The organism is Actibacterium sp. XHP0104, from assembly GCF_025751515.1.
GTDB lineage: Bacteria > Pseudomonadota > Alphaproteobacteria > Rhodobacterales > Rhodobacteraceae > Actibacterium_D.
The window spans coordinates 1-55,129 of sequence record NZ_JAOWLE010000006.1; the positions used below are offsets into that span (position 1 = coordinate 1).

Genomic DNA, 55,129 nt, shown 5'->3' on the forward strand with positions numbered 1-55,129 from the left:
TGCCCCATCAAAACTTCAACCTGCCGCAACTTCGAGACAATCTCTTCGGGCTTCGGTCGCTTGTTCGCCATTCTCAGTCCTCCGTTTCCTAAACATAACGGTGGACCAGTTCAGATGGGGAGGCTCAACCCGCCATAGCCTGATGCTTTCGGTCCATCACCGCCATGACGTTGGATTCAAGAGTGATTAGGCTTGAGTTCGATTTCTGTTCCACTTCGCGAATGCCACCGGCATCGAAGTGTTCAGCCCGCTTTCCAAGAAAATCGTCTCATTTCAGACACCTAGAGGCTAAGCACCAAATCGGCGCAGTCATCAGGTCCGGAGAATATCGGCCCTGAGAGACCGCTTTTGGGCCACCTGGCGGCAGCGGCAGTGCTCAGCCCCTCCCGCATAACCCTCGAAAACAACGGAAAAATCCGGCGTCAGCCGGATCGGGAGAACGCTTTCGCTTTGGCAAGTGGCGGAGGGGATGGGTCTGGCGTCGAACCTTCTCCACATTGAGACGCCACATCCGCCAGGCATCACAGTGGCATCTGACCGCCAAGACCCCTTGATGTGAGCCCGAACGAGATCGAAGGCGGGGGCCCGCAGGCTCATGTCTTAGCCTTTTTCTTCTGGCTCGGTGCGACTTCCAGACTGCTCGTCTCGGTCGTTACGAAGGCGGTCTTCTCGGCTCTGTCCGAGGCCTTCGCTCTTTTGAGCCTGAAGAGGACGTAACTCGTGTAGCTCACCATCAGAAAAGTGAGCAGCCAACTCGCGGCTTCGTCTCCGAATGCAGCCGAAACCAGGCTCGCCAGAAGGGGCCCGGCGACGGCGCCCATTGTCCACACGAACAGCAAGGTGACTGTGGTCGACGCGACGTAAACTGGAACCGTGCGATCCATCGCATGAGCAACAAGCAAAGAATATGCAGTAAGAAGGGCGCCTCCGAGGACAAAGAGCAAGCCAAGAAGCACCAATTGCAGGTTGGTCCCCAAGACGGCCCTGTAATCCGAGCCGTCTCCGGAACCGGCGATTGACAGGTACAGCAACACGGCAGATGCCACGCAGCCGTTCGCAACGATTATCCTGCGTCGATCGTAGAAGTCTGACGCCCATCCCAAGGGATACATGAAAACGATACGACCCAGATAAAGAGCCCCGATGGCAAGCGCGATTTCCGCGGCGTCGATACCTTGGGTGGCCGCTCGATAGGGACCAACATTGAGAAGAGTGGTTGCGACCATGCCGACCGTGAACGAACCGAGCCAGGCGGTCGGGGAATCCCGGAACACCGCCTTGAGACGAACCGAGGCATCAGCGTGCGCCGATGGCGGATCAGTCCGGGCGGCTGTCAGAATGACGATCGCAAGGCAGTAAAGTAACGAAACCACCACAAACGCGACATTGATATCGTCGGGAAGGACAGGGATCATGATCTGGCTGCCGACGGAAAGGGCGCCGATCAGCATTGCATAGATGGCCAGCAAGCGCCCTCGGCTGTTTCCATCCGCCGATTGGCTGACCCAGGCGTCTCCGATGGCGAAAAGCGCAGCCGTCGCAAGGCCAGTGGTGAATCGCACACCAAGCAGAACCGGAACGAATTCGGTCAAGGCGAAGATCAATGTCGACGCTATGCAGATCGCCGCGCCGGCAGCGAACGATCGGATGTGGCCGATCTGTGTTATCCAGCGGGACGTACGAAAACAGCCGACGAGGAAGCCGAGCGAGTAGAATGCCGGCGCAAGCGCCGCAGCTTCCTGAGAGGCACCGGACGCGGCAAAGTCGAGGGCCACAAGCGTTCCGGACGCAGCCGTGACCAACTGGATCGAGGCCATTGCGGCGAAAAGCGCGCGAAGTGTGAGCAGTTGTTTATTGATTACTCTCATCGAGATCAGGCGCCGCTGCGTCGTCCGTAGATTCGGACCGTTGCGCTGCCACCCGTCGGAATGCGCTTGTAGATGATCTTCACGGTCCGAATGCCGCGCACCAGGCCGGGCAGGAGCATCTTGCGGGTCCGGCTTCCGGCCGCAATGATCGACCGGACACGAAGCTCGGATGTTTCCCCGTTGGTGAACGTCACCTCTATGCTTTCGATGAAGATCGGCTTGTCTACGGCTTCGACAACAAGGCCCGTATAGAGTCCTTTTGCCAACGTGACCGGAACAATGCTGAAATTCTTGATAAGGTTGACCCTGCTCTCTCCAAGCAGGATCCAACCCTCCCCCAACGACGAATCTGCGCGAACCGCCAATGGAAAAGCCACGACAAGTGCAATAAATCCGCGGCGATGGATTTTCGCCAGAGAACCGAGGCTGTTGATGGGGGTCTGTGTCATGCCTCTATCCCTTCCAGCTTGCTCATCTCTTGAGGTTCTGACCCACCGTCTTGGATTCAGCATGAATCGCACTGTGCCACACGCCGGATGCAATGGTCCTGGTCCCTGCTATCAGAAACGCTGGCTCAGTATGACGTAAAGGAAATCCTCTTGGTCGTCGTTTCGTGCTTGGTCGGTCGTACAGTCGAGGCTGAATTTCCGGGACACCCGAATGCGGAATCCGACAGTGGCGGCACGCGCCGCCGCTGTCAAAGTCTTGGGGTTCGGTGGAGAGGTCGATCTGCGCCTCGCAGGATCGCCTCTCCACCTGATTAGTGGCTCTTGTCGCCCCGGTTATTCGAAGACAGTCCCGGAGAGGTCGAAATCATCGACCGCCCCTTCGCCCCGAATGAAGATCCGGTGGTTGAATCGCACGTAGTTCAGTTCGCCAGACGGATCTTTGAGCAATTCGCCAAGGGCTCCCTCGTTCGGGCCTTCGGTGATGATGAAATAGCCATCAGCCGTATTGGCCACATTTGCAGGCGCGGGATCCGATCCGCTGGTCAATGCGGAGAACTGCACAAACATATATTTATCGCCCTCTTTGCGGATCTCGATGTTTTGGGAATTCCCCTTGAAGACGCCGACGAAGGGATCGAGCACAGCCGGATCAACACCCGCTGCGACCGGAGAGTTGGCCTCGATTCCCGTGAAGGCTTTGACCATTGCATTCGCAACTTTCTTGTAGGCCTCGGATCCGCGATCGCTGTGAACCAAAACCACCACGGCAAAGTCGCGATCCGGGATCAGCTGCAGGAAGGAACGCGTGCCGGGCCAATTCCCGCCGTGGCTGGGGCTGGTGACCCCATCGTAATCGTGGATGAACCATGTCAACCCGGTAAAGTCGCCGGCCTCAGCCTCGACTGCCGGAGCGTGGGCATAGTCCAGCGCTTCTTTGGACAGCAGCTGGTTCCCGGCAGCGTCCTTGCCGTCCAGCTGAAAGCGGGCGTATTTCAGCATGTCGTTAACCGTCGACCGGAGTGCGCCGGAGGCTGCGGACTCTCTGATCAGCGGAATGTAGTACGGCGTGAGATCGTTGACGTCGCCTTCGCCGTAGATCGGCGGGTGACCCCATGCGTAGCCTTCAGCCGGCGGGGTGGCGTCGTAGTTGAAGGATGACGACTCCATGCCGAGCGGGGTGAGCAGGTTCTCTTCGATCAGGTCCTCGATCGGCTTTCCGCCGGCATGCGAGACCACATGGGTCGCGAAGGTGATGCTGGTGTTGTTGTACATCCAGGTTTGATCGAACGGATAGAGCTGCTCGACGTAAGCCGCCTGGAGCATGACCTTCTCGCTGATCGACCCGCCCGGAGGAACACGAAGGAACCCATGGTCGCCATACCAACCAGCGCGATGGTGGAACAGGTCAACGACCCGCGCTTTCGACGTCGCTTCCGCATCCGCGACCCTCCACCACGGCAGGAGGTCGACGACACGCGCGTTCAAATCCAGCTCGCCCCGTTCGGACAGCTGCATGGCCACTGTCGAAAGGAAGGTTTTGGTCACAGAGCCAATTTGAAACTGCGTATCAGGGGTAACAGCCTCGTCGGTGCCTACCTTGGTGATGCCGAGGCCGGCGCTGTAGGTGTTGGGCCCATGGATGACCCCTACACCAAGCCCCGGGATGTTCATTTCCTTGATCAGTTCAGCAGTTTCGGCGAGGACCGCATCAAAGGTCGCCTGGCCCTCTTCCTGTGTCATGGCCTGCTGTGCGAGTGCCGGTGTGACGCACAGTAGCGACGAAACAAGCAGGGCAGGTAGTGGTTTCATTCGGTTCTTCACTGAGTTTTTCCTTAGCATTGGAGTCTTCACTGGAGTTATTCCTCGCGGGATAACGATGGCTTTTGGCGGAGAGTTCTGTCTTCGCCGGGCAGGAGCGCACTGGCAGGGTCTGCAAGGCGAAGTTTCACTGTTTACTGCTTCACCATCGGCCCAACGTGGAAGTAGTCGAACAGCGACCGGGCGACCTCGGCAATTGCCCGATCCCTGTCCGCCTCGGATGTCTCGCTGCTCTTGGTGAACACGGCGATTGCAAACCGACGACCGTCGGGGAGCGTGATATAGCCGACGTCGTTGGCCACTCCCCCGATGGTTCCGGTCTTGTTCGCCACGGGCGTTCCCCGGGGTAGCAGTCCCTTGAGCCGACCAGCGCCGGTGCGCGTGCGCGACATGACATCAATCAGGAAGTCGCGGCTCTCGGCACTTGTCGCCGTGCCACTGTCGATGGCCAGCAGGAGTTGCAGCATCGCAAGCGGCGTTGACTGGTCGCGGGGATCCGCCTCGAAGTCCAGATTGCGGTCAGCCTGGATCTTCAAGAGTTCCGGCCGGGCCTTGAAGACCTCTGTGGCGAGTTTATGCGTGGCCGGTCCCGGCAAACCATAGAACTCCCCGATGATCTCGCCGGTGGGCCGATCGACTCTGATATCGCTGATCCCGATCCTGCGCAGATATTGGGTCACCGCCGCGGGTCCTCCAGCCAGTCCCATCGAGATGTCGGTCGCCGTGTTATCGCTCTCCGTGATCATCACCTCGATCACGTTCGCGATCGACAACTGGAGCCCAGGGTGAACGAATGTGCCGTTCAGCGCAGCGTCCCCGATCATCATCATGTCGAGTGTGACATCGACCATCTGGTCGAGGCTGAGTTCGCCTTTGTCGACGCGATCCAATACCGCAGCGGCGATCGCAACCTTGTAGGTGCTGGCCATGACAAAGGTTTCATCGCCATTGAACGCGATGACCTCGTCGCCGCCGATTTCTTGCGCTGCGAAACCGATCCGCCCAGCAAGCCCTGTCGCGACCCGTTCGATCGCGGCTCCAACGGCCTGTCCTTCCGGTGTCTGGCCGTATGCAGGGCCGAAGGTCGCCGCCGAAACAGTCATCAGCCCGGTAATAAGTATTGCTGTCAAAAAGGATTTTTTGGCTTTTACGGTGTTTTCCTTCGACATTTCCTGGCTCCAACACTTTCCGAGATCGCTAGAGCCGCGGGGCCATAGCCCGAGTCTCATGGTTTGCGGCTAGTAGATTAACATGCCAGCGGCGCATCCTGTTTGCCGCTCATGCCACCTGAGTCCTAAACATGTCCTAGAAGGTTAACCTGATGGCGTTGAGGGAGCAGCCCGCATGCCACCTGTGTCATAAACATGTCCTAGAAGGTTAACCTGATGGCGTTGAGAGAGCAGCACGAATGAGCAGGAAATCTGGCCCGAGCTTCACGCGCGGAATGTTGATTCTGTCACCGTTCGCAAAGGCCTTCACCTCGCGGGGCGGCGATATCGAAGCGATCCTGGCCCGAAACGGCATTCCCGCCGGTGCGCTGACCGACCCTGCGATGCTGGTTGACGCGTCCGCCTGTTATTCCGCCATGGAGGATATGGCGGAAACTCTTAGCGATCCGTATTTTGGCGCAAAGGTGGCAATCGAAACAGCGACGAAAGGAACGCCTGCGTTCCGGGATTCGGCGACCCATGCTCTCAACTTTGGAGATTTTCTGTCCCGGCTGGTGGTGGAAGTCTCAAAGCAGGTTGATAATGTGCGGTACTCCGTTTCCATCAAACCCGGCATTGTAACCTTCGACATTCACCGCACCGCCAAGGTCATTAAGCGGTCGACACAGTTGGATGCAGTCGGCGTCGCACTTTATGTGACTTTGATAAAGAAAGGGATCGGAGAAACATTCAACCCAAAAGACATCCTGATCACTGTACCAACCACCCAGGGGCTTCCGCCGGGTTTTCTTCCGAAACATGCGCTCGTCACATCGCAGATCGACGGAATGCGGATTTCATTTCCGACGCACTGGCTTTGGGCACCATTCTCGTTGGACTGGGAATTGGTGAAAGTCTCACGAGGGGAGTTTGCCGCAGATGGCGCCAGCGAAGCGACCCTTTCCTATCTTCGCGGCATGCTGATGGACAACATCGCTTATCAGGATCTGACACTGAACGACTTTTCCAAAATCTGCCGCATGCATCCACGCCGCATCCAGCGCATCCTGTGGGCACACGGCACCTCCTACAGTCAGATGAAGGACGACGTGCGCCAGAGTATCACGGAAGACCTCTTGTCGAACACGACCCTGCCTGTTGCGCAAATCGCCCTGCAGGTAGGCCTCTCCGGCCCAGCCGCCCTTGACCGTGCATTCAGGCGATGGACCGGTAGGACGCCGACACAATTCAGGGCAGAATCGAGGCCCGAACAGGTCTACCCTGCCCCCGGCGAAATCCCTCACCGTGATTTAGGGTAAGTGCCGACCCTGAAGGAGTAGACGAATGCGTAAGAGCCGTTTCTGGCGTTACGACTACAACACGGTCAGACCGCAATCATCGCTGGGCAACCAGACACCGCTGCAAGTGTGCTTGCGCAAGACGGGCAACCCGAATACCCAGTCCAACCTGCAGACTCTCATTATGACTGAGGGACCAGCGGAGGGCAGGTCACGTCGCGTGTTTACGCTCAACTTATGAAATGGCGAGATCTCTTCCGATGTTATTTGGCGTAGATAAGGTGAGGTTCAAGGCTTGTATTCTATTGCTTGTCACAAGTCTTGCAATTGTGGGCTGCGGTCCGGCGGAACGCGGGATGATCGGCCTGGTAGCCGAACCTCAGAATGGTGATGCGACCGAAAATCTCAGAAAACACGAGATCTTCATCCTGACCTCGCGTGCTCCGGACAGTGATCCAACCATTTTGTTCTCGGGAAAGCGATCGTCCGAAATTGGGTTGGCAAAACTGACGGTCAGTGTGCCCCCGAACCACACCCCCGGCAAGATAGAGAGCCCCCAGTCCGGCATCCCCCGTCCAGCGGAGCATTTCACAGCAACCGATCCAGAAATCTTTTCGTCCGAAAGCGATTTCGTCTCCGCCTTGCAGGCAGAATTGAACCGGCGCTCTGTCCAAAACCGGAACGTTTTGATTTTTGTGCATGGCTACAACACAACCTTTTCAGAAGCAGTTCTTCGGATGGGTCAGTTCGTTGAGGATTCCGGCTATGAGGGCGTTCCGGTTTTATTCAGCTGGGCCTCCGGCGGCCATTTGTTGGACTACGTTTATGACATGAACAGCGTCCTGGTCGCGCGGGACGACCTGTTGCTCGGTGCTAATCTTATCTCGAAAACCAATGCAAAGGCCGTTGATGTCCTATCGCATTCCATGGGCAATCTGCTGACGGTCGAAGCAATGCGACAGGCAAAACTCAACGGCACCTTGAACCGGACAGGTCGGCTTCGCCATGTCATTTTGGCGGCACCCGACATTGACGCCGACCTGTTCCGGCAGCAACTGGCACCTTTTGCCGACAATGAACGGCAGTTTTACATTCTTATCTCTCGCGACGACCGGGCTTTGAGTTTTTCCCGGCTTCTTGCGCGGGGAGTGCCGCGGGTCGGCAATGAGGACGTTGAAGATCTGGCAGGACTTGGCGTGACAGTCTTAGATCTGTCTGAGATCGACGTGAATGGTTCAAACCACTCAAAATTCGCAGACTCGCCCGAGATAGTGCAGTTGATTGGCAAGCGACTAAGCGTCGATGGAGTGGGGACGAGGAACGGTTCGGATCCACTCCTCTCGTCGGTGCTGATGCTGCCAATTACAGTCACTGCAGCGACCTTGGCCCGCTGACCGCTGCAACGTCTGAGCATTAACGAGCGAACTCTGGGTCATGTCTTAAACGTAAACGAAATGGTTGCGTTGAAGGACACCGCAGCGAAGGCGTTTGACCTCTTGCCGGTCAAACCATCGGACACCATCACGGATCATGCAACCAAGACAACAGAGCGGCTTCAATCGCCAGCCTTCACCATCATAGCGTCGCTGATTTCGAACAAGCGCGTGTTGCCACAGATCACGATGACAGAGCGCAGGCGGGGGGCTGGTGCAACTGCTGTCATTGAAACTGTCTGGGTATCCAGCACCTGTGCAACCATTCCGTCCGGCGGTGTCGTGGAAATCACCGCGAAGACCGATGGCACTGCAGAACGATCTGCCTTTCCGATTTTCAGGCTGACAGTATATCCTGGTGTTGGCAGCGTGAGATCGCCGCTCACGAAAAGGAGGGGGGATGCCCCATCATGCGGAGCCGGGGTGAGTTTTCCGACCCAGTTGCTGCTTTCGATCACAGGGCAATCATCGGAGGGCGTCGAGGAAGACATTTCGCGCTCGCTCTGGACTTGATCCGACTGGTTTTGCGCGTTGCAGGCAGTTGTAGCAAGCATCGGTAAAACCGCCAGACAGAGGACCAAGGCTTTCGATGGTGTCATGACTGGATCCTCCTGAAGTTAAACCCGTTTCAACGCCGCTGTTTCGTCGCCCGACATCAAGAGTTGCTGAATCGCAGCAGCTTATGACGTACTTGTAATACGGTTGTGTTCACACCACGCCGCCCGAACGCCTTTGGCACGGCAAAGAATGTATGGATCAAGCCACGACTGACATCGGCCAAAAACAACAGTAGGCAGAATGTTGACGCGCTGCAATCGGGAAACAAGATCCAATTCCTACGCTGGAGAAATCCGCCAGGTGCGTTTGGCATCGTGGTAGGGCACCGTTCGGCTCGCCTGTCGAGTTCTCGGTCGGCGTCGGTCAACCCAGCGGAAGGTGCGGCAAGGCCGCGCCGATCACGACGCGCTAACCGCAGACATCATCGCACCTGCCTCTGAATGCAGGCGGTACGGATATCCGCGACGAACTCCTGAACGGAGAGATCTTCTTCAGCCTCGCCGAGGATAAGATCGCCATCGAGAGCAGGCGCCGGCACTACAACACCAAACGCCAGCACTCATCGCTGGGCTATCGGCCAATGGCCCTGGAGGTCCTGAAGTGGCCGGCTTCGCCATCCGGCCCCACTTCGCTGGCCACCCCGAGCGTAGCGCCAAGACCCGTCCTGCACTAAGATTGAAACCGGACCACCCGGTAGGGGCAGGCCAGCCAACCCAAGCCGCGTTATTGTGGAGTGTCTTCTATGCTGTCTTTCGCCATCACCTTCGTAAGACTTCTCAAAGCGATCGTGCACTCTTGGAGTGCTCCGATGTTTCGGGCCAATTTCGCGCTGGCCGTGCTTATCTTGCTTTCTGCAACTCTGTTCTACCACTCTGTGGAAGGATGGTCGTGGATCGACGCATTGTATTTCAGCGTAACGACAATTTCGACTGTGGGTCTTGGTGATTTGTCGCCGCGTACCGATTTAGGCAAGCTCTTCACGATCATCTATATCTTCGTTGGCGTTGGCGTGTTCGTCGCGCTGTTCGCTCAATTCGCGCGCGCTTTGTTGAAGGTGGAGGGCGATAACAAAGAGCCGCCCTCCCAAAAGCAACTGACTAAGTCTGATGATGCCTGAAAATCTAAAGCCAATACCGAAACGAAGAGCATCCCCGGCGCTTGCTTCCTGCAGGATTCTGATGCGACCGGTCGACATACACGAGGGCGGTCACGTTCAAATTCACCCACAAAATTCTTTATGGTCAAGCCTAAACGATGGCGAAATATTGGACGCCAGAAAATTCATCGCTTGTTGAGAGTCTCTGACGGGTACTCTCCGAAAAAGTAGCGATATCGTTTGGCAAAGCGACCGCTTTGGGTGAAGCCAAGCGACAGGGCAACATCTTTGACCGAAGGTGGGACCCTCTCCGCCGCAAGGAATGTACAGCGCGCTTGGGTAATTCTTTTCGCTTGCAAGTACGCAATTGGCGAAACGCCGTAAACTTCATTGAAACACAAGTGCAATGTTGTTGCTCCGACGTTAGCCGCCTTGCAAAGGTCAGCGATGCTTGGTGGATTGGTCGTGCGGTCTTCAAACAGTCCTTCTGCGCGCCTGACAACTCGCACAGGGTCAAGATCGAGACGTGAAAATGCATTCTCGTCGATTACCTTTGCCATGATGAGGCCTGCAATCTCGGAGAAAAGGTCATTCTCGACCGCAGCATCGAGTGCGAACTTACCGGGACCAAGAGGCTTTTCCAGGGACGCCGCTATCGTTTCTAGAATCCGCCTGTGAAATCTTGTGCCCAAGGCTGAACCAAGGGCGATCCGTTGATCGTAGAGGGCCATATCGTCGATATCGCGACCACTCAAATTGGCGCATACATCCCTCAGTTTAGATTTTCGCACACCCAATGCTAAATTGTGTCTCTTTTCTCCGCGGGTGGAATATCCGTTAGGTCCGCCAGAAAGAAAAACATCGAACGGTCTTGCCAATTCACCGTTGAAAACGTGGTCGCCGAGCCAATCGACTGGCACCATCAAAACCATCCAGTCAGGGTGAGGGACGATGGTACTGGCCATTTTTGGCGCGACCTTGCTACGGAAGATAAGCAGATCCCGTCCAGTGACTTGCAGTATTTTGTACTCAAGGCGTCCTGGCGCAAGTTGCACCGCTTCGGCTTGAAGGGTGGGCAAGCCGCGCCAAAACTCTTGATGCGTCAGGTCGGTCTTCGCGGGAAAGTGCGTCAACTGCTTCGGTGGCCCCACAGTCATGAAATCTCTCACTGCTGGCGGATGTTCAGAAAAAACTTAACACCATCAACTCCTAGATGAACCTGTAGCCGTCGGCGGCGTAGGATTTGACCCTCGATTCTGGGCTCATCCTACCACCAGCGTAGGATCTGATCCTCATTTTCTGGCTCGGACCGTCGCCGGAGAGGTACACGTCGACAATGTAGAAACCGAACCCGAAGCACTTGACCGCGGCACGTGCCGTCGCCCTGCCCGAGATGGAGTAAAGCTTATGAAGCGTAGAACATTCAATACACTAGCTGTCACTGCAGGGGTTACGGCGATATCGTCACCTTTACTTGGGTCCCCAGGAAAAGTTGGAAAATTGAGGGTCTGCTGTGTCGGTTTTTTCCATGAAACAAATACTTACCTCACCGAAGGGATGGGCGAAACCACTCTGGACAACATGCGCATTTTTCGGGGTGATGAAATCAAGTCGCTCAGAGGAACAGCCTTGGGCGGGGCAGTAGATGTGTGCGAGGAAAACGGCTGGGAGTTGCTCCCAGGTCTCATATACGGACCAGACTCGAGCTTTGGTTTGGTGAATGCTCAATTCTGGAACGATGCGAAGAAAGAAATGCTTGAAACGCTTAGAGCGCAGATGCCGTTGGACATCGTTTACCTCGCTCTTCACGGTGCAGGCGTTGTGGATGGAACACCCGATCTTGAAGGAGACTTGGCGGAGTCCGTCAGAGGACTGGTGGGACAGGACACGATGATCGTCTGGTCCGGCGATCTGCATGGCAAGATCACGGACAAGATGAGGGACAACATGAACTTCTTCAGTGCGTGCAAGAAGTATCCTCATCTGGATATGAATGAAGCTGCACGTGATGCGATGTATCGTGCCGCTGCGATCCTGGCAGGGGAGTCGGATCCCACTCCGGCCTATCGCAAAGTGCCGCTGATGATTCCGCTCAGTAACACCGAAGAGGAAGGCATTTTTGGAAATCAGCTCAAGGAAAAGTGTATTGAGATCGAAAACCGTCCCGGTGTTCTCAATTGCTCTGTAATGCATGGTTTCCCGTACCAGGACACCGATTTTATCGGCGTGTACCCGATGGTCACCACCGAAAACAACGCCGAGTTGGCACAAGATCTGGTGGACGAATTGTCCCAGTGGATATGGGATCACAAGGATGAGGCCTTTTATCCACTGAATGACTTGGACTCAACGATGAGCACTGTACTGGCCATGCTCGACAGAGACGGCCGCTATGAGCGTCAGCAGCCGAAGAAGGGTGATATCATCGACCATACACCGATTGTGATTGGGGACGCTGCGGATAATCCAGGTGGTGGGGCGGGCGGCTCGGGGACGCACCTGCTGCGAGCCCTTTTGGAAACAGAAGGCTTGGGTAAAGTCGCCTTCATTTCCATACACGATCCGGAAACCGCAAAGGCCGCAGTCGCTGCTGGTGTCGGAGCGACAATTGATGTGAGCCTCGGTGGCAAGTTTGAGCCGATTGCGGGAGAACCGATAAAAACCAAAGCCTATGTCAAGTCGATTTCGGATGGCTACGAGTTCGTTCGTGGGGGGACCGCTTACGGTATCCCTTACACGTTTGGTCCCTCAGTCAGGCTGGTTATCTCGGATACGGTGGATGTCATCGTTATATCCGGCCTGGTTCAGGCCTATGACGATTCACAAGCGAGGCCACATGGCATCGCCATCCAGGAATATGACGTCATCGGTGTCAAAAGCGGGAATCACTTCCGAGCGTTCTATGAGAATTTCACTGACAAGGTGCTGATCGTTGATGTTCCCGGAGCCACCAGTCGCGATATCACTCTTTTCGAGCACACGCAGTTGACTGCGCCCATCTACCCTCTCGACAAGACCACAACTTTTTCTGTTGCGAAATAGGGAAGATCTGCAAGAGCTCGCTTACAAAGGCGTGCACTACACTTGCGAGGGTTTCTCATCGATGTCTTCGGAGAGAAACCCTCCAGGCGCCTTCACACTTCAATCCACTGAGTGGAAGGAGCCAATTGGTCATCTTGGCGAAGAACTCGCGGGACGCCTCGGGTCGCGAGGGTTCATGACACCGCCCGTCACTCATGTTCAACACCGAACGGGACAACATACACGGTTGAGTCGCTCTGGCCTCGGACGAATGCAGGACCCGTTGTTGAGCCAGGGTCTCGACTTCCTCGGTTGCCTTCTGGCCTTTTTCTGGCCGCATGGCAGGATCAGACAGGAGCCAAAGCGGCTCTTACGCTGTCTCAGATCTCGTGCTCGATCTTGCCGCCAGTCCCCGGTGCCAGAATGGGTTGGGTTCTGGACCACAGCGTATTCCCGGCGATCTTCGGGGCCGCTTTCGCGGGCGGGATCGACTTGCTGCTGTCGATTGTCAAATACGTCATACACTGACCTGCTGCGCGGCTATTCATTCGTCGCAGGTCTAAGGCGCCAAAGGTTTTCACCCTGCGCGACGAGTTCTTGCCGCGCGTCGGCACGTTCGCCCGCATGCAATAGGCGGCGCAGGTCCTCGCCGACGGCTCGGCTGTAGATGTGATAGAGATGACCTGTTGGACCCTCGCTGGGAAGGTCGCTGAGGTCGATCACCTCGACGCCTGCAAGTCGGGAAACATCGTTTCCCGTTTCCCCAAGCCGCGGGTAGCCATGCAATTGCGCGGAGAGCGCCAGCGGTCTGTCCCCGCTCGTCGCGTAGACTGTCATGCTCTCCGCGATGGGACGCACCCGGGGTAAAATTCGCTCGAAGATCCCGAAATCCATATCCGGCGCCAGCAGCACAACATGTCCAAGCCGGATGTCGGGATGCCGATTGGCAACTTCGGCCAGCGCCAGAACGACACCCCGAGCACCAAGGCTGTGCCCGATGACATCCACGTTCCCGGCGCCGAAGCGCCGCTCCAACTCTATGATCGTGTCCGCAATGTCCGGCAGACTCCAGTAAAGGTCGGCTTCGTCATGGGTGTAGTAGGCCGCGCCACCATCCGAGGGCCAGCTGAACCACAGGAACCGCCCCACAAGGTCGGCGTTCTGCTGCAGCAACGCCGCGCGACGGCAGCCTTTCTCGAAGCTGATATAGTATCCGTGGAGATAGAGCGCCGGTCCACGTGCGCCGGCCGTTCCTTCCAGCCGATCCAGGATGTCGCCCTGCTCCGCTTCCTCCACCGTCTGAACGCGGAGAAGTTCCTCTCGCAAGAAATTCGGAGCCATGTCGGCGAGGGGCGCCAGAACGCCAAGGTCGAGCTCTTCGACGCGGCATGCACCCGCTTTCAGATCGCTGCGTTCTCCTCCGTAAAAGTTAGTTGGATCATCCGATCCTGTCCTGTTGCGAAGCGTGAGATAGGGGAATTCCAAGGCCTGGATCTCCGTCTGGGCCGTCGACGGCACGGGGAAGGCGCATGACAAGGCGCCGAGGCTGAGCATGACACCCATCAGGCGGGCCAAGGATGGTGCGCACATTTTCATCCCCGAAATGTACCTCAGCCGCGCTTGCCGAAAAAGGGGCCTTGGCGTTTACACCATGCAGTTTCACCATGAAGGCACAAGGTCTCACACAGGCGGTGCACAATACTGGCATTTTCGAATATAGCAGTGGGAAAACAAATTTACGCGTCGCGTCGCGCGTCTTTTGCGCGTCGGGCGGCCTCGTGACAAGGTCGTAACCGAGACGTCGAACCCAGATTCAAAGAGGCACCATGAACAACGGGCGAATAGTCAGGATGATCGGCAAGATCTCGGTGCCGTGCTTGCTTCTCGGGCTGCTCTTCTTTGCGGCCTCGCTGACCCCGTCGCTCATCCCGCGCGGACCGGCTGTGCAAGGACTCCTCGGCGGACTTGTCATGGCGATCGGCTATCTGATCGGCCAGATCGTTGCGCTGCTCTGGCGGGCGGCCGATCTTCCGCAATTCTCCGGGCGACCCGCAAACGTCCTGACAACGGTGATCGCGCTGCCGCTCGTGGGGTTCTTTCTCTGGGTCCTCGGGTCCAGCCTGCGGTGGCAGAACGACATCCGCGGGAAGATGGGCATGGAAGAAGCGGATGCGCTTCAACTCGCCACGATCCTGCTGATCGCCTTTGCGACCTTTGTCACCGCTTTTGTCCTTGGACGGATCGTCGCCGCGCTGTTCCGTCTGATCCGGTCAAGGTTCTATCGCGTCATGCCGGCGCGGCGCGCCAATGTGCTGGGGTTTGTCACGGTCGTGCTCATCCTGTTCATGGTCACGCGCGATGGCATCGTCGATGGGGTCGTAACGGGCCTCGACGAAAGCTACGAAGCCGCCCAGGAGCTCTTCGAGAACGCCCCGTCGCCTCCCGGCGACCCACGCATGACCGGCAGCGCAGAGTCCCTGATCGATTGGGCATCCATGGGCAAGCCCGGGCGGGACTTCATCACCTCCGGCCCAACATCCGAGGATATCTCGGCCTTCACTGGTCGGCCTGCGCTTGAACCGATCCGCGTCTATGTCGGGCGCGCCAATGCCGAGACGCCCGAGGCACGGGCCGAACTGGCGCTTGCCGAACTGATCCGGCAGGGCGCGTTCGAGCGCGACGTCCTGGTCGTGGCAAGCCCCACCGGCACCGGCTGGATGGACCCGGGGTCCCACGATCCGGTCGAATACATGCATGGCGGGAACATCGCCACGGTCGCCGCCCAGTATTCCTACCTGCAATCACCGCTGGCCCTGATCCTGGAGACACGCACGGGGCTGGAACAGGCGACCGCGCTTCAGGACGTGGTGCATGGGTACTGGAAGACGTTGCCCGTCGATGCGCGGCCTCGCCTGTACGTTCACGGGCTGAGCCTGGGCGCCTGGTCGTCGATGCATGCCACGAACATGTTCCGACTGCTCGACGATCCGATCGACGGCGCGTTCTGGGTCGGGCCGCCCTTTCCCTCTGCCTTCTGGAACCATGTGCAGAACCAGCGCAATCCGGGCACACCCTGGGTCCTGCCGCAGATCGGGGACGGGTCGCTGGTCCGCTATGCATCCCACACGGCGGATGCGTCCGAGGCCGCGGCGGACTGGGGGAACATGCGCATCGTCTTCCTGCAATATTCCAGCGACCCGGTCGTGTTCTATGACCCCCGGTCGCTCTGGCGGGCGCCGCCGTGGATGCGGGATCCGCCGGCAGAGGACATGACCGGGCACTTCATCTTCATGCCGGTGGTGACGCAGTTCCAGCTGGCGCTCGACATGGCCCTGTCCTTCGGTGCGCCGCCCGGCCACGGCCATGCCTATTTCGCGCAGGACTATATCGGGCCCTGGGTTCAGGTCACGGCACCCTCGGATTGGACCCCCGAAGAGACGCAGCGGCTCAAGGCGCATTGCAACGTCGGCTACCAGCTCGGTTGCGCCAACGGTCGGCGGTGATCGGCAGGTTCATGGCGCAGATGGCCGCCTCCCGCGACGCTTCGAGACGGCCCCCCTGTCACTCGGGGGTCTCGATGAAATGCAAGACGGCGCGTCCGTCGAAATCTTCCATCACAAGGCCCGCACCATAGCGCACGTAATCCGAAACCTGCGCGAGCGCGGCGAGGAAACGCCGCTCCTGCGCCTCTGTCTCATCGGGGCAGGCCATCATGGTGCCGGCCATGTTGTCGGGAAAGGCAAGTCCGCGGTCGGACGGCTGCAGCTGCCCCCGGAACCGATTGCAGCCGCCAAAAACCGAGACGTTCATCTCGTCGTCGATCACGAGCGTGGCCGGATCATCGTTCGGCCATGCCTCGCCAAAGACCTCCTTCGCGGTCCAGGCGACACCCGAAATCCGGCGCGGCACCGCGGCGTTCACATCACCTTCGGGCAGCATCATGAGCAAGACATTGATGGCCGCTTGGCCCGAACCAACCACGCCATCGAGTGTCTTGGTCGCGCGGAATATCTGCTGCCCGTCCGGTGACCGGATGGCTGCGAAGACAGCATATCTGGTTTCTTTTCTAACGACCTTCGGGTCATAGGTCAGAGAAACGGTCATGGGAACGGTGGTCATCGCGAAACGCTGGGAAACTATGGCCACGGGGTGCCTGTCCGGGTTCACGACCTCAAGTACCTGCACGTCGAGTTGCACTCCGGGGGGCAACGCAATGCGTTCGCGAAATGAAACCGTCACGGAGAGCGTCTTCATATGCGCCTCCGCAGGTTTTGGTGCTGCAAAGAGCAACACGAACATTGACAGAACAACAAGAAGGCCCTGCATATTCGACAACCTTTCGCAAGCAATCCAGATTTTGCGGAAGCCGTTTCATTGTCCGCATATTCAAGCCTACGTGACCCAATGCGAGATGAGTAGCTTTCTCACGCCCGTTATGGGTTGGGGCACCACCGCCTGCACGAGCAAGAGGCCAAACGCAGGGGCTACTCGCACATCCGCGCCTGCTCCCGCATCACGGCATAGTCGCTCAACATCTCCGCGATCGCCGAACCCTCTGACAGCAAGGCCAGTTCCTCGGCCGCTCGCGCCTGGAATTCCCGGCTGTACGCGACGACCGGCGGACATGCCCGCAATGCTCCGCCGTCAGAACCGACCGTCGCGCAGCCGGTCAGCAAGCTCGTCGCGATCGCGAGGACGACGCGCCGCTGCCTCGAGCATCCGTCGTTGTACGTCATGGGCTTTCTCCATGGTCTCAAGCCGCTCGGCCAGGCGACCTGCGCGCTCGCCGGAGCGGCGCAGGGCCAGCAGAAACAGAAGGATCGCGAGCGCGGTGACACCGTATCGGATCGCCGCGCGAGCCCATGCCGAGCCGCCGAGTGCGGCTACCGCCCAGCCGATCACCGCCGCCCCCGCTTCCAGTCGTCGAGGCGGGCGTAGATCGTGACCGCGATTCCGCCGAGCGCCACGGCGATGAACACCCAACGCAGCGTGTCGAGATACGGAACGAGCGGCAGGATGGCGGTCTGGGTCTCGGCCAGCACCTGCTGCGCCACCTCCACCCCAGCGGCGCCCAGTGTCGCCACTCCGGCTGCACCACCGGCCCTCATCGTCCTGCTCTCGGCCAGCACCTCGCGTGCAGGCGGGGTCTCCGCCGCAAAGGGCATGGACCGCGTGGGGAAGCGCTCTCCCCATTGGCGCGCAGGGCCGAGATCGACATGCATGAAGCCCGAGCGCGGATAGAAGCCGAAGCCAAGGAACCCGACCTCACGCGCTGCTGCTTCAAACGCCGTCGGGTCGTGGTTCGTCATCGCAATGTCGAACGCGGCGCCCTCCATGTGCTTCGAATGTTTGGCACCGCCGACGGCGCGGTTGTGCTCAGGGCTGCGATAGGCGGAGCGGACGATCAGCGGTTTGCCCAGCCGGTCACGAAGCGCCTGCAGTTTGTCGAGCGCGGGCTCGTTGATCAGCAGGTTGCCGGTGCCCCGGCAGGCGATCTCGGCCGGACTGAAGTTCGGCCAGCGCCAGGCGCTCTCAGGCACGTCGCGCCAGTGATCGTAGAAGGTCGTGGTCATGGGGATCCTCCGGAAACGAAAAACCCGCCTCGCGGGCGGGTCTGGTGGTGACGAAATTGCTGCACGGTCGGGTCAGGGGCTGCCGCCGAAGATCTTCAGCTTCAGCGCGATGCCCGCGAGGAGCGCGAGCATGATGCCGGTGGTGATGAGATGGACGGCGGTCTGGACGGCGGTGCGGCGGACGAAGCGGATGCTTTCGAGGAGCGAGCGGAGATCGCGGATGTCGAGCGCGGCGTCCTTGCCATCGATCCCGGCATCGGCCAGCGCACGCTTCGCGCCTTCTTCGGCGGCCTGGGAGAGGAAGGCTCGGAACTCTGCTTCCGACATCCTCAGGTCGCCCTTGTCGGCTCGGGGTAAGATCATGACGAAACGATCCCCGCTTCCGCCGGCAGCGTGGCTGCGGTCCAGGGGGTGCTGTCCGCCGGGTTCAGATCCCAGCTCGAATAGACCGGCGACGGCAGGTCCGCCGAGGGCGTGCCAGGCGTCGCGTCATAATCCACGCCCCCCATGCGCAGGAAACCCGCGACGCCGGTCGGGCCGGCAGTGCCGAGCTGGGCCAGCTGCTTGACGTGCACGCCTGCGATGGTCGTGGCCCCGGCGGGACCGGTCGGCCCCGCGAGCGAGAAGGAGAGCCGCTGGCCCGCGATGTCGCTGGCGGCCCTCGTGGCGATGTCGCCGTCCTTGATTGCATCGATGCCGCCCGAGAAGGCATCGTAGGTGCCGACCAGATCCGGCGTGCGCCGCGCGAACCGCCGGCCGATGGTCGAAACACCCTCGAGCACGGCGATATGGGCGTAGTACCAGGTCGCGGTGGCATAGTAGTCGAACAACTGAAGATTACGCCATACGCAGCGGACGGGCCGGCCCTTCCCGCCGGTGTTGGCGGCCGTGGAGCTGCTGTGAAGCACTCCGTCGACATGGAACTCGATGGTGATGTCGGTGCCGACGGCAATCCTGACGTCGATCCAGTAGGTCTGGTTCGTGGCAGCGACGAAGGACGAAGCCCCGTCGACGCTGGTATCGCCAATCGCCATCGCCCGGTACTTCTCGTCGTCCCGTTCGGTCCTCACGAGGCCGATCTGCCGGTTTGCAGAGTCGTAGAACTCGAGGAAGATGCCGTCCTGCGCGATGGCATGGGCGTTGATCGACGGCGCCCGGTAACGGAAGCCGATCCAGACATCTCCGGTGGGTTCCGCCCATGTCGCGGTGAAGGGCACCGACGAGCCGTTACCCGCGGTGATCTTGATCGCGTTGACGTCATAGGCCGGATCGAACCCCGCCGGGTCCGTGCTGATCAGCCCGGTCACCCCGGAGAGGTCCGTGACCTGGTGGCCGAGATGGAGGATGTGGGTCATGGGATCACCTCGATGTAGAGTGCGCTGTCGGCGGCGGTGAGGCGCGCCTCCCCGCCCCGTTCGTGGAAGAGATCGGCCCGCGCCACGCTCAGCCGGGCATCGGCCCCGAAGCCGATCCAGAGCGCGGCGTCGGCCGCGGTGAGCTGGACCGCACCGCCGAGGCCGAGGAAGACGACGGTCTCGGGTGCCGTCAGCCGGGTCTCTGCCCCGAACTCGGTCCAGAGGCTGGCCTCGGCCACCTTGATGCCGTCGGGCATGAAAAGCCGGACCCCTCGCGCCTGCCAGGCCTCATAGGTCGCACTGCCGGCCACGCGCCGCGCCTGCACCCGCACCTCGAAATGCTTCGTCCCCGTCGGCGCCGAGAGGATTGGCACATCCTCCTTCGTGAGCGTGAAGCTGTTGGTGCTGCCCACATCGATAACGGCCGCGGGCGGCTCGACGACGGCATCGGTGTCCGGATCTACCCAGCGGATCTCGAGGGCGTAGGTGACACCCGGTTCGGGCCCGATGTCGCCCGCGTCATAGGCGTCGATGGCGACACTCGTCTGCAGGAGCCGGTCGCGATGCGCCCATGTCAACAGCACGGGACCGAGGTTCAGGACGTTCGGGTTCACGACCGAGACACCGTTTCCGCGGAGGTCGCCCGGCGGCAGCGGTCGGATGGCGCGCGAGGCGAGCGTGACCTCGTCCTCGGGCGCCTGGGAAAGCGGCAGCGTCCCGAACCCCGTCTCCGGCAGCATCCTGACCGCGACGGTCTCTCCCGCCGCGAAGCGCCCCTCGCTCGCGTTGGCGAGGAGCTGCCAGCAGACCAACGGCGTGCCGGCGGGATGGACCTGTGGGACCGTGTCGAGACAGCCCCGCCCGACCGTCAGCGTCGTGGCGCTCACCCCGTCGATGCGGACGAGTTCGTCCCCGATCGCTGCGAGCGTGCCGATGGTGACGTCCGCAATCCCCGTCCAGCTGCCGACCGGCAGCACCCGCTCGGCCGGATCGTCGGTGATGTCGGCCGTCAGGAGCGCCGTCGGCACGAACTCGACGCCCGCCTCGAGCGCATAGCCCGTCCCGCTATCGGTCCAGACCTGCGCCGAGAGCGCATCGGCCGAGGGGCGCTCGCCGGCGGCAACGAGCGCGCCCGCGTCCGGATCCTCCTCGAGGAGCGCGTCGGCCTGCGCGTGACCCAGCTCCTGGACAAGGAGCCAGTATGGCGCTTCCGTCACCCAGCGGCGCGCGAGCGGCTTCGGCGGCAGGATGAGTCGCCCCGGATCGCCGGTCTCGCCGCCGACGAGGGCGGTGTCGCCAAGCCCGAAGACGTCCTCGGCGATGCGAAGCCGCACGCCATTCGCGCGCCCGTCACCATGGTCGATCTCGACGATCCGGACCGCGACGCCCTCAAGCCCGCGGCGCGGGCTCAAGAGCCGGATCACGTCGCCCGGGTCGAGATCGGCGCCGACGCGGGTGACGGTGATCTCGCCCGACAGGATCGGCGAAGAGAGTGCGCGCAGATCGCGTTCGGCCACGCGCACGGCGAGCGACTCATAGCGGATCCCCGGATAATCGACCGAGGCGCTCACGACCTGGCCGAGGTCCTGGACGAGTGCGGTATCGGTGACGCTCACGGAACCGGTCTGGTCTGTGCGGGCATCCGAGAACTTCACGGTGACCGAGTTCACCAGATCGGCGGCCTCGCGGCGCCCGAGCTCGCCCCAGTCGACGACGTTGGTCTCGTCGAAGATCGGCAGCGCCTCCGGATCGTAGTCAGCCCGGATGAGCTTCAGCTCCCAGCGGCCCGAGCGGCGGTCGACATAGAGATAGGCGTCGATGTGCTTCAGGACGTCGGCGATGAAGTCCTCGATCGTCGATTCCTGCTGCCAGAGGAGCGAGAGCCCGAACCCCTCGGCAAAGAGCGCATCGGCGGCGGTGGCGAAACTCGGGCCGATGTCGGTGAAGCCGTGGCCGAGGCCCCAGTCGCGGTTCGTCAGGCACTCCCGGATGATATGGGCCGGGTTCATGTCCGGGCCCTCGCCGAAGGCGGCGCGGAGCGAGGCAACGAGCACGTCGGGATCGCCCGCGGGGACGACCGGCACGCCATCGACGGGCGTGTTGTCGATCTGCGAGGTCGCGCTCGTGTCCGAGAGGGCGATGTTGAAGGCGAAGACGTCGACCTCCGCGAGGCCTGCGAGCGTCGCCTTGGCGGCCTCGAGGCTTCCAGCCGGGCTCGGCTCGCCGTCGGTCACGAAGATCAGGATGCGCCGCTTTCCGCCCGCGCCATTGAAGAAGGCGCCCGCCTGGCTCACCGCCGCCCCGAAATCCGTACCCCCGCTCACGGTGGTCGGCAGCGCGTCGACCCAGTCCTTGAGTTCGCCATAGGCCGTGGCATCGGCGTTGCGCCGGAGGATCGCGCCCGAGACGGTCGAATTCCAGATGACGATCTGGATGTCGTTGGGCTCGAGCGCGTTCGCGCCGATCTCGGCGATGAGCCGCGAGACGGCGGTCCGCTGGGCCGCCATGCGGCCGCCGGACATGGAGCCCGAGGTGTCCATGGCGACGTAGATCGCGGCGTCTCCGATCCGGACCTCGGGTACGATCTGCGCTTTCTCGGGATACCACTGCGCGTTGCCATCCTCGGCGCGCAGGATCCGGGTGAGGCGGACGGCCCATGGCTTCAGATAGGGATTGAGGCCGAGATAGACCTGCCGGAGGACGAGCGAGCAGATGCCGCGATAGCCCGGCACGTTGGACCCCGCCTGCGCGGCGAGATAGTCGTTCTGCTCTTGGGTGGTCCCGCCCATCAGGACGTCGATGTCGCCGACGATGCCGCCCTCGCGACTCTCGCCGCCGAAGAGGTTCGGCTTGTTGATCCGGATGCGACCGCCCGCGGCGCCGCCGCTGAGGCTCGGCAGGCTCGCGGCGTCAGAGACGGTGACGGACTGTGCGGCGAAGGCCGTGGCGGCGGGCTCGACGAGCCAGGTCGTGACGCCGGTCCCGCCATCGTAGCTTACGGCCTGAACGGTGACCGTGCGCGTCGTGTTGTCGGTGCCGAGTTTCAGGTCGTAGCTTGACCCGAGGCGGATCCCGGCGAGCGTACCCGGAAAGGTCACCTCGGCCACACTGTCGCCACCAGCTGCGGCGATCGCAGACATGCCCGCGACGGTGCCGTAACTTGCGAGCGCGCCGACGCCGGTGCCCGCGGCGCTGCTCTGGCCGGTGCCGATCGACCATGCGGTTCGGTCGTCGACCCGGATCTCGCGGATCGCATCGACGGGCCCGTGGCAGAGCGCGAGATGCGCCCCGAGGGAATACCTGTAGCCGACCGTCTGGGGCTTGGAGCGACCGCCCATGTCAGTCCTCGATCCCGGTCCGCGCGATACGCTTCTCGGCCTCGGCGATCACGCGCAGCGCCAGCGCGTCGCCGGTCGCAGACAGCACCTCGGCGGGCAGTCCTTCGGCGAGGAAAGCCTGCCAGTCGAGCCCGTGGCGGCGGAACCAGGGACGCGCGCCCTGAAAGCAGAGCCGGGCCGCGCGGATGTCCTCGGCGCGGACGATGAGGGTCTGGCTCACTTCTTGCCTCCCTTCTTGCGGATCGGGTCGACCTTGAGATCGCCGGCCCAGACGACGTTCGGGCCGCGCAGCAGCACGGTGCCGAAGACGACCGGGATCGGCCGGCCTTCCTCGGCCGTCGGCAGATCGAAATCGTCGAGCCCCGCCGCCTTCGGAACCTCGGTCTTCGGCTTCGGCGAAAGCGCATAGGAGATCGCCGTCAGCACGAGGCTGGCGACGATCTGGACGACGAAGTTCCAGACCATGGGAGGGGCTCGGGATGTTCGGGAGGATCAGACGATACTGGTGCCGCCGAAGGGATTGCGGCCGGGGATGTCGGGGAAGCCCCCGAAGTTCAGGAGATTGCCGAACTTGGCGGCGCAGCTGTCGCGGCGGAGATCGCAGCCGGGCGCCATGTCGATGACGGCGACCGTCTCCAGATCGTCGATCGCTGTCTCAAGCTCGGGCATTCGTCCCGCGAGCGTCAGCCGGTCGCCGACATGGCCGGTGATGAACCCGAGAAGCCCCGCGTGGCGCAGGACGCCGCCACGGAACCAGCCGTCCGGCAGGAGCGCGGCCTCGGAGACGGTGATCTCGAGGCCCGAGCGCGCGGTGGCGGTTCCGCCCACGTAGAAGGTCTCGATGTCGAGGCGGCAGCCGCGGGAATAGAGCGCGTGGCGGCAGAGCCGCTGGTACTTCGCCCGCACGCCTTCCCGCCGCATCGAGGTGAAAAGCGATTCCGCGCGCAGCGTGATCCGCCGTCCCTCGACGCGCGCCGAGACGATGCGTCCCTTCCAGTGCGCGACCACCTCGGCCGGGACTTGCTCGTGACCGCGGTAGATGGTGAGGGTCGTGACCGACCGGCCCCTGGGTCCGAGATAGCGACGGGCGAACGGATCGGAGAGCGGGAAGGTCACCGAGAGATCCACCCGACGCGGATCGCTGCTCTGGACGACGGAACCGTGGCTGACCGCCGAGGACTCCCAGACGAGATCCGCGGTCTCGTCGCTGATGGCGCCCGCGGGCGAGGACCAGGCGCTCGCGCGGCTGGTGAAGTGCCAGACGCTGCCCCCCTCCGCGAAGAGGTAGAGGAAATACGGCCGCCCCTCTGCGGTCGAGGTCTCGGCGAGATCGTAGGTCATGAGGGGGTCTCGATCAGCGGCAGCGACAGTTCGGTCCGGTTCGGCCCATGCGTGAGTTCGATCCGGTCGGCATCCGAGCGGACCTTCACCAGCAGGTGAATGGGTGTATCGAGGGCGATGCTCTTGCCGGGGGCGGCGATGGAGAGCCGGATCCCGAGCGCATCCCAGGCGGCGGCGGTGATCTCGCGGAAGACCGGCCCGGTCGGGTGATCGATCATCAGGTGTCGGCCGACCCAGACAGAGGGATCGGCGAGCGGTGCGACGATGATGGAGGTCGCGCCGGACGTGACCGCCGCCTGCAGAACCAGTTCCAGGCCCCAGCTCGGCAGCCAGAAGGCACGTTGTCGACCGCGCAGCGAGAGAAGCCAGCGCCGGCGGGTCAACCGCGCTGTGCCGCGGTCGATCAGCGTGATGGTCGATCGCCGTTGGACATGGGTGAGGATGGGCTCGAGAGTGATCGGCCCGAAGCCGTTGTCGATGGCTTCGACGGTCTGGCCGAGCGTCTCTGCGAGCGTCTGGCGCAGGACGGCCGGATCGGTCAGTACGTCCAGCCCTTGGTGCTGGGGATAGGGGCTGGCAGCAGCACTACCGTCGCTGGTCCGGAGCGTGAAGCTCGCCGTGACCGTGCCGAGGCCCTGACGGCGGCGGTCGATCTCGACGGGCCGTGCGAGGAAGGCACTGCCGACCGGTGCTACGATGGCGCGCACCAGACTAACGCCAGCGGCAGCAGCAAGCTCCAGCCGGTCGGGCCACACGGCGGCAATCTCGATCAGATGCGCCCTGCCACCATTGCTAGCGATGATGGCCTGCGCCGCGCCGTCGAAAGCGCCATCGGTCGTGTCGATGAAGACCGTGAGGTTCGCCGCGTCGACCGGTGCCGTCGCAGGGCGTGCCAGATGCCAGAGCGGCAGGGCCCAGTCGTCGAGCGGCCCTGCCCGGCCAAGTTCGGTGGCCTCGGCGAGCCCCGTTGCATCGAGAAGATGCGACAAGGCCAGCGTGGACCGTGGACCCGTGCGAAGCGCGATGCGCTGTTCTGCGGCCTCGGTCACCAGGACGTCGGTCGACCACTCGAGCACTTCCGTGACCGGCCTCTGCGCCGGGAAGGGCCAGAGCCGCTCAGGCATCGAGGCCTCCCCGGTTGCGGCGGATCACGTTGACGATGAGCCGCTCGCCCGCAGGCGTCGCGAGATAGTCCCCGACGATGGCGGGATCGAGCACGTTGACGATGCGGGTCGCGGGCTGGGGCGCCGGACCACCGCTGTTCGCCTCGACGCCGAGCCGCCCGCCCGGGCCACGGCGAAGGGGCAGGATCGCCTCCGGTCCGGCCTCGCCCATGAGCCCGATCCCCCGCGCGAAGGGAAACACTGTCGGCCGGTTGACCACGCCACCCCGGGCGAAGGCCGTGATCTCTCCGGCCTGCGCGAAAGCCCCGCCCTTGGCAAAGCCACCAATGCCGAAGAGCCCGCCGATGGCGCTCCCGATCCAGCCGAAAAGACCACCACCGCCGCCGGTCCCCGCGCCGGAGAAGGCACGGAAGAGCGCGTCCTCGATCGGCTTGAAGGCCTGATCGATGAGCCTGCTCGCGAGATTGCGCGCGATCCCCGCCACGGCGCCAGCGAAGGTCTGCCAGCTGAGCTCGCCCGACTTCAGCGCCTCCTTGATCGGACCCGTGATGTCTTCCGCCAGTCCCTTCGCGATCTCCTGCGTCCGTTCCACGGCCGCGCGGGCCGCATCCCAGGATTGGCGCGCGACATCGGCCGCACTCTGCATGGCGCCGCCCGCGCGCCCCGCGGCCTCGGCGGTCTCGTCGAGCGCGGCGGCCGGTCCCGCCCCGTCCTCACCGGACAGCGCGGCATCGAAGCGCTCGGCAGCGATCGTCGCGCCATCGAGCGCCGTCTCTGCCTCCGTGCCCGTGCTGCTGACGGCGGCACGCAGGGCGTCGAACGCGGCAAGCGGCTGGAGCGCGCCGTCGGCCAGTGTGGCGGCGGTCTGACGCCAGGCTTCGGCCGAGGCGGCGGCTTCGCTGGCAGCAGCCGTCAGTCCGAGATCGGGAACGGCGAGCGGGTTGTCGGCGAAAGCCGAGGCGAAGGCATCGCGCGCGGCCGTGGCGGCCTCGGTGGCCGCACCGGCGAAGCGGTTCTCGAGGCGGCCGAGATCGAGGTCGGCGATGACCCCGATCCGGCGCTCGACGCCGAGCGCTTCCAGCCCGGCATTCACGCCCTCGATGAAGCCGTTGATCCGGGTGACGACGCCATTCAGCATCGCCTCGACGCCCTCGATCAAGCTGTTGGCAGCCTGGAACGCCAGATCGCCGATGGCGGCGGGGAGCAGACCCCAGACGGCCCTGATCGCCTCGAACGCGCCTTTGAAGCTGTTCACGGCGGCATTCGCGAATCCGACCACGGCCTCGAGCGCGCCCTGCATGGCGGACGCCGCGGAGGCCTGGATGTCGGCGAAAGCCGCCATGGCCGAGGCTCCGGCGCTCGCAGCGCCCATGCCGATCCGGTCCCAGACCTCGCTGGCGAGATCCCCAAGGAGCGCCATCGCGTTGCCGAACCCGCCCGCGCCCGAGACGAGGCGCGTAAACTGGTAGATGAGTTCTCCCGCGCCGACGATGAGCGCGCCGATGCCGGTCCGGATCACCGCGCCGCGCAGGACGACCAGCGCCGTCGCGAGACCGCGCACCGAGAGTGCAGCAGCGGCAAGACCCGCGACCCAGCGGCCAGCCAGGAAGGCGGCGAAGGTGGCGGCATAGGTCGCCAGCCGAGCGATGTTGTCGAAGAGACCTCGGATCGCGATGCCGAGCGGGCCGGTGCGGCTTGCGACGGACGCCAAGGCATCGGCGACCGCCTCAAGCGCCGGGGCCGCGGCGACGGCCAACTGGTTCGACAGCCCGCGCCAGATGAGCCCCAACCTCGAGATCGCGTCGTTCGTTCGCTCGATCTGGTCCGCGTCCTGTTCGGAGACAACGACGCCGAAGGCACGGACGTCCTCGGTCGCCTGGCGCAGCGTTGCCGTCTCGATCCGCGACATGGCGATGGAGCCTTCCTCGCCGAAAAGCTGTCCCGCGACCGCCGCGCGCTCGGCAACCGGCACGAACTCCTCGATGGCCGCGTTGATCGCGCCGACGCGCTCGTCGAGCGGCAGGGCCAACAGGTCGGAGGCCGAGAGCCCCAGCCGCTCCAGAGCTTGCGCCGCGGGGCCGCCGCCGGCTGCAGCCTGGCTCAGACGCCGCGTGAGATCCTTGGTTGCCTGCTCGATCCCCGACATCGAGACGCCGGCCAGTTCGCCGGCGCGCTCCAGCGTTTGGATCGAGGCGACCGTGGTCCCGAGCGACTGCGCGAGCTTCGCCTGTGCGTCGATCGTCTGCAGGCCGGAGCGGACCATGGCGACGCCCGCGGCGGTGGCGGCAGCGACAGCGGCTGCAGCCGCCACGCGCACCCGGCGTGCGAAGCCGGCGAGCCGGGCGTTCGCCGCTTCCATCTCGCGGCTGAGCCGCCCGAAGCCGCGCGCTCCGGCTTCGCCCACGCCTTCCAGCTCGGCGCGGACCTGTCGCCCGCCGACGGCGGCGAGGCGGACGGATACACGCTTCTCAGCCATCGGGGCGTTCCATCTGTTCGTTGAGCTTTGCCACCATCACCGCTTCGATGACGGGGAGCAGTTCGCCCGCGGCGGCGGGCGGCACGCCAAGCGCGTCGCCAAGGGCGAGCGCTGCAGTCAGATCCCATCCGACGACGGACCCGGGAAGGATGCGCAGCTGTCCGCCGAGACGGCCGACGAGATCCCAGACCTGCCAGCCTTCATGCGTCAGCGGCCGGTTCGCGCGGCCTGGGCAGTCCTCGCACGCTTGCGCGCAGGCGTCGCAGTACCGCTCGCCCCCGCCGAAAGACCAGTCGGCGAGAGCGCGGAGGCGTTTTTTTCCTGTTCCAGCAGCAGACCCTTGGAGACGTAGGTCAACTGGAAGGCTTCGAAGATCGGCCAGACGTCGAGCAACGCGTCGATGGCCTCCGGGCTGGGTTGGATGGGGGTGCCGTCCGCGTTGCCAATGCCCTCCCAGGCGAGCACCGCGCGGCGGGCCAGTGCCTTGGCGAAGGCGACCGCGCGTTCCTCGTCGGAGGCCTCCTCGGGGACCGCCTCCACTACCGGGTCGCTGCGCGTCGCCACCATCAGCGCCGTCGTCAGCGGGCGGAGCTGCACCCGGACGCCGGGGGCCAGGTCATGCCAGCGCGGCGCGTTCGTCAGGTCGAGTGTGAGCATGCTCAGTACACCTCGATGTCGTTGATCAGGGTCGCCGTACACATCCGTCCCACGCTGCTGTCGCGGGCGGCCTGCCAGTCGAAGGTGGCCTGCACCCCCTGCGGTCCGGAAATCTCGATCCGCGGGCGCGGCAGGTAGACGGCGTGTACGGTGAAGGTGAAGCTCTCGCCCGAGGGCAGCGCGTAGCCGAACTCGAGTTCGCACGGATCGCCGTTGATCGCCTGACTTACCAACGTGCTGTCGGCGAAACGGACCTCGATGGAGCCGGTCAGCGCTGCGATGGACGGGTCTGCACCGTCGATCCGGCCATCGCTGCGGATGGTCTCGATCCGGTCGAGGTTGTTGGCATAGGTGATATCGGCCGAGACCACGTTACCGAGCGCCATCCCGTTCCGCGTGATTGAGCCGTTGAAATGGCCGAACCGCTTCAGCTCCAGCGCAGCTGGGGTACCAGCGCTGGTCGTGGTGTCCACCGTCTCGCCCTGCGCCACTAGCCGCGCGGTGGCCGTGAGCAGACCTGAGCGCTGCATCTGCCAGGTCAGCTGGTCGAGCACGCAGCCGGAATATATGGCAAAGCGCGGCACCTCGGGCATGCCGGTCTCGATGGAAAGGCTCGGCAGCGTCCAGGCGCCCGACTGGAACTCATGCGTGAACGGCCCCGGAGCCGTGCCTGTCGTTGCAGGCGGCCCGAACGCGGCCTTCAGCCAGAAACCGAAGGCCTCGGCGTCAAGCGGCACGACGACATCGCCGTCGGCGGTTACCGCGTCCTTGATCGGTGCCAGCGGATCGCGGCCGTAGCCCAAGAGCTCCGAGTTCAGCAGCGGCTGCTCGGCTCCGAGCGAAGTGCTGGCGAAGGGCATGCGGGTGAAGCCGCTGGCGGGCGGCGTTCCGTAGGTCGTTTCGAACGCAAGCGCCATCAGCGCCCGCGCCCCCTGGGCTCGTGCCATGGTGTTCTCCTCGGGTTGTCGGGGTCAGGCCAGCGGGTCGGCCGTGGAATAGTGCAGCACCACCGGGATCACGGCGGCCTTCAGGCTGGCCGCGCCCTCTACCGGCAGGTCCACGGGGCGCGGCGCTTCCGCCTCGACCCAGTCGCAGAGCCCGCCCAGCGTGCGGTCGGCGGCGAGCGTCGCGCCGACGCTGGCGATCAGCGTGTCGAAGGCGGCGTCACGGGCGGCACCCTGGACGACCGCCTCGATCTCGGCGCGGTGCTGGTAGTGGTAGCGCAGCGGCGACAGTGTGACCTCCGGCTCCCCCGGCTCGCCATCGCGCAAGATAAGCAGCCCCTCGGCCGGGACGCGCTCGGGCAGCACCTCACCGCGGAGGGCGGTCGCTGGCAGCGCCGAGAGCCGCGTGTGCAGCGCGGAGAGGATGGTTTCGCGTGGGGTGGGCATCTTCTACTCGGCCGGGGGCTGGTGAGCATCATTCATAGTCGTGTATTCGTCAGGACCGTGATCCAATAGATCAGTGAGGGGTCTCAAAGTGTTCTACCTTGATCTTTATCCAGCCAATCCCCCTGGCTTTCATGCACTTTCGACATCCGCGGATTGGCTTCCTTGGCTGATCAGGGCAATTCCGGCCGGCATTCATCCAGATGTCAGGAGAAGGCTGAAATCTAACCTGAAACACATCATGGTCGGCCTTGAGATGAAGGCTGGACTTATCGTTCCGCATGGGGAACGGGTATCCGGCAGATCAGTGCTTTTCGAGCCCTACTTCCAAATCATGAACTTCGAGTTCAGCGTTGGGGTGTTTTCGATCTGCGAAGGTCTTGGATCGGTCCATCACCTTGCAGGAATTGGGGACGACGGCGCCACAGGCGCTCGCGTCAACACGAACGACTGGATTGCAGCACTTTGCCGTGAGTTCGACCCAACCGGCGCAGCGCAACTTGATGCAAATGTCCGCAGGGTCAAAGAGGTGCGAGACAAGATGCACCAAGATCGGCTTGGCGCGCGGGCTGACATTGATTGGCACGACTTCGACTACAACGAGTCGTTTATTCCGTCCCGCGCCGCATTGCAGCCGATTCTGCGGAGGCACCTTGGTGAGGTACCGGGGCAAACCAATCTGCTGCTTACATGATGTCAGCGGCGTTGACGCTCGTGCGCCGGGCGAACTTCAACGCGCCTCCATCCAATTTGCGACGATCAACCCCGGCACGCTGTCCAATGCCCGGTCTGCATCCCGCGCCAAGTCCAGCCGCTTCGGCAGCTTGACCTGCGGCACCAGCAGGAAAATCGGCGCGGTGACCTTGCCGCGTCCGGTCTTCGAGCGCGACACGACCGCCTGGCCCTTCGTGTTCAGCCGTCCCTCCGCCACCAGCAGGCTCGGTCCGGTGCGACGATAGACGAAGCGCAGGCGCAGGCCGCGTCGCCGTTCCCATTCGCCAGGGGTGATCCGGCCGCCGCGCAGGGACTTGCCCGCCGCGGGTAGCGGGATTGCGAGCCAGAACCCGTCCTTCGACCGGATCAGCGGGCCGGTGTCATGTGCTCCGACGATTACCGGGGCCTGGGACCAGACGAGCGCGGCGGCGTCCAGGCTCTCGCCAGATCTCGGGAAGTTCTGGCTCCGGATCGAGTTGGCCAGCCGAGTACCGAGCCCCGCGCCGGTGATCTGCAACCGCCACGCCGACTTCAGCCCGCTCCCGGCCTCGCGCATGGCTGCGGTGACGGCCCGTTCGCCCGCCGCGATCTCGGCCTGCATCATCGCCACGATGTCGGGATCGAGGTTCAGCCTCAGTTTCACGTGGGCCTCAGGTCGACGGTCCAGACGAGCCGCTTGCGGTCGCGAACGGGCTCGCCCTGGATGAGGAAGGCATCCCCGTCGATCTCGATGCGGTCGCCGGGACGCGGGTTCGCCACCTCGGCCACGCGCAGGTCGATCCGGGTGGTCTCGGACCAGAGCCGCGCGTCACCGAAGTCGGAGACGACATCCGCGCGCCGGGCGACGACGCGCACCAGCACCGGCGCGCCGCCATCGGCGATGTAGACCGCGTCCCGGCCGATGTTCGGATCGGCGAAGAGCGCACTGAGCGCGGCGGCGAAGGCGCTCATCAGAACGTCGCGTTCAGGCGGACCCGGCCGATGGTGTCGCCGGCGCCGCTCGCCACCGCCTCGGTGGCCACGCCGACGAGCGTGTTGTCGGTCGCGACCGTCGTGGAGCGCTTGTTAGTGTCGTCCCAATAGACCTTGGCGCCGACGGTCCAAGCCTGCGAGCCGACCTTAGTGATGTCGAACACGCCGGTGAGCGCGGTCTCGACGGGTTCGCCGAGGGCGGCCATGCCTGCCGCAACACCGAAGATGGAGCCGACGAGCAGGCCATCGCCTGAGGCGACGGCGTAGGGCGCGGTCAGGGTGATGGTGTTGCCGGGCTGGACGTAGTTTTTCATGGGGAGGATCCTTGTGGAAAGACGAAGGGCGGCCCGATTGGACCGCCCGCATGTCAGGGTTCAGGATGGATGCGGGTTACGCGCCCGGGTTCTTGTAGAGGCCGCGCCAGTCGATGGCCTTGGCGCCGAAGTCGAGGCGGCACTTGATCTCGACCCCGTCGACGTCGAAGCCGTTGCGGGTCTCGATGTAGGCGCCCTGCTGGCCCTCGAGATAGGCGTACTCGATGGTGTCGATCTGGTTCGGGCTGGCCGCCAGATACCAGGCGGTCTCGCTGGCGGCGTCGAGCCGGGGCTCGCTGATCGGCGCCAGCGTGCGGATCGACTGCGGCACCACGCTGGACGTCGCGGCGGGCACGAGGTTCTGCGCGACCAGCTGCTCGGCCTTCAGTTCCAGCGAGGCGGGCACGATCAGGAAGGCCGGGCGGACATTCAGCACCGTCTTCTTGTCGAGGCCGGTCTGCTTGGACATCGCCGCGCGCGCCGCGCCCACGCTGCTGACATCAAGCGCCGCCCCGGTGCCCGCGAGGTTCTTGTGGGTGGTGTGGAACAGCGCGTTGCCGTCGGCCATGGCCGGGTTGGCGGTGATGATCCCCCAGACCACGTCCGATTCCAGCTGTGCGATGGAGTTGCCGTACATCGCCGGGATCCGGGTGAAGGCGTCGAGATCGTCGTTGATCAGCGTCTGGCGGGTGATCGCGACCACCCGGCCATAGGTCTTGACCTTGTAGCTCTCCTTGCTCTCGCCGAGCGTCCCGCGCTTGAACTCGCCGCTCTCGCCGACTTCCAGAAGCTGAGGGGCCTCGCCCAGCTGCACCCGGTGCATCGCCTTGAAGTCGGTGGCCAGCACCTGGCGGCAGAACAGCATGAAGGTGCGGGGATAGGCCTCGTAGGCCTGACGCAGGGTCTTGTTGGTGACTGCCGACAGGATCTCGGGGAAGTCCGAGGTCGAGTGCAGGGCCCGCGTCGCCACCTCGTCGCGCGACAGGCCGCGCGTGTTCACCCCGGCATTGCCGAGGCTTTCGCGGGCCAGTTCCAGCAGCGTCATGCCGCGGTACTGGCGCGCGGCGTCCTCCAGCTGGAACAGCGTCGGGCTGTAGCGGTGCAGCAGCGCGTTCGCCACCGCGTCGCGGCGGGTGATGTGTTCGTCCCGACCGCCGAGCGGGACGGAGACATGGCTGAAGGTCCGGGTCTCGTCGGATTTCGCGGCGACCTGATCGAGGATCAGGCGGCGGGACTCGTCGACGCTGACGCCGCGTTTCACCAGATCCTCGGCGAAGCCGCGCTCGAGGTTCAGCCGCCCGGCCAGGCCGTAGATGGTGGAGACGCGGTCGCGCTCGGCCTCGCGGGCGCGGGTGGCAACCGCTTCGGTGTCGGGCGCAGCGGGGGCATCGGTATTCTGAAGCTTCGGCTGGCTGCGGGTTTCGACTCCGGCGACCTTCGGGTCGGGCGCAGCCGGTTTCGGCTCGGTCATGGGGGTGTCCTCGGTTTCGACCGGCTCGGTCGGCTGGGTGGTGGCGGGAGTTGCGGCGTCGCGCGCCGGGGTCTGGGTCTTGTCCGTCATCGGGGATGCTCCTTGCAGTGTGGGGGCGTCCCGGCGGTGAAGGACGCAGTCGTGAAGGGGATGCTGGGCGCGGAAGCCCGCGGCGGGGTCGGCGCCGACGGCGACGGCGGAAACCTCGAAGGGCGTCCAGTCCACCGCGCGCCAGAGTTCGCGGGCGGCCTCGGGTTTCGAGACCTCGAAGCGGTGGACCTGATAGCCGATGGAGACCGCGCGGATGTGCCCGGCCTGAATGTCGCGCCAGATCGGTTCGACATCGGCGCGCTCGCTGATCCGCACGAGCGCGATGCCGCGTCCGTTCTCGATCCGCGCCGAGCCCGGCACGACCGAGCCGATCACTGCATCGAGCGTGTCAAGCTCATGCACCTTCAGGAAGGGCGCGCCCGCGTTCAGCCGGTCGAGCCGAACATGGGCCGGATCGAGGCTCAGTTCCTCGTCATAGGGCTCGCCGAAAAAGGTCGCGCGGCGGACGCGCGCGCCTGCCGACCAGACCACCTCGACGGTGCGGCTGTCGGCATCGGCCGTGTTCGGCGCAAGCTCCGCCGACCGGCGCATGGCCGGCAGTTCGATCATCGTGTCCATGAAGGTCAGTCCTGTTGGTCGGCCTGTGCCGGGTCGGTTTCCGCATCGGCGGAGGGGTCATCGGCCGGTTCGTCTGCATCCGGATCGGAGGCCGGATCGCTGGTCTGCGCGCTGCCGGTCTTGGTGACGCGCCGCGGGTCGCTGTCGAGCACCAACCCCAGCGCGTCGAGCTTGGCGTTGGTGGCAGCGATCTCGGCCAGCACGGCGTCCGGGTTGCGTCCCTGCCGCGCGATCACCTCGGCCAACGTCATGGTGCCGGAGCGGATCGACAGCAGGTTCGCCATCGCATCCTTCTGCGGATCGACCGCCTCGAATTTCGGCGGCGACCATTCCACCGGCACGGTCGGCGACGGGATCTGACCCGCGGCCCATGCCGCTTCCGTGAACCACCGCCAGACAGGGGCGCAGAACATCGGAATGAAGAGTTGCCACTGCACGGCGTCAATCTGGCGGCGGAACTCGACGAGCCCCGCGCGGATCGAGGAATAGTTCACCTGGGACAGGTCCCCGGTCAGCAGCTCGTAGGGCACCCGGAACCCGGCCGAGATCGTGTGCAGGCTGGCGCGCTTGTATTCGCCGTAGCCCCCGGTCGCCGAGGGCTGGTTGAACCGGATGTCCTTGCCGCCCCGCGCATAGGCGATCAGCCCTGGCTCGAACTGCTCCACCCGGTTGCCGTCGGCGTCGACCACCGAGGGCGCGATGCCCTGTTGCGCCTCGTCGTCGCCGAAGACGATGGCGGTGACGCAGGCCTCGGTCTTCTTGCGGACCAGCTCGGCCACCTCGTAATCGTCGAGATCGCGCAGAGAGCGGATCACCGGCGCCCCCCAGGGAACGCCGCGCGCCTGCGTGCGCTGCTTCTCGTAGACATGGGCGATCTCGGTCGCCGGGACCGGTCGGCTCTGCAGCCCGTTCTGCAAGGCCCCGTAGGCATCGCCCGGATGCTCGGCGTGGAGCCAGTAGGCCCGGCGCTTGCCCACCGGATCGAACTCGATTCCCTGCACCAGCCGACCAGCGCCGAGGGCGCCGGACTTGGTGGCGTCGAGGAAGTCGGCCTCCAGCACCTGCAATTGCAGCGGCACGGGCAGTCCGTCGCTCGCCCGCCGCAGACGGCGTCGCACCAGAACCTCGCCCGCCTCGACCATCTCGCGGCAGATGAGCGTCTGCAGGCCGTAGAAGTCGAGCTGACCGTCGGCGTCGCACTCCGCCGTCCAGCGTTCGAACAGCGCGTCGACCTTCCGGTCGAGCTTGTCGTCGCCGCTCGCGGCGCGCGGCATGATGCCTGCGCCGATGATGTTGTTGACCAGCACCGCCACGGCCTTGGCGGCATGCGGGTTGTTGCGCACGAGATCCCGCATCCGGTCGCGCAAGAGGGCCCCGGCGACGCCGATTTCGGTGTCGGCGGAGGATCCGGGCGCGCGCCAGCCCTCGGTGCGACGCCCGCGCGCGGCCCCGTCGTAACCGCGCGTCAGGGTCTCGAAGGCCTGCCGCGCCATCACGCGGCGGGCCGCCATGCGCGGCGCCACCGTGGCGATGGCGTGGTCGAACCAGTTCGCCGACATCACCGATCCCCGCGCGAGAAGCCCGCAAGCCCGGCAACCGGCAGCGGCCGCGTGGTCCCCGCGATGGCGCGCTCGATGGTCCGGATGCGGGCGAGGAGATCCTCGGCCGATCCGTAGTCCACCGACTTGCCGTCATAGCTCACCCGGGTCGTGCCGCTGGCATAGGCCCGACGCAGCGCCGAGAGCTCGGTTTCCGTCCAGTCGGTCATCTTCAGAACCATCCTCCGCGCCGCCCGAGCCAGTCGGAGCGGCGCTTGCCCTGCGGGGCCTGTCCCGGCCGGTTGATCTGCCCGGCGGGATCGGTGTCGGTTGGGGCGGCCCCGAGCTGATCATCGAGGTCGCGCCATTTCTCGTCGGGCCAGCGATCCGCGCCCGCGATCCAGGCGGCGGCGCGGGCGTAGACCCGGCAATCCAGCGCCTCGTTGCGCTCGCGCAGCTTCTGCCATTCCAGCCGAGCGAAGCCGCGTTTCGTGCGCACCGTCACCAGCTGCTCGGCCACGAACTGCTTGAGCCATTCGTTCTCGACCCAATGCGGCAGATGCACCGAGCCGGGCGGGAACGCGGCACCGTCGGCCATCTCCTCCTCGGTCGGGCGCGCCAGCCGCAGGAAGCGGTAGGTCTCGGCCTTGAAGGTCGACACCGCCACGGTCCAGAGCCGGGCGCCGCGCCGCAGGCGTTTGCCACCCTCGGTCGCGTCGACGAAGGTCGGCCCCGACACCGGGCTCGAGCGGTTGAAGCCTTCGACGCCCTTCACCGGCGACACCTGCGCGAAGCCTTGCGCCCGCGACCAGGAATAGACCGCCGGGGCCTCGTAGCCGGTGTCGATGGCGAGCCGCGCGATCCTGAGATGCGCGCCGCGTTCGTGCGGCCAGCTTTTGTCCAGCAGCGCCGTAAGCTCGGACCATGCGTCGTGCCGATCCGGCCCGCCCTCGATCACGACGTGATCGACGAGCCAAGACTCAAGTCCGCGCCCCCAGGCCCAGACATCGACCTCGATCCGGTCCTTCTGGACGTCGGCCCCGGCGGTCAGGAACAACCCGCCCGCTGGCACCGTGCCGGATGTCCAGCGCTCGCGCCGGTCGTAGAGCCGCTGCCAGTCCGGCGCTTCGCCGGTCTCGACCCATGTCTCGCCGAGGATCGTGTTGCGGAACGCCTTGATTGCCTCGTCCGACCCCTGTGCCGCGTCCCATGCCCGCACGATCCGCTCCCAGCTCAGCCAGCCGATCGGCGAATAGAGCGCCGAGAGGTGATACCCGACCGTGGTCGGATCGGCGGCCGTGGCGGTCGCCCGCCATTCGCCACCCTCCAGCATCGCCGTCTTGTGATGCTCCGCGATGGCCTTGTCGCAGCCCTCGCAGTGATACTCCGCCGTCTCGGGGCGGCCCTTCTGCCAGCGCAGCCGGTCGAACTTCAGCCACTGCATCGCGCCGCAATGCGGGCACGGCACGAAGAACCGGCGCTGGTCGGACGCCTCGTACTCGCGCTCGATGCGCGACAGCCCCCGGATCGTGGGCGTCGAGACCAGGAACACCTTGCGCCGGTGCGCGAAGGTCAGCGACCGCGCATCCGCCAGCGTGACCGGATCGCCTTCCTCGTCGGCGGACGCGGGATACGCATCGACCTCGTCGAGGAAGATGTAGCGCGCCGGGGTGGAGCGCAGCCCGACCGCCGAGTTCGCGCCGGTCATGATCAGGATGCCGCCCGCGAACTCCTTGGACAGCATCGTGTTGCCCGCGTCGCGGGACCGGGCCGGTTTGACCCGCTCCCGCAACTCCGGGCTTTCGTCGATCAGCGGGTCGATCCGCTGGCGCGAGTTCCGCTTCGCCAGTTCCACCGTCGGCTGGACCGCAAGCATCGGGCCGGGCGCCTGGTGGATGGCGAAGCCGATCCAGTTGTTACCGGCCTCGGTCGCGCCGACCTGCGCGGCCTTCATGAACACGATCCGCTGCGTGGGATCGCCGGGGCTCAGCCGGTCCATGATCTCGCGCATGTAGGGCGTGCGCACCGTGCGATACCGCCCGGGTTCGGCCGAGGCGCGGCCCGAGAGCATCCGGTGCCGGTCCGCCCATTCCGAGACGGTCAGGTCCGGGTCGGGCCGCAGCCCGTTGCCCCAGGCGCGCAGGATCTCGCCCGCACCGTCGAAATCCGTCAGCGCGTCATCTTCACCGGAAGTTGGGCCGGACCTCGGCGAGTTCGTCGAGGTGGGCGCGTACATGTTTTTCCAGCACCTTCTGCATCGCGGCTGGCTCCACGGTGATCTGCTGGCCCGTCGCGTCGCTGGATGAGCCCGAGAGCTCGGCCGCCATCAGCGCCGCCGCGCGCGCGGGCCAGTTCACCCATGCGTCCCGTTCCTCCCGCGCCAGCCGGAACACCAACGCCAGCGCGCGGGCCCGCTCGATCAACTCTCCCTTCAGCTTCTGCAAACGGATGCGCCGCTCCTGCGCCTTCAGCACCTCGTTCGCGGTCTTCGCCTGCAGGAAGGTCGTGCCGCCGCCAACGGCCGGGACCGCCAGACCCTGTTCGCGCAGCGTGTCGCCGACAGCGGCCACCGCCGCCTCGGGGACAGGCTTCAGCTTCGGCGCTGGCGCCTTTCTCGTCTTCGACGGGTCCGTCGTCTCGGCACGCCGGGCGTCGCTGGCCGCCGCGTTGATGCTGCCGTCGGGATAGAGGACCAGCCGCTCAGCGGCCTTCGCCTTCTGGATCGCGCCCCGCGACAGCCCGACATGGGCGGCGTACTGGCGCTCGCTCATGCCCTGCATCGACGGCTCCGATTATCATTCAAGATCATGTGCTTATCGAGTTGATAAGCGCACCGGAGAGAGCGAACGTCCGTTCAGAAGGACGATGCAACTCACCACGGAGCCACCACGATGACCACGCGCCTGAACCCGATCACCCCCCCCCGCCACGAACTCCGCGCCGAGAAGGCGCGCCGGAACAAGGAGGCCGCACTCGCCGCCTTCATCGGCAAGAAGGCCGAAATCGACGAGATGCTCGCCCGCCTGCAGGCGCTCAGCGACGACCATTTCAACTGCCACCCCGACGAGGCGGGCTGGGCCATGGTCGGCACCCTCGAACACTACGCCAGCCTCCTGAAGCGCATCACCGACAGCGCCTTCGGCGAGGGCGAGCACGCCCGCTGATCTCCGGCACCGCCGGAACTCCCGCCGCGCGCCCTGCGCGGCTCGGGGTCGTAGAAGGCGCCGCATGACGCGGGCCTCGAGCAAGGAGACGACCCCATGACCCAGATTCAGCTTTCCGACGCCCAAGCCGTCATCCTGTCCACCGCCTGCGCGCGCGAGGACGGGGCGGTCTTTCCCGTCACCGCCAGCCTCAAGGGCGGCGCCGTCGGCAACGTCTGCAAGAGCCTTCTGAAGCAGGGCCTGATCGAGGAAATCGGCGCCACGGACCTCAACACGGTCTGGCGGCACGACGAGGAGCGCGGCCCGATCACGCTGCGCGCCACCCCTCTGGCCTACAGCACCCTCGGGATCACGGACGAGCAGGACGACACGCCGCCGGCTGAGACGCCAACCGCCCCGGTCCAGCGCCGGAAGGGCACCAAGCAGGAGACCCTGATCGAGATGCTCCGCGCAGAGGGCGGCGCGACCATCGACGAGATCGTCGCCCAAACGGGCTGGCAGTCGCACACGGTGCGCGGCGCCATGTCCGGGGCGCTGAAGAAGAAGCTCGGGCTCGAGGTCACCTCCGAAAAGGTCGAGGGGCGCGGGCGCGTGTACAGACTCCCCGCCGCCTGACGCACCGGACCCCGAAAAGTTGATGGCCGCCGTCCCTCCGGGGCGGCGGTCGATCATTTGGCGCTCCGCATCCGGATCGCCTCAAACACCCGGCGCAGGGCGAAGGATCGTGCGATGCTCACCACGGTGAAGATGGCGCCCATCTTCAGGTTCTGCGCCAGCGTCGTGTGCAGCCCGAAGACCGGGAAGATCAGGATCTGCGTGACGACGGCGACGCCGTAGCCGACGACCACGTTGGCGACGGACTCGACCAGCGACATGAGGCGGGATTGCTTCATGCCGCAGCCTCATCCATCGGCCAGCAACTCAGCTGCCAAAGTTCGCAGCGCGTGCGCTGCAACCAGGGGGACCACACCGTTGCCACAGAGCCGAAGCCGGTCCACCCGGTGGGCCAGCCCATCAGCGCCTCGACGAACAGCGGGTTCAAGGTCCGGCGCGGCTCGGAGGTATCGCTCCCAGCCATCGGCGTCACCAGGACCTGGCGGCCAAGTAGACCGTTCACCGGTGTGTTCGCCAGCGTCGTCGCCCCGTCCTTGTGATCCCGCGCCGTCGGCGTCATCCACATCTGACTGGCATAGGTCAGATCGGCTGTCTTGCGATTGCCCGCGCTCGGTTTGTTCCCGTCGGTTGCCATCGGCGTCGGCCAGTCCCGCGCCATGCCGTCCAGACCCTTCTCGTGCTTCCGATCTCCGCCCCGGCTGCGAAAGCTGTCGGTCTGCGGCGTCGGCCACATCGCGGCTGTCGTCGCGAGGTTCATGCCGTGCTGGCCCGCAGCCTGCGATGGCGTCGGCTTCGTCTGCCTGTTCTCGTTGGCGCTGGCCCTCGGTGTCGGCCAGAGCCGCAGCAGCTCCGTCCGGTTCCCGCCACTCGACCGGGTGCCAGAGCAGGCGCGCGGGGTCGGCCAGCTCGTCGCTCTCGCGGACGGCGAGGATGAAGAGCCGTTCGCGTTTGTGGGGCGCGCCGACCTCCGCCGCCGTGAAGAGGCCTGCCGCAAGTTTGTAGCCCATGCCGACCATTCCTGCGGCGACTTCGGGGAAGCCGAGGCGGAGATGATGGGCGACATTTTCGAGGAAGACGAAGGGCGGCTCGACCTCGCTGATGATGCGGGCGACATGCGGCCAGAGGTGGCGTGGGTCGTCCGCACCCCGGCGCTTGCCCGCGACGGAGAACGGCTGGCACGGATAGCCCGCAGTGACGATGTCCACCGCGCCGCGCCACGGGCGGCCGTCGAAGGTTTCAACATCGTCCCAGACAACAGCCTGATCCAGGGACGCGTCTTCCATCCGCGCCACGAGAGTGGCTGCGGCGTAGGTTTCCCGTTCGACATGGCCCACAGCACGATATCCGGGGATAGCAATGGTGAGCCCGAGGTCGAGACCACCTGCGCCGGAACAGAGCGAGAGGCCGAAGAGGCATGCGTCTCCGGCTCCGGAAGCGCGTCCGGGGGAAGGTAAAGCCAGGTCATGCATGTCACGCGGCGGTCTTGCGCTTTCGCGCGGGTTCGGGTGCGGCGTCCGTGTCCGGCGTATCGGCCGGGGCGTCGGCATCGTCGCCCAGCCGCTCGGTCCTTACCTGCGCAAAGGTCCGGCCGTCGCCGTCGAGGATCGCGTCGCGGCCGGTCTCGACCTGCCAGCGTTCCACGGCCACGTCGACGTAGGCCGCGCTGATCTCCATCGCGAAGACGCGACGGCCGTTGGCTTCGCCCGCCATGATCTGCGATCCGGAGCCCGAGAACGGCTCGTAGCAGAGGCCGCCCCGCGCCACATGCTGGCGCATCGGAATGCCGAAGGCGTCGAGCGGTTTCGGCGTCGGGTGATCGGGGCGCTCGTCCTTGGCGAAGGACGGCATCTCCCAGGTGGAAGGCAGCGTCTGCTCGGCGACCTTTGGCGGGCGGTTCGGGCGGCGCCAGCCCATGAAGCAGGGTTCGTGCTTCCAGAGGTAATGCGACCGGGTCAGGACGCCCCGGTCCTTCACCCAGATAATCTGCTGGTGGACGAAGGCTCCGGCCTTTTCCCAGCAGGCTTCCAGCATCCCTTGACGGCGAGAGGCGTGCCAGCAGTACCAGGCGGCATCCTCGGTGATCGCCTCGGCCACGGCCGCGGCGATGAAACCATCGTAAAGCTCGGCCCCCTGCGAACTGTCGTCCCAGGTCGTGCCGTAAGACGCGGACCAATCCTTGTTTCGCGTCGGGTGGTTGGAGCCGTCGTAGTCGACGAGATACGGCGGATCGGTCGCGAACAGGATCGCCCGCTCGCCATTCATCAGGCGGCGCACATCGGCAGCGCTGGTGCTGTCGCCGCACAGCAGCCGATGATCCCCGAGGATCCACAGATCGCCCGTGCGCGACGCCGGGTTGCGCGGCGGCTCCGGGATGGTCACCGGCGGCACGGAGCCACCGGCGCCACCTTCTTGCCCGTCCCCCTCCGGCACGTAGGCCAAGAGCTTGTCCAACTCGCCGTCGGAGAAGCCGACCAGCGACAGGTCGAAGTCGTCGGCCAGCAGGTCGTTCAGTTCCGCCGACAGCAGCGCCTCGTCCCAGGTGCCGAGTTCGGTCAGCTTGTTGTCCGCAATGCGATATGCCCGGCGCTGCGCCTCGGTCAGGTGCCCAAGCACGATCACCGGCGCCTCGGTCAGCCCGAGCTGCGTGGCGGCCAGTACACGCCCATGCCCGGCGATCAGCTCCCCGTCCTCACCGACGAGGCAGGGCACGGTCCAGCCGAATTCCGCCATGCTGGCGGCGATCTTCGCGACCTGGTCCGCGCCATGCGCCTTCGCGTTCTTCGCGTAGGGCTGGAGGCGCGACAGCGGCCACGTCTCGATCGCGTCCGGGGCGAAGCTCAGCGTCATGGTGGGCAAGGTTCCTTGGGGCGGGTGGATGCCGGTGGCTTCCGGACTCCGGATGCCGGGCCGGACTCCAAGCGGGGTCCAGCGGCCACCAGCGGTGTCCGGTCGGAAGGTCAGCGTTCATTGGTGTTTGCGCGGGGCGTGAGTGGGTCCGGCTTCCGGGTGGCTTCCCAAAAATCCGGCCCTGTCGCTGGCGATGTCCCGCGCTTCGCCCGCCAGCATACGAATATTGCTAGGAAGGAACCGGAAACTGCCGTGGGCTGGACCCCGGCCGGACCCTCGCTGGATACCGGGGTCCAGAAGGCCCCCGTCAACGCAAAGGGGAGAGCGAGCTTTCCAGCGCACTCTCCCCATCTTGCCTTCGGAATAGCATGGATCTGTTGCAGGTGTCGAAGGAAAAAGTGTTGCAACACATTGGAGTCGCTCACGCATTCAGTCGCGCGGCGATCTTGGTCAACGCCAGTTGCCAGCGACGCCATGCGGTCGTGCGGTCGCAGCCGAGTTCACCGCTGATCTGCTTCCACGGCACCCGGGCCGCGCGGGACCAGACCAGCTTGCGCTCCGCCTCCTCAATCCAGAGCACCCAGTCGAAGGTCTGCTCGAGCCGGGTGATCGCGGCGGCCGAGGGCCAGACCCGCATCGGCTGCGGCTCCATCGCGGCGATCTCGCGGCTGGTGCGCACGATGTCCGGCCAGGTGTTGAAGTAGCCCTGCGCCTTCACCGGCGGCAGCTTGCGCAGGGTGCGGAACGCCTCCTCGAAATGATCGGCGACGCAGTCGGCGGTCCATTCGCGATCAGCCATGGCGCACCTCCCTGTCGGAGGGACGCGGGCCGTAGAGCTTTTCGCCGAGCTGGCGGACCAGTTCACGCTCGGGCCAGGTGAGGCGGTCGTCATCGGCGGAGACCGCGAGGACGCCCTGTTCCTGCCAGCCCTCGCGCTTGACCTGCTCGGGATCCCGGCGTCGGCCGCCGTAGCCTTGGGGATGCCATCTCATGCGACACCTCCCTTCGTCTCGATCGCCCAGAGCAGGATGGCGATGGCGTCGGCCTCGTTGTCGTCGGCCGGGCTGAAGCCGCGGGCGCGGACGGCGGCGACCATGGCGGCCTTGTCGGCGTTGCCCTTGCCTGCGGCATGACGCTTGATCGTGCCGACCGGGACGCCCTCGTAGGGCACGCCGCGCAGCTCGGCCCATGCGGTCAGCGTGGCCATGAGCCCGCCGTAGATGTGGCTCGCGTCGGTGCCCGCGTGGCGGCGGACTTCCTCGAACCAGATGGCGGCGACAGGACCGGAGAGCCGGTCGATCTCGGTCAGCCAGTTGGTGAAGCGCAGATAGCGCATGCCGCCGCCGTCGAAGCGGCCGGGGCGCAGCGAGACGGTGCCGCTGGTGATCAGACCGTCATGGCCGCGGATCGCCCAGCCGGTCGAGGTGCCGAGGTCGAGCGCGAGGATGCAGCGGTTGCGGGGCGTGTCGAGCGGCAGCGATTCAAACCTTGCGCCGTCGCAATTCGGGATCAGAGTCGGCTGAGCCATGATGGGTCTCCTTTGCCGGTGGCCTGTGGTGGTGGAAGACGACGGCGGTCTGGTGCTTGGCGGTACGGGGCCGCCGTCGTCGGATCGGAAAGCACAAGGGAGCGTCACGGCGGCGCGCGCGGCTGGCCCGGACGTATGGGAGGAGTGGCCAACCCTGTGGGGTGGCCCTCCCATACGTAGTATGGGGGTTTGACACCTAACTGTTCCGGGAAGGCCAAGTGCCTGAAATCATTGCCGAATAAGACTTCATGAAGTCTTCGGGCATGAGTTTGGGACCTAACTCTTATTTGCCCGTAACCCGTTGATTTCATTGAGTGCACAGTTGGCGCTGTCATATGAGTCAGGCCTCACTCATATGAGTGAGGTCGTCCTCCAGCCCCTCCGGGTAGACCCAGACGGCGGGGTTTTCGACCTGCAGGCAGAGCCCGGATTGGGGGCACTTGAAGTGGCTGGGCAGGACCGGACGGACCTCGGTAGTGACCTCGCCGGTAGCCGGATTGACATGCTCGACGGGCGCGCCGAACTGCATCCCCTCGACGCAGAGGTAGCCGAACCGGGACCGGGTGACGGGGAAGCCGAACCCCGAGGGGTCGCGCAGGAACTTCACGAAGCCCTTGGTCGCCAGCACGCTGAGGCGCTCGCGAATGGTGTGCTTGCTGCCCAGACCGCCACGGTTCTCGAAGGTCTCGGCGAACTGCATCGCGGTGTAGAGGCGCTCGCTGGCCGCCTCATCCAGCAGCATGCCGAGGATGACATCATGCTTGCGCAGCCGCTCGGCATCGAGCTTGGCGCCGACCTCCCTACGCACCAGGCGCTCGTTCAGCGGGTTCAGTTCGACCCACTCGCCCTTCACCTTGTCGATCAGCTTGCCCGGCAGCGCGGGGCCGTTCCGCAGCTCGATCTCCAGCCTGCGGACGCTGCTGTCCTCGTCAGGCCGGTGCATTAGCAGCCCGGAGGTGTAGAAGCCGCGCAGCGCGCTGGCGCCGGAGAGCGCGAGGAAGGGATCGTCCTTGACCTGGTGCTTGGTGGCCTTGCGGGTGTGGTGGGCGAGGATGACGCCCGCGTCCGGACTGACCGCCTCGCGCAGGAGCTCCACGCGGTCCTTCAGGAAGAACATCATGGCGGTGTTGTCGTTCTCGCCGCCCCCCTCAGGTCCGCCGTCGAAGAGATTGCGGATCGGGTCGATGACGATGATGTCGGGCGGCGCGTCGGCGAATGCGGCCCGGATCGCCTCGGCAACGCGGGCGACGCCCTCCGCGTCGAGCAGCAGCTTCAGCTTCGGCGTGGCGATGAAGGTGTCGCGCGCGGCGGCGATCACGGCGGCGGGCAGAGCGATCTGCTGCATGCGCTCGCGCAGGTAGTGATACTGGATCTCGGCCTGCAGGTAGAACACGCGCAGCGGCCGCGGCGGCGTGAAGCCGAGGAACGGCACGCCAGCGGCCATGTGCACGAGCCATGAGATCAGGAAGTCGCTCTTGCCGACCTTGGGCGCGCCCCCCAGCACCAGGAGACCGCCCGGCGTCAGCACGCGCGGACCGATGATGTCCTCGGGCATCGGGCTCGTGTCGTCGAGCAGCGCGCCGAGGCTGAATGTCGGCAGCGGGCTGGCCGGGGCACCGGCGTGGGCCGCGCGCAGGAGCGGCGGACCGTTGCGCTTCACATGCAACGCCCAGAGCCGTTCGGACTCGGCCATCAGCCGATCGAGCGGCCAGGACGGTCGCAACATGGCGGCGTTGTAGCCGCAGATCGCCTCCCAGCCCGCGAAGGGATCGAGCCGGCCCTCGTGCACCAGGCGTACGTAATGGCCGATGGCGGCGCTGGCCCCTTGGAAGCGCGACCAGTCGTCAACCGCGCCTTCGCGCACCGGCGTGGTGAGCACCGCGTCGATGCCGGGCTTCGATGCTGGTGTGGCAACGTCGCTGGCGAAGCCCACGCCGGGGAGTGGCGGCATCTCGGCGACCCGTTCGGCGAAATCCGCAAGGTCCACCTCGACGTCGCGATGTTCGCGGATCTGCACGAGGCGTTGATGGCCATGCTTGTGATAGACGCTGCCCGGCACCCGGATCGGCTGGTGGGCCGAGCGGAAATGCGTGTCGCCGCCGACCTTCACGGCGATCTCGCCGCGCAGGCGGCAGAGGGTGACCAGATCCTCGCCCTCGGCGGGCTCGGTCAGTTTCCACCAGACATGGAGCTTGGCCGCGCCCTCTGGCGTGCGCCCGCCGCTTTCGATGATCAGCGTCGGCGGGCCGAGGTGGCGGCTGACATGGTCCAGCTTCGCCGGGATATCGCCTGCGTCGAGATCGACGACGATGGCCTGCATCTGCAGCACGTCGGCGGCGCGGGCCTGACCCTGTTCGGCGACCGTGCCGGGGATGACATAGACTGCCGCCCCCTCGCGGTTCGCCCACGCGGCGAAGGTCGCGAGTTTCCCCGGTGCGTTGTCGTCGGCCGGGATCCAGATGTTGTGCGGCTTGCCGTCCCGGCCCTGACCCTTGTCGACGAAGCCGCGGAGCGGGATCAGCCCCTCGCACCAGCTGAACACGGTATCGAGGAAGACAGAGATCTGCTCGGGGTCGTGGTCGCAGCCGAACGGGTTCTCGGACGGCGGCCCGTCGTTGAAGTCCATCCACGGGTTGAAGTGCAGGATGCCGTCGTCGCTCATGCCGGGAGCCTCCAGCAGCGCTCGGACCAGGGGCAAAAGCGGCATTCGAAAAAGTCGGGCGTGGTGGCGACGCGCGGCAGAAGCTCGCCTGCGTCGGTCGCCTGCAGGATCCGCACGCCCCGGTCGGACATGCGCTGCGCGAGATCGGCATCGAACGCGACCTGCTCGTGGTGCAGCTCGGCGGTGTCCTTGTTGATGGCGGTGAAGAACGCGGGCGCGGCGCTGATGCCGGGCACGCTGGTTTCCATGTAGGCCTGATAGACCGCGATCTGGGCGGCGTAGACCGGCTTCGACCTGGTCACGCCGTCCTTCACGCAGGCGCGCCAGTTCTTCGCGTTCATCGTCTTGCATTCCCAAAGGGCGGGAACGGTCAGACCGAAGCCCTCGGGCCCGGCAGCGACGATGCCGTCGACATGACCGCGGATGCGTCCGCCCGCGACGGAGAAGCCGAACTGGCCGCCATCGGGACGGTTGCCCTTGCGGGTGTAGAGGTCGAACCCGGCGCCGCGCAGCCAGGCGACGGCCAGATCCTCGAGGGCGTGGCCGATGCCGAAGATCCGCAGCGATTGACCCGAGAAGTCGTGGCCCTCGTCCTTCGGCGTCGCCGTGAACTCGAACTGCAGGGCGCGCTCGCAGGCATGGCCGAGACGCGAGCCGCCGAGGTAGTCGCGGGGCGGCCGCGTCGCCTGATCGGCGGTGAGCGCCCGATCGACGGCGGCGTTGACCCGGTCGGCGAAGCTGGGGCGGTGATTGTAATCCAGCATCAGAACGGCACCTCCGGCGTCTGCGCCCGGGCGATGTCGGACATGGCCTCGCGGAAGCCCTCGACGGCTTCCTCGATAAGTGCGCGCACCTGCGCCTCGGTCAGATCCGCAAGCGGGGTGGCCCAGCCGATCTCGTCCATCAGCAGCGCCACGCGCTTCATGGTGGCGGTGACGGCTGCGCGCTCTTCCTCAGTCAGGTCAACCATGGCGAAACGCTCCCGCGCCAAGCGCGTCCAGAAGGACTGGCAGGGCATCGAGCAGAACCAGACCGAGGGCCGGGGCTGCTTCGACCGGTGCGGATCGAACCAGCCAAAACCACGGGTGGGTTGCCGGCAGACAGCACAGAGCGTTCCACGCGGATGCCAGAGCCGCCGCCGGTCCTCGGCGGTGATGGGGGTGGATGTGGGCATGGGTCATGCCGCCCTCCGTTCGGGCGTAGCCGCCGCGTCGATCAGCTGGCGGATGGCGCGCTTGTTGAAGCCGAAGGTCATCAGCGCCGAGGCGCGGTAGCGCGTCAGGCCGAAGTCATGGCGGCACTCGGGCGGCAGGTACTGGAGCTGCTTCTCGGTCGGCGGCTGGCGCAGCCAGGAGCGGGTCTTGAAGGCGCTCTCGTCGGTCTCATGGGTGTTCAGCCAGTCGTCCGCCTGCGCGAGGCAGACCGTGCGCTCCCCGACGCCCAACAGATGCGGGCGTTCGCCCTTCGCGCCGCCGATGGCGTACCAGACCCCGTCCAGCCAGAAGATGCCGCCCCAGGCCGCGAAGCCCGTGGCCATCAGCGCGTCGTCCGTGCCGTAGAGGTCGACCCACGCGAAGCTGGACCGCTTCAGCAGGTCGATCTCGGTCATCATGAAACCCGAGAGCGGCGCTGCGGCCCCGCCTTCGCCCGCATCCAGATCCTCGCGCGGGAACGCCTCACCGCAGAGCGGACATTCCGTGGCGGCCAGCGGGATCTCCGCGTCGCAGGCCGGACAGGTCTTGGTGGGTGCCTCGCCGGTTTCGGTCTTGCCATCGAGATCGACGTCCTGCTCCAGCGTGCCGTGGATCAGGCTCGAGGTGCCGAAATCCAGCACGACGCAGTCGGTCTTGACGATGCCGGGGTGTTCCTCGGGATCGACGGTGCGCAGCCCGCGACCTACCATCTGGATCATCGTGGACTTGTAGGAGCTGGGGCGCAGCAGCACGACGCAGGAGGTGGGCGGATGGTCCCAGCCCTCGGTCAGCACCGCGACATTTACGACGACGCGAATGTCGCCCGCCGCGTAGTCGGCGAGGATCGCCTTGCGGGTCTCGGCCGCCAGATCGCCGTGGATCAACGCAGCGGAAACGCCTGCGGCCCTGAACGCGTCGGTGACGTGTTCGGCATGGGCGACGGTGGAGCAGAACACCACGGTCTGCCGGTCGCCCGCCTTTTCCTTCCAGTGGCGGATCACCTCGTCAGTGACGGGGGCGCGGTCCATGATGCCCGCCACCTCCGCCATGTCGAAATCCGACATGGTCTTGCGGACCGAGCGCAGCTCGTCCTGCACGCCCACGTCGATGACGAAGGTGCGCGGCGGCACCAGGTGGCCCGAGGCGATCAGCTCGCCCAGCCGCACCTGATCGGCAACATTGTCGAAAACCTCGCGCAGGCACTTCTTGTCGCCCCGGTTCGGCGTCGCCGTGACACCGAAGATGCGGGCGTCGGGATTGGCCTCGCGCACCCGGTCGATGATGCGGCGGTAGCTGTCGGCGATGGCATGGTGCGCCTCATCCACGACCAGCAGGTCGAGGCGCGGCATGTCGGCAAGGTTCGAGGCCCGCGCCAGCGTCGGCACCATGGCGAAGGCGACCTGGCCGCCCCAGGACTTCTCCGTGGCGTCGATGACCGAGGTGGCGACGCCCGGCACCACGCGCTGGAACTTGGCGCGGTTCTGCGCCGTCAGCTCGTCGCGATGGGCGAGCACGCAGGCCTTGGCCCCGTCGCCGATCATCTCGCCGGTGACCGCCGAGAGCATGATGGTCTTGCCCGCGCCGGTGGGCGCCACGCCCAGCGTGTTGCCGCGGGAAGCGAGCGCAGCCACGCTGCGCTCGACGAAGGTCTTCTGGCGGGGGCGCAGGCGCATGGCCGGTCTCCCCCTTACTGCGCCCAGCTCGGCCGACCGGCGTTGCCGGGGGCGGACGCGGGCTGGCTGGGCTGGGTGGCCGTGGTGGGCTGCGCGGCTTGGCCCTGCGCCGGGGCGGCGGAGACCTGCGGCGCGACCGTGCCCATGAGCGCGGCGTAGTCGCGATGGTCGGGCGTGACCGCGGCGCGGATCTCGTTCTTGTCCTCGCCGTTGGTGTCGGTGCCGATGTCGATGCGGGCGACGAATTCGACCCCGTCGAGATCGCCGAAGCCGTTGATGCGGCGGCGCGACTGCGCCTCCGGCGAGTTGTCCTTGTCGGACACGCCGCGCGCCGAGTTGAGGATGCCGCGGATCAGGCCGCGCCCCATGTTCGCCCAGTCCGGACCCTTGGGGCTGTAGAGGCCGATCAGCGACCAGACCTTGCGCCGGGCATAGGGCCCCTCGAGCACCGTGTATTCGGCGTCGAGATAGACGGCGCCGGTGGCGGCGCGGCGCGCCCAGCCGCCGGTCCAGCCCTGCGAGGGGTCGTCGAAGCCGCCGGGGCGGAGCGTCAGGCGCACCTTGGCGAGCGTGCCCTTGGGGATGACGTTGGTGTTGGATTGCGCGGAGTTGAAGTCGTTCCAGGGTCCGGACATTGCGCGGCTCCTTTCAGTTGGAGGGTGGGACGCGCAGCGGCGTCAGAAGGGGAAAGCCACCCCGGCGACCGGATCGGGACACCGGGCGTGGCGAGAGGCGCTCAGCCATGGTCGGGCTCCTGCGCGGGGGCGGGATCGGTGGGCGTCACCGGCGGCCAGGTCAGGCGTTCGGAGGCAGGCGCCGCGGGGCGCTGGATCTTCTCCATCAGCCGGCCGAGATGCGGAGCCTCGACCCTGTCGAGGCGGCCGGAGCGGTCCTTGGCCGGATAGCCCCAGGGGTTCAGCGTCTGGCAGACGAAGGCGCGCTGCGGCTGGCCGCCGGGGTCCGGGATATCGGCCATGGTGATGACCTGATCCACGATTCCGGGCAGTTCGAGCCCGGTCTTCGAGCCGTCAATCTGCGGCTGGAAGACCTTGCGGTTGAAGTCGTCGAGCCGCTCGTCGAGGATGCCCACGAACCAGACATGCTTGCCGCGCGTGTGCTGCAGGTGGGTCAGCCACCCGATCATCTCGCGGCCATGCAGCCCGTAGGCCCCGCGGATGTCGGGCTTGCCGGTCTTCTCGGAGAAAGCCTCGGGCTGGCCACGGCACCACTGGAAGCAGAGCCGCCCGGCCACGGTGATCGAGTCGATGAAGACGGTCTCGTACTTCCCGATCACCGTGGGATCGCCGTAGCGCCCGCAGACCTCGTCGAAATGCGCCTGGCTGTAAGGCTGGTCCTCGCGCAGCGCCGGGTTCGGCCCGCCGATGAACACCGCGAAGTCGCGGCATTCCTTCCAGGTGCGGGGCCGGAGCGTGTCGATCTCCAGCCCCTCGACCGCCAGATCCCCGGCCTCGAGGTCGAGGAAGAGCGTGGTCGGGGCGTTCAGCGTCCAGAGCAGGCTGGTCTTGCCGATGCCGGAGCGGCCGAAGATGACCCCCTTGATGCCCTTGCGCTGCGCGAGCCGTTCGTCGGCGCCGATGATGGGAAGGGCCATCACTGGCCCTCCTTTTTCATCACCGCCGTGGCGGCGCGGTCGGCGCCGATGCACCCCGCCTCACGGGCGAGCTTGTAGAGCCGCTTCAGCGCGTCGGCGCGGCGGTAGGCGGCCGAGCTCTCGCGCTCCGCTTCCACGATCGCGAAGGCGATCTCGTCGACGGTCGCCTCGACGACCGGCAGCGGCTCGCGCGGCTCGTCACCGGGGCGCTGCGGGAGGGAGATGGTTTCGGGGAGGTCTTCGAGCGCGTAGCTCGCCTTGCGAAGACGGGTGATGTCGTCCGGCTGGTCCGGCATGGCGGTTCTCCGTGGGATGATGTGATCGAGGAGGCGCATCAGGCGGCCTCGCGGACGTCGGGCGCGGGCTCGGCGACGTAGATCGCCAGCAGCGGCGTCCCGTCGGCATGGGCGCCGGCGTCCTCGATCTGATAGTTGCGGTTGGGCTCGCAGACCTCGGTCAGTTCCCAGCGGCGATAGAGCCCCGGAAGACGCCTGAAATCCTCGAGCGACAGATCGGCAGTGCGGTTCATGCGTGTCTGCTTTCGGTTGGAGGGAAGGCGCTCGGGGCGCTCGAATGGGAAAAGCCACCGGCGGGACCGGATCGGGACATCCGTTCAGGGGATTTCCTCGAGGGCGGCGTGCAGCCGGCGCATGGCGCGCTGGTACCGCTTGCGGGCGGCGGCTTCGGTCAGCCCCAGTTCGACGGCGACCTCGGCCTGCGAGAATCCCTCGATCGCCACGCGGATCACCAGCAGGGCGTCGTCGCCGAGCAGCTTCCGCAAGGCGCCGTTGAGCCGCGCGTATCCGGCCGCGCCGATCCCGCTGTCGCCGCTGTCCGCCACTTCATCGGGATCGGCGCTGCTGGCGAGATGTTCGCGCGCCGTGTTGCGCTGGCGCACGCGGATCATGTCGCGCTCGACGTTCCGCAGCACCGTGGCCGCGATCCAGTTGACACGCCCGAGGTCGAGGCTGCGGACTGCCTCGGTGGTGCGCGCCAGAACGTCGGACGCGATCTCATCGGCAGTGCCGAGCCTGCGCCAGATCGATCGGCGGCGGATGGCGTCGAGGCCGGGCCAGAGCGCCAGCAGCAGCAACGTCAGCGCACAGTCGGACGCGGGCCCGTCGCCCTGCGCCGCTCTGACGAGCGCGGAGAGGATCAGGTTCTTCTGGCCCTGATCGCCGGGCGTGCGGTGCAGCCCGTCCAGCAGGGCCGCCGGATCCCGGAACGGTGCGAGGACGGCTTGCGCACGCCTGACGGCGTCGAAACTGCGCTGGAAGTGAAGGTTGGAGGATGAATGCATGAGGTGATCACGGATCTCGTGCCACGCGAAGGACATCGGACGCCTGCCTTGCGGCCAGGCGTCCGGCGCCTTCTTGTGGCCAGGTCAGGACGTCGCGCGTCTCTGCGATTTCAGGGGGTTGGGTGAATTCGTGCGTCAGCGCGCGGGTGCGGTCGCGTTGTTCAGCGTGCCGCAGCCGCGGCAGGTGGCCTGAACCGGGAAGCCCACGAGATACTCGTGCCCCCGCGCGAAGCGCAGGTGCATGCGGCCGTCCCGGCAAACGCCGAGCAGCTTGTCACAGCGCGTGCAGCGCCATTCCGAGTTGTGGGCGGTGGGCTTGGTCTTTGCGGCGCCGGACCAGCTCGTCTGGGCTGCCTGGCGCGAGGGGAAGGGAGTCGGCATCGAAGTGCTCCTCTGATGTGGAGCACTCCCATTGGCCCGGAGAATCGGAGCTAGTCAGACCCCCCAATCGGAGCCGGATCGGAGCCAGCCGTCAGATGGCGATCTCCCATTGCCCTTTTCCGGGGCTTCGCAGGAAGTCGGCCGTCAGCTTTTTCCAGAGAGGCTGCTTGAAAATGTTCGCCAACGACTGGTCCTCCGCGATCCCGCTGATCAGGTCTGCTGTCGCCATTGGCATCGGGCCGGCGTTGTGCGCATCGACCAGCCGCTGGATGACATCAATGCGGTTCTCGCCCTTGATGTCGATGCTGCCTTTCCCCGGAACAAACAGAGTTGCCATATTGTCCCCGACCCGGGTGAGTTCGACAGCCTGGCCGCCGCGGGCCAGTATCCGATGGCGTCGAAGCACGGACCGGAGCTTGTCTCCGACCAAAGCGATTTCGGCTTGCTGCGTGTCGATCTGATCAACAAGCGGCGTCAGAACATTGGCCGCCAGGCACGGTCCGGGAGCGCTGCCGGCCTGCAGGACAAGACCTATTCCGAGGTTGTGGCGCGCCCGAAGCTCAGTATCGACGGCCGAGCGGACCTTCTCCCGGTCGAGACCGCGCGCGAGATAAATCGGGACGTCCCCGCCATCGACATTGAGCGTTCCAAGGTAGAGAAGGTGGTCGGTCAGCTTCTCGATTGCAGGCGCATCGAGCACTTGTTCGAGACGTTCCTTCAGGTGTTGCACGACCCAGCCATCGCGCACCCGATATATCCTGTAGCGATCCGGGTTGCCCGCAGACGTCACCTGTCCCTCGGCGACCTTGAGGTCGGCCACCTTTCGGTGACTTTCCTCCGCATCTCCCTCATCGACCCGAACGACCACTTCGGCTGCGACCGGTCCGACCTCGTCTTCATCGTCGATCAGGTCGTCCCCCTCCCAGCCGGCGGGCACGAGGAAACCCAGATCGGTCAGGAGGCCAGGATCGACACCACGAGCTTGGAGCCATGCACCGGTCACCCTCTCAGCTCCGATGTCCCAGATGGCCAGCAAGGCGGGCATGACCGCCATGCTCTCCTCATCGCCCGGTGCGCGACCATCACGAAGGATGTTCCAGTGTCTGAGCAAGCGATGCCCCAGAACGCGCTCGAACGGGTCGTCGATGCTGAGAAGGCTGCTCGTGTTGCGGTCGGTGAGCGTGAAGTTGAGGGTTTGCGCCTCATCCCGTCCCGCGCGGGAGTACCGGACCGCAATCTCCACAAAACGGATTGCGAGCGCTCGCTCGAAAATCCTTGGAAGGCCCGGCTGGTTGTCGATGATCTCTGAGATGTCCTGGTCGATCGTGGTGGAAAGCGAGAGACGGTTGGCCAGATTACCGATGCTGATGTCAGCGCGGATCACCTGTGCGCGGTCGATCACGACGTCGTCGAGTTCCGGCGGTTCAAGATCGAGTCCTCGCAGGAACTGCGAAATGTCGTAGGCCTGAAAGTCTACGGGCTGGTTGGAGTAGGTCTGCTCGAGAGCAGTCTCGATGAAGCGTTCGGCGACCGTGTGCCTGAGCTTTCGGTTGCCAGCGCGGACATGGACCCGCCCGGTCGATGGCGTGTAGACGATCATCGCCTCTCCGGGCGGCCGAAAATAGATGCTCGACCGATTGCCATCGTCATCGATCTCCCGAACGCTCGTGGGGGGATCGGGATGGAACAGCAGGTACATCTCCGCCGCCGGTTCATCTCCGTCCTTGGGGATGTCGAACTTGTCGATGCTGTAGCCGTCGCCGCGATCGAGACGCTTGTTGAGGTCGACCAGAAGCTCGTCGAGCAATGCACTGCCGGCGTCGGGGGCCCCGTCGACCGAAGGCTCGGCCATGAAGGTCTGGTAGTGCTTGTCGTAGCGCCGGTAGAGACGCAGGTGCAGGCTGTTCTCCGCCGCTTCAAATAAGCCGTGTTCGTTGGCGTAAGCCCACAGGCTTCGCGCGAGCTTGTCCCGCCGGTTCAGAAGTTCCTTGGCGCGGTCCGGTTCAAGCGTAGTCGTGGCGAGACCTTGGAGGACATATTCGCCGCGGTCGCTCGCAATTGTGACGATCCGGGCTGCTTCAGCTTCGAGCGGGCCCAGCCGGTCCTTCTTTTCCTTCGGCAGCATATTCCTCGCTGCTGTCGGACCGTCCGGATCGTCGGGGTCGAACTTGTAGGTCGCAAGCCAGGCCAACCTCTCGAAAGCCTTGCTGTTGAGAAATCCGGACAGCAATTCGGGCTCTGCATCATCGAAAAGTCGAGAAAGATTGGGGCAGGTTTTAGCCGGGACGCGTACCATTGAAGTCTCCGAGAGTTTTGACTTGCGCTACTGAAGGCGATCGTGGCGCCGTGCTCGGAGCTTGATACCGCGATGTCGCCTCTGGAGACCGAGGGCGACGCCGCCATTTCGCCGGAAAGTTACGTCCACAGAGGCGAGAACCACGCGCGCGTCCTCGATCTGCTCCAGGAGATTGGGACCGATCGGAGTTGCTTTGCGCGTCATGAACTTACCTCAATGAACTACTGCTCTCGACTGAT

At 65.0% G+C, this 55,129-nt stretch carries 55 protein-coding genes and 3 pseudogenes; 10 read left to right on the forward strand and 48 right to left on the reverse strand.

The window, feature by feature from the left end; genetic code table 11:
* Positions 1-593: 593 nt before the first annotated feature.
* The 4 genes from OE856_RS10485 to bla form a co-directional block, all read right to left on the reverse strand.
* Entirely contained in the window at positions 594-1,868 is a 1,275-nt protein-coding gene (locus OE856_RS10485; RefSeq protein ID WP_263716070.1) for an MFS transporter, read from the reverse strand.
* A gap of 5 nt (positions 1,869-1,873) precedes the next feature.
* Positions 1,874-2,317 (reverse strand): hypothetical protein, encoded by a 444-nt coding sequence (locus OE856_RS10490; protein ID WP_263716071.1) that lies wholly within the window; start codon positions 2,315-2,317, stop codon positions 1,874-1,876.
* 333 nt (positions 2,318-2,650) lie between these two features.
* Positions 2,651-4,138, reverse strand: a complete 1,488-nt coding sequence (locus OE856_RS10495; RefSeq protein ID WP_263716072.1) for a serine hydrolase domain-containing protein — start codon at positions 4,136-4,138, stop codon at positions 2,651-2,653.
* A gap of 131 nt (positions 4,139-4,269) precedes the next feature.
* Complete coding sequence (gene bla / locus OE856_RS10500; RefSeq protein ID WP_263716073.1) at positions 4,270-5,304, reverse strand: class A beta-lactamase; 1,035 nt, start codon at positions 5,302-5,304, stop codon at positions 4,270-4,272.
* Positions 5,305-5,543: 239 nt separating this feature from the next.
* Here bla and OE856_RS10505 point away from each other — a divergent pair, with 239 nt between their 5' ends.
* The 3 genes and pseudogenes from OE856_RS10505 to OE856_RS10515 all read left to right on the forward strand — a co-directional run bounded on the left by OE856_RS10505 (position 5,544) and on the right by OE856_RS10515 (position 7,975).
* Entirely contained in the window at positions 5,544-6,602 is a 1,059-nt protein-coding gene (locus OE856_RS10505; RefSeq protein ID WP_263716074.1) for an AraC family transcriptional regulator, read from the forward strand.
* A gap of 28 nt (positions 6,603-6,630) precedes the next feature.
* Positions 6,631-6,769, forward strand: a pseudogene (locus tag OE856_RS10510) (IS3 family transposase); the annotation flags it as partial.
* Between the two features lie 168 nt (positions 6,770-6,937).
* A complete protein-coding gene (locus tag OE856_RS10515) occupies positions 6,938-7,975 on the forward strand; it encodes an alpha/beta hydrolase (protein ID WP_263716075.1) in 1,038 nt (345 codons plus the stop codon).
* Between the two features lie 161 nt (positions 7,976-8,136).
* On the opposite strand, the gene OE856_RS10520 is transcribed toward OE856_RS10515, so the two are convergent.
* Positions 8,137-8,613 (reverse strand): hypothetical protein, encoded by a 477-nt coding sequence (locus tag OE856_RS10520; protein ID WP_263716076.1) that lies wholly within the window; start codon positions 8,611-8,613, stop codon positions 8,137-8,139.
* Between the two features lie 416 nt (positions 8,614-9,029).
* Between OE856_RS10520 and OE856_RS10525 the strand changes: the two are divergent.
* Together OE856_RS10525 and OE856_RS10530 are read left to right on the forward strand one after the other, a co-directional pair.
* Positions 9,030-9,245: pseudogene (locus OE856_RS10525) on the forward strand (integrase core domain-containing protein); the annotation flags it as partial.
* A gap of 69 nt (positions 9,246-9,314) precedes the next feature.
* Positions 9,315-9,689 (forward strand): potassium channel family protein, encoded by a 375-nt coding sequence (locus tag OE856_RS10530; protein WP_137702221.1) that lies wholly within the window; start codon positions 9,315-9,317, stop codon positions 9,687-9,689.
* Between the two features lie 164 nt (positions 9,690-9,853).
* Here the strand turns inward: OE856_RS10530 and OE856_RS10535 are convergent, their stop codons facing one another.
* Positions 9,854-10,825 (reverse strand): AraC family transcriptional regulator, encoded by a 972-nt coding sequence (locus OE856_RS10535; RefSeq protein ID WP_263716077.1) that lies wholly within the window; start codon positions 10,823-10,825, stop codon positions 9,854-9,856.
* A 250-nt stretch (positions 10,826-11,075) separates the two neighbouring features.
* On the opposite strand from OE856_RS10535, the gene OE856_RS10540 reads away from it, so the two are divergent.
* Complete coding sequence (locus OE856_RS10540) at positions 11,076-12,710, forward strand: M81 family metallopeptidase (RefSeq protein ID WP_263716078.1); 1,635 nt, start codon at positions 11,076-11,078, stop codon at positions 12,708-12,710.
* Positions 12,711-13,069: 359 nt separating this feature from the next.
* On the opposite strand, the gene OE856_RS10545 is transcribed toward OE856_RS10540, so the two are convergent.
* Positions 13,070-13,210 (reverse strand): hypothetical protein, encoded by a 141-nt coding sequence (locus tag OE856_RS10545; protein WP_263716079.1) that lies wholly within the window; start codon positions 13,208-13,210, stop codon positions 13,070-13,072.
* Between the two features lie 19 nt (positions 13,211-13,229).
* Positions 13,230-14,279, reverse strand: coding sequence for an alpha/beta hydrolase (locus OE856_RS10550; RefSeq protein ID WP_263716080.1), 1,050 nt, complete (start codon positions 14,277-14,279; stop codon positions 13,230-13,232).
* Between the two features lie 260 nt (positions 14,280-14,539).
* Here OE856_RS10550 and OE856_RS10555 point away from each other — a divergent pair, with 260 nt between their 5' ends.
* Positions 14,540-16,192, forward strand: coding sequence for an alpha/beta hydrolase (locus tag OE856_RS10555; RefSeq protein WP_263716081.1), 1,653 nt, complete (start codon positions 14,540-14,542; stop codon positions 16,190-16,192).
* Positions 16,193-16,250: 58 nt separating this feature from the next.
* On the opposite strand, the gene OE856_RS10560 is transcribed toward OE856_RS10555, so the two are convergent.
* The 14 genes from OE856_RS10560 to OE856_RS10630 all read right to left on the reverse strand — a co-directional run bounded on the left by OE856_RS10560 (position 16,251) and on the right by OE856_RS10630 (position 29,944).
* On the reverse strand, positions 16,251-16,943 hold the full coding sequence (locus tag OE856_RS10560; protein WP_263716082.1) for an META domain-containing protein: 693 nt from the start codon (positions 16,941-16,943) through the stop codon (positions 16,251-16,253).
* Between the two features lie 230 nt (positions 16,944-17,173).
* Positions 17,174-17,425 carry a hypothetical protein gene (locus tag OE856_RS10565; RefSeq protein ID WP_263716083.1) on the reverse strand — a complete coding sequence of 84 codons (252 nt, stop codon included), beginning with the start codon at positions 17,423-17,425 and terminating at the stop codon, positions 17,174-17,176.
* Positions 17,426-17,587: 162 nt separating this feature from the next.
* Positions 17,588-18,262 carry a YcbK family protein gene (locus tag OE856_RS10575; protein ID WP_263716084.1) on the reverse strand — a complete coding sequence of 225 codons (675 nt, stop codon included), beginning with the start codon at positions 18,260-18,262 and terminating at the stop codon, positions 17,588-17,590.
* A gap of 72 nt (positions 18,263-18,334) precedes the next feature.
* Positions 18,335-18,589 carry a DUF6127 family protein gene (locus tag OE856_RS10580; RefSeq protein WP_263716085.1) on the reverse strand — a complete coding sequence of 85 codons (255 nt, stop codon included), beginning with the start codon at positions 18,587-18,589 and terminating at the stop codon, positions 18,335-18,337.
* 32 nt (positions 18,590-18,621) lie between these two features.
* Complete coding sequence (locus OE856_RS10585) at positions 18,622-19,617, reverse strand: FscB (protein WP_263716086.1); 996 nt, start codon at positions 19,615-19,617, stop codon at positions 18,622-18,624.
* Complete coding sequence (locus OE856_RS10590; RefSeq protein ID WP_263716087.1) at positions 19,614-22,955, reverse strand: phage tail protein; 3,342 nt, start codon at positions 22,953-22,955, stop codon at positions 19,614-19,616. Before OE856_RS10590 ends, OE856_RS10585 begins: the two co-directional genes overlap by 4 nt.
* 1 nt (position 22,956) lies before the next feature.
* Positions 22,957-23,175 (reverse strand): hypothetical protein, encoded by a 219-nt coding sequence (locus OE856_RS10595; RefSeq protein ID WP_263716088.1) that lies wholly within the window; start codon positions 23,173-23,175, stop codon positions 22,957-22,959.
* Complete coding sequence (locus OE856_RS10600) at positions 23,172-23,420, reverse strand: membrane protein (RefSeq protein ID WP_018303623.1); 249 nt, start codon at positions 23,418-23,420, stop codon at positions 23,172-23,174. Before OE856_RS10600 ends, OE856_RS10595 begins: the two co-directional genes overlap by 4 nt.
* Before the next feature lie 27 nt (positions 23,421-23,447).
* On the reverse strand, positions 23,448-24,296 hold the full coding sequence (locus OE856_RS10605) for a DUF2163 domain-containing protein (RefSeq protein WP_263716091.1): 849 nt from the start codon (positions 24,294-24,296) through the stop codon (positions 23,448-23,450).
* Positions 24,293-25,420, reverse strand: coding sequence for a hypothetical protein (locus tag OE856_RS10610; protein WP_263716092.1), 1,128 nt, complete (start codon positions 25,418-25,420; stop codon positions 24,293-24,295). The genes OE856_RS10605 and OE856_RS10610 overlap by 4 nt, the downstream gene beginning before the upstream one ends.
* Complete coding sequence (locus OE856_RS10615) at positions 25,413-27,896, reverse strand: phage tail tape measure protein (protein WP_263716093.1); 2,484 nt, start codon at positions 27,894-27,896, stop codon at positions 25,413-25,415. The genes OE856_RS10610 and OE856_RS10615 overlap by 8 nt, the downstream gene beginning before the upstream one ends.
* Positions 27,897-28,103: 207 nt before the next feature.
* Positions 28,104-28,553 (reverse strand): hypothetical protein, encoded by a 450-nt coding sequence (locus tag OE856_RS10620; RefSeq protein ID WP_263716094.1) that lies wholly within the window; start codon positions 28,551-28,553, stop codon positions 28,104-28,106.
* Positions 28,554-28,555: 2 nt separating this feature from the next.
* The gene (locus OE856_RS10625) at positions 28,556-29,500 is read right to left on the reverse strand and encodes a phage tail tube protein (protein ID WP_263716095.1); all 945 of its coding nucleotides are present in this window, start codon (positions 29,498-29,500) and stop codon (positions 28,556-28,558) included.
* 24 nt (positions 29,501-29,524) lie between these two features.
* Positions 29,525-29,944, reverse strand: a complete 420-nt coding sequence (locus OE856_RS10630; RefSeq protein WP_263716096.1) for an acyl-CoA transferase — start codon at positions 29,942-29,944, stop codon at positions 29,525-29,527.
* Positions 29,945-30,032: 88 nt separating this feature from the next.
* Between OE856_RS10630 and OE856_RS10635 the strand changes: the two genes are divergently transcribed.
* Positions 30,033-30,635, forward strand: a complete 603-nt coding sequence (locus OE856_RS10635; RefSeq protein WP_263716097.1) for a hypothetical protein — start codon at positions 30,033-30,035, stop codon at positions 30,633-30,635.
* Between the two features lie 36 nt (positions 30,636-30,671).
* Here the strand turns inward: OE856_RS10635 and OE856_RS10640 are convergent, their stop codons facing one another.
* The 8 genes from OE856_RS10640 to OE856_RS10675 form a co-directional block, all read right to left on the reverse strand.
* Positions 30,672-31,298: a DUF6441 family protein gene (locus OE856_RS10640; RefSeq protein WP_263716098.1), complete on the reverse strand. Its 627-nt coding sequence runs from the start codon at positions 31,296-31,298 to the stop codon at positions 30,672-30,674.
* Complete coding sequence (locus OE856_RS10645; RefSeq protein ID WP_263716099.1) at positions 31,295-31,606, reverse strand: hypothetical protein; 312 nt, start codon at positions 31,604-31,606, stop codon at positions 31,295-31,297. The genes OE856_RS10640 and OE856_RS10645 overlap by 4 nt, the downstream gene beginning before the upstream one ends.
* A complete protein-coding gene (locus OE856_RS10650; RefSeq protein ID WP_263716100.1) occupies positions 31,606-31,941 on the reverse strand; it encodes a DUF2190 family protein in 336 nt (111 codons plus the stop codon). Before OE856_RS10650 ends, OE856_RS10645 begins: the two co-directional genes overlap by 1 nt.
* A gap of 76 nt (positions 31,942-32,017) precedes the next feature.
* Positions 32,018-34,081 (reverse strand): prohead protease/major capsid protein fusion protein, encoded by a 2,064-nt coding sequence (locus OE856_RS10655; RefSeq protein WP_263716101.1) that lies wholly within the window; start codon positions 34,079-34,081, stop codon positions 32,018-32,020.
* Between the two features lie 5 nt (positions 34,082-34,086).
* Entirely contained in the window at positions 34,087-35,640 is a 1,554-nt protein-coding gene (locus OE856_RS10660; protein ID WP_263716102.1) for a phage portal protein, read from the reverse strand.
* The gene (locus OE856_RS10665; protein ID WP_028030714.1) at positions 35,640-35,849 is read right to left on the reverse strand and encodes a phage head-tail joining protein; all 210 of its coding nucleotides are present in this window, start codon (positions 35,847-35,849) and stop codon (positions 35,640-35,642) included. Before OE856_RS10665 ends, OE856_RS10660 begins: the two co-directional genes overlap by 1 nt.
* Positions 35,850-35,851: 2 nt before the next feature.
* A complete protein-coding gene (locus OE856_RS10670; protein WP_263716104.1) occupies positions 35,852-37,855 on the reverse strand; it encodes a phage terminase large subunit family protein in 2,004 nt (667 codons plus the stop codon).
* Entirely contained in the window at positions 37,803-38,399 is a 597-nt protein-coding gene (locus OE856_RS10675) for a hypothetical protein (protein WP_263716105.1), read from the reverse strand. The genes OE856_RS10670 and OE856_RS10675 overlap by 53 nt, the downstream gene beginning before the upstream one ends.
* Before the next feature lie 111 nt (positions 38,400-38,510).
* Here OE856_RS10675 and OE856_RS10680 point away from each other — a divergent pair, with 111 nt between their 5' ends.
* Complete coding sequence (locus OE856_RS10680) at positions 38,511-38,783, forward strand: hypothetical protein (RefSeq protein ID WP_263716106.1); 273 nt, start codon at positions 38,511-38,513, stop codon at positions 38,781-38,783.
* Between the two features lie 96 nt (positions 38,784-38,879).
* The gene (locus tag OE856_RS10685; RefSeq protein WP_263716107.1) at positions 38,880-39,398 is read left to right on the forward strand and encodes a DUF3489 domain-containing protein; all 519 of its coding nucleotides are present in this window, start codon (positions 38,880-38,882) and stop codon (positions 39,396-39,398) included.
* A gap of 53 nt (positions 39,399-39,451) precedes the next feature.
* On the opposite strand, the gene OE856_RS10690 is transcribed toward OE856_RS10685, so the two are convergent.
* The 18 genes and pseudogenes from OE856_RS10690 to OE856_RS10775 form a co-directional block, all read right to left on the reverse strand.
* Positions 39,452-39,676, reverse strand: coding sequence for a hypothetical protein (locus OE856_RS10690; protein WP_263716108.1), 225 nt, complete (start codon positions 39,674-39,676; stop codon positions 39,452-39,454).
* The gene (locus OE856_RS10695; RefSeq protein WP_263716243.1) at positions 39,673-40,155 is read right to left on the reverse strand and encodes a hypothetical protein; all 483 of its coding nucleotides are present in this window, start codon (positions 40,153-40,155) and stop codon (positions 39,673-39,675) included. The genes OE856_RS10690 and OE856_RS10695 overlap by 4 nt, the downstream gene beginning before the upstream one ends.
* Before the next feature lie 202 nt (positions 40,156-40,357).
* Positions 40,358-40,945: pseudogene (locus tag OE856_RS10700) on the reverse strand (DNA cytosine methyltransferase); the annotation flags it as partial.
* Complete coding sequence (locus OE856_RS10705; RefSeq protein WP_263716109.1) at positions 40,869-42,245, reverse strand: site-specific DNA-methyltransferase; 1,377 nt, start codon at positions 42,243-42,245, stop codon at positions 40,869-40,871. The pseudogene OE856_RS10700 and the gene OE856_RS10705, both read right to left, overlap by 77 nt.
* Positions 42,246-42,666: 421 nt before the next feature.
* A complete protein-coding gene (locus OE856_RS10710) occupies positions 42,667-43,044 on the reverse strand; it encodes a DUF6362 family protein (protein ID WP_109667473.1) in 378 nt (125 codons plus the stop codon).
* A complete protein-coding gene (locus OE856_RS10715) occupies positions 43,037-43,237 on the reverse strand; it encodes a hypothetical protein (protein ID WP_107890693.1) in 201 nt (66 codons plus the stop codon). The genes OE856_RS10710 and OE856_RS10715 overlap by 8 nt, the downstream gene beginning before the upstream one ends.
* Positions 43,234-43,773 (reverse strand): hypothetical protein, encoded by a 540-nt coding sequence (locus tag OE856_RS10720; RefSeq protein WP_229341962.1) that lies wholly within the window; start codon positions 43,771-43,773, stop codon positions 43,234-43,236. The genes OE856_RS10715 and OE856_RS10720 overlap by 4 nt, the downstream gene beginning before the upstream one ends.
* A 340-nt stretch (positions 43,774-44,113) precedes the next feature.
* The gene (locus OE856_RS10725) at positions 44,114-46,435 is read right to left on the reverse strand and encodes an AAA family ATPase (RefSeq protein WP_263716110.1); all 2,322 of its coding nucleotides are present in this window, start codon (positions 46,433-46,435) and stop codon (positions 44,114-44,116) included.
* Positions 46,432-47,199: a PD-(D/E)XK nuclease family protein gene (locus OE856_RS10730; RefSeq protein WP_263716111.1), complete on the reverse strand. Its 768-nt coding sequence runs from the start codon at positions 47,197-47,199 to the stop codon at positions 46,432-46,434. Before OE856_RS10730 ends, OE856_RS10725 begins: the two co-directional genes overlap by 4 nt.
* A complete protein-coding gene (locus OE856_RS10735) occupies positions 47,199-47,405 on the reverse strand; it encodes a DUF6511 domain-containing protein (RefSeq protein WP_028030726.1) in 207 nt (68 codons plus the stop codon). The genes OE856_RS10730 and OE856_RS10735 overlap by 1 nt, the downstream gene beginning before the upstream one ends.
* A 207-nt stretch (positions 47,406-47,612) precedes the next feature.
* Positions 47,613-49,301, reverse strand: a complete 1,689-nt coding sequence (locus tag OE856_RS10740) for a DEAD/DEAH box helicase (RefSeq protein WP_263716113.1) — start codon at positions 49,299-49,301, stop codon at positions 47,613-47,615.
* Between the two features lie 14 nt (positions 49,302-49,315).
* A complete protein-coding gene (locus OE856_RS10745) occupies positions 49,316-49,936 on the reverse strand; it encodes a hypothetical protein (protein ID WP_263716114.1) in 621 nt (206 codons plus the stop codon).
* 101 nt (positions 49,937-50,037) lie between these two features.
* Positions 50,038-50,913, reverse strand: a complete 876-nt coding sequence (locus tag OE856_RS10750) for an ATP-binding protein (protein WP_263716116.1) — start codon at positions 50,911-50,913, stop codon at positions 50,038-50,040.
* Positions 50,913-51,209, reverse strand: coding sequence for a hypothetical protein (locus OE856_RS10755; protein WP_263716118.1), 297 nt, complete (start codon positions 51,207-51,209; stop codon positions 50,913-50,915). The genes OE856_RS10750 and OE856_RS10755 overlap by 1 nt, the downstream gene beginning before the upstream one ends.
* Before the next feature lie 38 nt (positions 51,210-51,247).
* Positions 51,248-51,442, reverse strand: a complete 195-nt coding sequence (locus OE856_RS10760) for a hypothetical protein (protein WP_018303655.1) — start codon at positions 51,440-51,442, stop codon at positions 51,248-51,250.
* Positions 51,443-51,526: 84 nt separating this feature from the next.
* Positions 51,527-52,249 (reverse strand): RNA polymerase sigma factor, encoded by a 723-nt coding sequence (locus OE856_RS10765; protein WP_263716119.1) that lies wholly within the window; start codon positions 52,247-52,249, stop codon positions 51,527-51,529.
* 99 nt (positions 52,250-52,348) lie between these two features.
* The gene (locus OE856_RS10770; RefSeq protein ID WP_263716120.1) at positions 52,349-52,594 is read right to left on the reverse strand and encodes a hypothetical protein; all 246 of its coding nucleotides are present in this window, start codon (positions 52,592-52,594) and stop codon (positions 52,349-52,351) included.
* A gap of 91 nt (positions 52,595-52,685) precedes the next feature.
* Entirely contained in the window at positions 52,686-54,890 is a 2,205-nt protein-coding gene (locus OE856_RS10775) for a hypothetical protein (RefSeq protein ID WP_263716121.1), read from the reverse strand.
* Positions 54,891-55,129 lie beyond the last annotated feature (239 nt).

Excerpts from the sequence above, each read along its gene's own strand:
- OE856_RS10565 (WP_263716083.1), bottom strand. The coding sequence starts at position 17,425 with ATGACGTACAACGACGGATGCTCGAGGCAGCGGCGCGTCGTCCTCGCG.
- OE856_RS10550 (WP_263716080.1), bottom strand. The coding sequence starts at position 14,279 with ATGTGCGCACCATCCTTGGCCCGCCTGATGGGTGTCATGCTCAGCCTC.
- OE856_RS10610 (WP_263716092.1), bottom strand. The coding sequence starts at position 25,420 with ATGCCTGAGCGGCTCTGGCCCTTCCCGGCGCAGAGGCCGGTCACGGAA.
- OE856_RS10540 (WP_263716078.1), top strand. The coding sequence starts at position 11,076 with ATGAAGCGTAGAACATTCAATACACTAGCTGTCACTGCAGGGGTTACG.
- OE856_RS10765 (WP_263716119.1), bottom strand. The coding sequence starts at position 52,249 with ATGTCCTTCGCGTGGCACGAGATCCGTGATCACCTCATGCATTCATCC.
- OE856_RS10605 (WP_263716091.1), bottom strand. The coding sequence starts at position 24,296 with ATGACCTACGATCTCGCCGAGACCTCGACCGCAGAGGGGCGGCCGTAT.
- OE856_RS10535 (WP_263716077.1), bottom strand. The coding sequence starts at position 10,825 with ATGACTGTGGGGCCACCGAAGCAGTTGACGCACTTTCCCGCGAAGACC.
- OE856_RS10650 (WP_263716100.1), bottom strand. The coding sequence starts at position 31,941 with ATGAAAAACTACGTCCAGCCCGGCAACACCATCACCCTGACCGCGCCC.
- OE856_RS10620 (WP_263716094.1), bottom strand. The coding sequence starts at position 28,553 with ATGCTCACACTCGACCTGACGAACGCGCCGCGCTGGCATGACCTGGCC.
- OE856_RS10705 (WP_263716109.1), bottom strand. The coding sequence starts at position 42,245 with ATGACGCTGAGCTTCGCCCCGGACGCGATCGAGACGTGGCCGCTGTCG.
- OE856_RS10575 (WP_263716084.1), bottom strand. The coding sequence starts at position 18,262 with ATGACCACGACCTTCTACGATCACTGGCGCGACGTGCCTGAGAGCGCC.
- OE856_RS10685 (WP_263716107.1), top strand. The coding sequence starts at position 38,880 with ATGACCCAGATTCAGCTTTCCGACGCCCAAGCCGTCATCCTGTCCACC.
- OE856_RS10590 (WP_263716087.1), bottom strand. The coding sequence starts at position 22,955 with ATGGGCGGTCGCTCCAAGCCCCAGACGGTCGGCTACAGGTATTCCCTC.
- OE856_RS10745 (WP_263716114.1), bottom strand. The coding sequence starts at position 49,936 with ATGTCCGGACCCTGGAACGACTTCAACTCCGCGCAATCCAACACCAAC.
- OE856_RS10600 (WP_018303623.1), bottom strand. The coding sequence starts at position 23,420 with ATGGTCTGGAACTTCGTCGTCCAGATCGTCGCCAGCCTCGTGCTGACG.
- OE856_RS10545 (WP_263716079.1), bottom strand. The coding sequence starts at position 13,210 with ATGACGTATTTGACAATCGACAGCAGCAAGTCGATCCCGCCCGCGAAA.
- OE856_RS10580 (WP_263716085.1), bottom strand. The coding sequence starts at position 18,589 with ATGTCGGAAGCAGAGTTCCGAGCCTTCCTCTCCCAGGCCGCCGAAGAA.
- bla (WP_263716073.1), bottom strand. The coding sequence starts at position 5,304 with ATGTCGAAGGAAAACACCGTAAAAGCCAAAAAATCCTTTTTGACAGCA.
- OE856_RS10625 (WP_263716095.1), bottom strand. The coding sequence starts at position 29,500 with ATGGCACGAGCCCAGGGGGCGCGGGCGCTGATGGCGCTTGCGTTCGAA.
- OE856_RS10755 (WP_263716118.1), bottom strand. The coding sequence starts at position 51,209 with ATGCCGGACCAGCCGGACGACATCACCCGTCTTCGCAAGGCGAGCTAC.
- OE856_RS10585 (WP_263716086.1), bottom strand. The coding sequence starts at position 19,617 with ATGACCCACATCCTCCATCTCGGCCACCAGGTCACGGACCTCTCCGGG.
- OE856_RS10735 (WP_028030726.1), bottom strand. The coding sequence starts at position 47,405 with ATGGTTGACCTGACTGAGGAAGAGCGCGCAGCCGTCACCGCCACCATG.
- OE856_RS10530 (WP_137702221.1), top strand. The coding sequence starts at position 9,315 with ATGCTGTCTTTCGCCATCACCTTCGTAAGACTTCTCAAAGCGATCGTG.
- OE856_RS10555 (WP_263716081.1), top strand. The coding sequence starts at position 14,540 with ATGATCGGCAAGATCTCGGTGCCGTGCTTGCTTCTCGGGCTGCTCTTC.
- OE856_RS10690 (WP_263716108.1), bottom strand. The coding sequence starts at position 39,676 with ATGAAGCAATCCCGCCTCATGTCGCTGGTCGAGTCCGTCGCCAACGTG.
- OE856_RS10560 (WP_263716082.1), bottom strand. The coding sequence starts at position 16,943 with ATGAAGACGCTCTCCGTGACGGTTTCATTTCGCGAACGCATTGCGTTG.
- OE856_RS10660 (WP_263716102.1), bottom strand. The coding sequence starts at position 35,640 with ATGTCGGCGAACTGGTTCGACCACGCCATCGCCACGGTGGCGCCGCGC.
- OE856_RS10680 (WP_263716106.1), top strand. The coding sequence starts at position 38,511 with ATGACCACGCGCCTGAACCCGATCACCCCCCCCCGCCACGAACTCCGC.
- OE856_RS10515 (WP_263716075.1), top strand. The coding sequence starts at position 6,938 with ATGATCGGCCTGGTAGCCGAACCTCAGAATGGTGATGCGACCGAAAAT.
- OE856_RS10630 (WP_263716096.1), bottom strand. The coding sequence starts at position 29,944 with ATGCCCACCCCACGCGAAACCATCCTCTCCGCGCTGCACACGCGGCTC.
- OE856_RS10775 (WP_263716121.1), bottom strand. The coding sequence starts at position 54,890 with ATGGTACGCGTCCCGGCTAAAACCTGCCCCAATCTTTCTCGACTTTTC.
- OE856_RS10715 (WP_107890693.1), bottom strand. The coding sequence starts at position 43,237 with ATGAGATGGCATCCCCAAGGCTACGGCGGCCGACGCCGGGATCCCGAG.
- OE856_RS10670 (WP_263716104.1), bottom strand. The coding sequence starts at position 37,855 with ATGTACGCGCCCACCTCGACGAACTCGCCGAGGTCCGGCCCAACTTCC.
- OE856_RS10750 (WP_263716116.1), bottom strand. The coding sequence starts at position 50,913 with ATGGCCCTTCCCATCATCGGCGCCGACGAACGGCTCGCGCAGCGCAAG.
- OE856_RS10615 (WP_263716093.1), bottom strand. The coding sequence starts at position 27,896 with ATGGCTGAGAAGCGTGTATCCGTCCGCCTCGCCGCCGTCGGCGGGCGA.
- OE856_RS10485 (WP_263716070.1), bottom strand. The coding sequence starts at position 1,868 with ATGAGAGTAATCAATAAACAACTGCTCACACTTCGCGCGCTTTTCGCC.
- OE856_RS10665 (WP_028030714.1), bottom strand. The coding sequence starts at position 35,849 with ATGACCGACTGGACGGAAACCGAGCTCTCGGCGCTGCGTCGGGCCTAT.
- OE856_RS10675 (WP_263716105.1), bottom strand. The coding sequence starts at position 38,399 with ATGCAGGGCATGAGCGAGCGCCAGTACGCCGCCCATGTCGGGCTGTCG.
- OE856_RS10490 (WP_263716071.1), bottom strand. The coding sequence starts at position 2,317 with ATGACACAGACCCCCATCAACAGCCTCGGTTCTCTGGCGAAAATCCAT.
- OE856_RS10730 (WP_263716111.1), bottom strand. The coding sequence starts at position 47,199 with ATGCTGGATTACAATCACCGCCCCAGCTTCGCCGACCGGGTCAACGCC.
- OE856_RS10740 (WP_263716113.1), bottom strand. The coding sequence starts at position 49,301 with ATGCGCCTGCGCCCCCGCCAGAAGACCTTCGTCGAGCGCAGCGTGGCT.
- OE856_RS10770 (WP_263716120.1), bottom strand. The coding sequence starts at position 52,594 with ATGCCGACTCCCTTCCCCTCGCGCCAGGCAGCCCAGACGAGCTGGTCC.
- OE856_RS10655 (WP_263716101.1), bottom strand. The coding sequence starts at position 34,081 with ATGGACACGATGATCGAACTGCCGGCCATGCGCCGGTCGGCGGAGCTT.
- OE856_RS10505 (WP_263716074.1), top strand. The coding sequence starts at position 5,544 with ATGAGCAGGAAATCTGGCCCGAGCTTCACGCGCGGAATGTTGATTCTG.
- OE856_RS10725 (WP_263716110.1), bottom strand. The coding sequence starts at position 46,435 with ATGAGCGACGACGGCATCCTGCACTTCAACCCGTGGATGGACTTCAAC.
- OE856_RS10760 (WP_018303655.1), bottom strand. The coding sequence starts at position 51,442 with ATGAACCGCACTGCCGATCTGTCGCTCGAGGATTTCAGGCGTCTTCCG.
- OE856_RS10720 (WP_229341962.1), bottom strand. The coding sequence starts at position 43,773 with ATGGCTCAGCCGACTCTGATCCCGAATTGCGACGGCGCAAGGTTTGAA.
- OE856_RS10520 (WP_263716076.1), bottom strand. The coding sequence starts at position 8,613 with ATGACACCATCGAAAGCCTTGGTCCTCTGTCTGGCGGTTTTACCGATG.
- OE856_RS10695 (WP_263716243.1), bottom strand. The coding sequence starts at position 40,155 with ATGAACCTCGCGACGACAGCCGCGATGTGGCCGACGCCGCAGACCGAC.
- OE856_RS10645 (WP_263716099.1), bottom strand. The coding sequence starts at position 31,606 with ATGAGCGCCTTCGCCGCCGCGCTCAGTGCGCTCTTCGCCGATCCGAAC.
- OE856_RS10710 (WP_109667473.1), bottom strand. The coding sequence starts at position 43,044 with ATGGCTGATCGCGAATGGACCGCCGACTGCGTCGCCGATCATTTCGAG.